The following is a 56,897-nucleotide window of genomic DNA, read 5'->3' as shown; positions in this document are numbered from 1 at the left end:
GGCTGGTCGAGGTCTCGGAATTGCGCGACCTCGAGGGCGCCTGACACCCGTTCTCTCTACGAACTCAACAAGGGCCGTGAGCTGGATGAGGGCTACCGCGCCCACATGGATGAAATCCGCAACTTTGGTCGCATCGCGATGGGCGTCGCCCTGAGCGCCCCCGACAAGCTTGCGGACTTCTACACGGCGCTCGGCACCCGCGTGCACAAGCATGGCGAGCCGAAAGACGACGACGTGCTCGCCGATGCACTCCAAGCCGTGGGACTGGACGTGGCGCTCCTTGAGCGTACGGTCGGGGAAGAATTCGACCACGAGCTGGCGGCCTCGACCCGTCAGGCGCTGGAGCTGGTAGGCGACGACGTCGGCGTCCCGATCATCTCCGTCGCGGGTACGGCGTTCTTCGGGCCCGCCGCGTCCTAGCAGACCCGCTTACTCCAAACCGGGCCCGCCGCGTTCTCATCGACTGGCCGGGGGACTACTTGGAGTCTTTGCGCGATTCGCGTAGGTGAAGATGCCCGTCCTCGCCGGGGACGACCTCGACTTCGTCGTGACCGTGGCCGAAGGGTGCCATGATGCCGACGATGATCGCACCCCATACGATTCCGACGAGCATGGAATAAACCGTGTCAACGAGCCACGGAAGGAAACCACCGGTGCCGGCGGATGCGGAGAGATGATGGCCGAGCTCGTAGGGTGCAGCCCACAGGGTGTCGGCAAGGCCGGCGAGTACGATGTGCCCGCCCACCCAGAGCATGGCGAAGGTTCCCACCACGGTGATGACCGACATGATCTTGGGCATGGCCGCGAACAACCCGCGCCCGATCTTCTGCACGGCGGGGGACTTCTTGCGGGCTAGCGCCACACCGGCGTCGTCCATCTTGACCAAGATCGCCACGATTCCGTAGACCAACGCCGTGATGAGGAAGGCGACGAAGACGAGGATGACGGTGCGCACCCACAGCTGGCGGTCGGTCACCTCGCCGAGAGCGATGACCATGATCTCGGCCGAGAGGATGAAATCGGTGCGCGTTGCTTGGGAGACGATCTGGTCCTCGGCCTGCGCACCCCGAGCCGCCGCGGGCGCGTCCTTCTTCGTTTTCTTACCCCGCTTGAGCTTGTCCCCGATCTTATGCGCACCCTCGTAGCACAGGTAGGTGCCGCCGAGCATGAGGAGCGGCGTCAGCGCCCAGGGCGCGAACTGGGAGAGCAACAAGGCGATGGGCACGATGATGACGAGCTTGTTGCGGATCGAGCCCCAGAAGATCCGGCGAATGATGGGCAGCTCGCGCGCCGGGTTTAGGCCATCGATGTATTGCGGAGTCACCGCCGTGTCATCGATGACAACCCCGACCGCCTTCGTACTAGCCTTGGCCGTTCCGGCCGCGATGTCATCAATTGATGCGGCTGCGATGCGGGCTAGCGCCGCGATGTCATCGAGTAGGGCAAGAAAGCCAGTAGCCACGATATCCTCCCGAAAGTGATGCGGCTGCGGCCGCAGTATGAACGGTACTGCGGCCGCAGCGTGGGACTACTTACCAGATGCGCACGCGCTCTTCCGGCGCGAGATAGAGCTCATCGCCGGGGACGACGCCGAACTCTTCAGCAAACGCATCAATATTCTTCACAACGCCGTTGCAACGGAACTCGGAAGGGGAATGGGGGTCAACGGCGAGATACTGAATCGCGATCTCGTCTCGGAGCAGGTTCTTCCAGATGCGTCCCCAATTGAGGAACACGCGCTGACGTCCGGTATAGCCTTCGATGACGGGGGCATCCATAGAAGAGCCGTATCCCTCACGCTTCATCGCGATGTCGTAGGCCTTGAGCGCGATCGATAGGCCACCGAGATCGCCGATGTTCTCACCCAGCGTAAAAGCGCCGTTGACGCAGAAGCCGGAATCTTCACCAAGCTGGGCAGGAGTGTAAGCATCATACTGGCTGATCAGAGCTTTGGTGCGCTCTTCAAATTCCGTGCGGTCCTCGTCCGTCCACCAGTTGTTCAAGCGCCCCTCGCCGTCATACTTCGATCCTTGATCATCAAAGGCATGACCGATCTCGTGGCCAATGACAGCGCCGATGCCGCCGTAATTGTAGGCAGGGTCAGCGTCGGCGTCGAAGAAAGGAGGCTGAAGGATGGCAGCAGGGAACACAATCTCGTTCGCAACCGGGTTGTAGTAGGCGTTGACCGTTTGCGGGGTCATGAGCCACTCGTCACGGTCCACCGGTTTACCAAGTTTGGCGACTTTGCGATCGGACTCGAATTTTGCGGAGGCTCGAACGTTGTCCATGAGCGAGTCAGTAATCGTCAGTGCTGAGTAATCGCGCCATTTATCCGGATAACCAATCTTGGTGACGGTAGTGGAAAGCTTAGCTAGCGCCTTTTCCCGCGTTATGTCAGTCATCCAATCAAGACTGGAGATCGAGTCATGGTAGGCGGCGAGTAGGTCATCAACGAGCTGCTCCATGAGCGCCTTGTGATGGGGTGGAAAGTGGCGTTCCACGTAGAGCTTGCCTACGGTTTCGCCCAGGACGTCATCTACCAAAGACACGGCACGCTTCCAGCGGTCGCGCATCTCTGTAGCGCCGGATAGGACCTTGCCGTAGAAGTTAAAATCGGCCTGAACGATGTCTTCGCTGAGGAAAGGAGCGCGGGCTCGGATGACGTTCCATTTGAGGTAGGTCTTCAGCTGACCCAGATCGGCGTTCGCCCATTCACGGGCAAAGCCGGTCAGAGCCTCGGGGTTGCGCACGAGGATCTCAGGAGCATTTTCTTTCGAAATGCCCAGTACCGCAAACGCCGCGGTCCAACTAAATCCAGGCGCGCTACCGATAAAGTCGTCCCAAGCCATGACGTTATTGGTCTTATCCGCATCGCGAGAGTCAACCACATCCATGTGGTGGGAAGCCAACTTGGTTTCAAAATCGACGATAGCGCTCGTAGCTTCTTGTGCGACGGCGTCGTTCTCACCCGTAGCAAGGCAGAAGAGGGTCGGAATAAAGGAAACGTATTGGTCGCGGAAAACTGCGTACTGTTCATCGCGGTAGTATGCCTCGTCTGGCAAACCAAGACCATCCTGGTAAAGCCAAGTAATGTTGGCGCTCGGGTTGTTTTGATCTGCGTCGATTTCCACGCCGAAAGGAGCGGGTACTCCCGTCTGCAGTAGGCGCCCGACGGCGACTTCCAGATCTTCCTTCGTCTGTGCACTATCGATCACATTGAAATCTTGTGCAAGTGGGGCACTTCCCAGGCCGTTGATTCGGTCCTCATCCATGAAAGCTGAATACAGGGCGGCGACTTTCTTTGCGTCTTCATCGACGCAGTCCCCACACGCAACGCGATTGGCGCTCACCTTGACGATATCGTGCACGTTGGCTTCTGCTGCGAGGTGAAGATCCATGAATCCGCCGGTCTGTGACTGATCGGCGGGAATTTCGGCGGTGGCAAGCCACTTACCGTTGACGTGTCGGAAGAGGTCGTCCTGCGGGCGAACCGTGCGATCCAGGCCTTCAATGATGTTTTGAGTTGTTGTATCAGTCATTGTGCCAGTTTACGACTGGGACGGAGGCGAGGAAAAGTTGCGCGTTTGCACTTAGCGCTAACAACCGGGTTGTTCTTATACTGGAAATATGCGTATACATATTGCTGCAGACCATGCGGGTTTTGAACTGAGGGAGCGCCTCATTGCTCACCTGACCGAGGCCGGACACGACGTCGTCGACCACGGCTACAAAGAATACGATAAGCTCGATGCTTATCCACCAGTGTGCTTTGCCGCTGCGGAGGCAACCGTCGCGGAACCGGGCTCGCTGGGTATCGTCATCGGCGGCTCCGGTAACGGTGAACAAATGGCGGCCAACAAGGTTCGGGGGATTCGCGCCGCATTGGTGTGGAATGAATCCACTGCAGAGCTTGCCCGGCAACATAACAACGCCAACGTCATCTCTATCGGTGCTCGCCAACATACCATCGAGGAAGCCACTAGATTCGTTGATATTTTCGTAGCAACCGGCTACGACGAGAGCTCGCGCCACCAGTCACGAATTGAAATGATGGCCGCATACGAAGACGGCCAACGTACCTTTTAGCGGGTTGACTGTCAGCAACGGAAGCGCGACGACGATTTAAATGTAGATCGCCGGGTCATGCAATGGCTCGGCGGTCACCTTTTTCGCTCGGTTGACCGCCGGGATTCCTACGGCCACGCACTTGGCCGGAACGTCTTTGACGACGACGGCGTTCGCCCCAATCGCCACATCGTCACCAATCTGTATGGGGCCGAGCACCTTGGCCCCAGATCCGATGGTGACCCGATTGCCTACCGTCGGATGACGTTTGCCAGCATTGAGTGATGTACCGCCGAGCGTGGTGCCATGATAGATCACCACGTCTTCGCCGACCTCGGCTGTTTCTCCAATCACGACCCCCATTCCGTGATCAATGAAAAGTCGGCGTCCAAGTTTGGCGCCGGGGTGGATCTCCACTCCGGTCAGGGCGCGCATAGTTTGGGTGAGTAGCCGGGCGGGCAACCTTAGGCGTTTGTTCTTAACCCACATGGCATGTGCAACACGGTAGGCCCACACAGCATGAACACCCGGGTAGGTGAGGAAAACCTCAACTTGCGACCTCGCTGCGGGATCATTGTTCACGGCTGCTTGGAGATCTTCGCGCATTTTCTTCAAGAGACCGATGTCTGTCATGAAAAGTCCTTAGCTGCGTGTGCTCGCGGCCAGGGGCTCTCGCACCTGGCCGCGAGCAAAAAATCAGTCGATCAAGCCCTCGAAGAGTGGCGTTGACAGGTAACGCTCGCCAAAGTCAGGGACGATGACCACGACGTTCTTTCCGGTGTTCTCCGCACGCCGCGCAACCTGGGCTGCTGCGAGGAGCGCCGCACCGGATGAAATACCCACCAGGAGACCTTCTTCGTGGGCGGCACGGCGTGCCATGGCAAGGGCATCGGCAGTGGCGACGGGCAAGACTTCGTCGTAAAGCTCAGTGTCGAGTACCTCGGGGACGAAATTTGCCCCGATTCCCTGGATGCCGTGGGGCCCGGCCTTTCCTTCAGAAAGCAGGGGTGATTCAGCTGGCTCAACAGCAACGATCTTCAGATGTGGGTTCTTTTCGCGCAGGTAGGATCCGGTACCGGTTAGTGTCCCGCCCGTGCCGATACCAGCCACGAGGATGTCAACCTGACCGTCGGTGTCTTCCCAAATCTCCGGGCCTGTGGTGGCGCGGTGCTTGGCCGGGTTGGCAGAGTTGGCGAACTGGGAGGCGAGGATTGAGCCGGGGCGTTCCGCCGCGATTTCCTTGGCCCGATCCACGGCGCCTTGCATGCCCCTAGCGGGTTCGGTCAGTTCCAGCTCAGCCCCAAAGCCGCGCAACAGGGCCCGGCGTTCTTTCGACATTGAGGCAGGCATTGTCAGCACCACCTTGTATCCGCGGGCGGCGCCCACCCAGGCAAGGGCAATACCTGTGTTTCCTGAGGTAGCCTCGACGATCGTTCCGCCCGGCTGCAGCTGGCCGGAAGCTTCTGCCGCGTCAACAATGGCGACGCCGATGCGGTCTTTCACCGAGTTAGCAGGATTGTAAAACTCAAGCTTGGCAAGGACCTGGGCTTGTGCGTCGCCCGTGAGACGATTGATGCGAACGAGGGGAGTGCGGCCGACGAGTTCAGTTGCATTGTTGTAAATCATTGATCAATTCCTTGGCATCAGGGCGCTTTAAAGCCCATGTTTACTTTTTACACATGCTCATTAGTTGGGAGAGCGGCCCAAGGTGGCACACATGCCCGAAGGGGCACCAAAACTAAGGTCTGCCACCTCATCGACACGTACGGCAACACGTCGGTGCGGTCATCATCATCTCGACCGTCCTTTCCGAGGTTGCCATGCACGTATCGTGTTTATTTGAAAGATCAACAGTGTTAGTTTACGGCTTCGTCTGTCCACGTCAAAGTGTTTGTCACCACGCCGGGAAAGATCCGGCCGATTTTTCCACGACGACGACGCCGACGTCCTCCGCCTTTACCGCGCCAGCACTGAGCTGGGCGATCTCTGCCGCAAAAGATGATACGTCCGCCACAGCGACGTCAATGTGCGTGCGGGTGGCGCCGTAGTCCACGCTCACGACGTGGTAGCCACGGCCGCGAAGGTCGGCCTCAAGCTTGCCGGCCGTGGCGTGCAGCGTGCTCACGCGCATGCGGGCAAGCTTGAGCTGGCTCGCCAGGGGAGTGCCGGAGAGTGCGGCGCGGACGGCGTCGGAATACGCACGCACTAGCCCTCCTGTGCCCAGCAGGGTGCCCCCAAAGTAGCGCACGACCACCACGGCAATATCGGTCAGTCCGTGGCCGGTGAGGACATCGAGCATGGGGCGCCCGGCGGTACCGGACGGTTCGCCGTCGTCGGAAGAATTGAGGACGGGCTGGGCGTCAGCCTGTGAAACCACGTAGGCTGAGCAGTGATGGCGTGCGTCGGGAAATTCGGCGCGTGCATCGGCGAGAACCTGCCGAGCCTCCTCGACCTCCCCAACGCGCCGGGCGATCGTGATGAAGCGTGAACGCTTGATCTCAATCTCGGAGCGCAGGTCGGTGTGGAGGGCGAGGCGGAGTTCGGTCATGTTGCTATTATTGCAGGGCGCGTGTTTCGTAGCACAGTTGGCCTTTCCAGTGTGGCTTTCGCGGCTCTCGCTAGGTAAACTCGAACATTGTCTGCTCGGAGGCGTGCCTCCGAATTAAAGGGGTGGCCACGCGGCCACATGAGAATCGAAAGGAGCGGAAGGACATGGCAGTTCCGAAGAGGAAGATGTCCCGTAGCAATACCCGCTCTCGCCGCTCCCAGTGGAAGGCGGAGCTCACGGAGCTCCAGCCAGTTCGCATTGGTGGCGTTGAGAAGCGCATCCCGCGTCGTCTGGCAAAGGCGGCTAGCAAGGGTCTTGTTGGCTAGGACGTAGCTTTGCAAGGTGGGGCTCTCCGTAGGGAGGGCCCCATTTTGTATCATGAATGAGTTCGCGGTTTGCGCGTCCGCTCGCTGGCGGGCAGTACGGGGAGGTTCTCATGAGCGTGATGCAGGCACTCGTGAAGAGGGCCGTGCGTGGCACGATGCGGCGGGACCCCCTCGTGGCCGAAGCGGTCTTCGATGAGGCCACAGCCTGGCAGTATGCCACGTTTGTGGACGGAAGGCCCCTCGGGCACGTGCCGCCTATGGCCTTCCACAATATGTGCTTTCCGGCGACTCTTCGCATCCTTTCCGAGCCTGCCGTCCCCACGCGCGTGCTGGGGCTGGTTCACCAGTCGCTGGCGTGGGAGCTCTTGTGCCCGTTGGAGGTTGGGCAGGCGGCCCAGGTTCGATCGCTGATCACAGCGGTGGGCAGCAACGGGGGATCCCTCATCATCGACGTCACTTCCGTGGTGGCCACTCGTGGCGTTCTCCATTACGCCGAGCGCGCACGGTATGTCTCGAAGCGGCCCCTCCGCGACCTCGCCGTCACGATCCCTCACCCCGACCTTCCGCCCGGCTGGCTGCCTCCCCAGGTGCCGGATCTTCGCGCCGAGCACGGCCTTAATCGCGTCGGCGCTCTCGATGTGGGCCAACGACGTGCGACTGGTTCCCTCACGCTCGATTCCGCGGCTGGGCGGCGCTGGGCTCGCATCAGCGGCGATGCCAATCCCATTCACTTGACGCGACTGACGGCCGCACCCTTTGGCTACTCGGCCCCGATCGCTCACGGGTCCGCACTCGAGGCGTGGGCGCACGCGTGCGTGGGAGTGAATGGAAGCTCGGCGGCGTCGGGTGCCTCGCGTTTCCGGGCTCCGACGAAGCTGCCGAACGCGGTGGAGCTCGTCGGCCTCGGGCCCTCGACGTTCGCGTTGCTCGAGCAACGAAGCGGCCGGGATCTCGTCCATCTGGCGATCGACGGCGGTGAGGCAACGGTTGGCGGTGAGGTAGCCGCTGTCAGTGGGGCAAAGGTCAGCGGTGAGGTAAAGGCTGCCGGGGCGGCCGGCGGTACCCGCATACTCCTGCCGCGCATCGACGGACGAGTGAGTTCGGCTGCGCTTGGACGGGAGGCTTTCCTGGCCGCCGCGCAGGGGCATTCCGCGACTCTTGACGCGATTAACTCCGTGACTAATTGGCGCAAGGGCTACCGGGAAGCGGTCAGGGAGGTCAGCATCATCGACGATCCTGCCCGCGGCTGGGCGGCGGCCCGGCAAGGCCTGGCCTACCTCGAACGCGCCGTGACGAACGCCGACGGCACGCCACTGGGCGACCTCGAGCCGGTCGTTCCCTCCGAGGGAACTCGCGTCAAGGGTCAGGGGCCACTGCTTCGCGGTGTGGAACTGTCAGTCGGTGGCGAAACGTATTCCGGTGAGCGCCTGAGCCGGCTCCTTGACGAGTGGTCCGCCGACGGCACCATCAGCCCCGCGGCGGCATCACGGATCCGCGACGTCGATGCCCATCCCGACTGGCTCGATCTTCGCGACCTGACCTTCGCGCTGCTCGGTGCTGGAGCAGAAATGGCCCCCACCCGCTTTCTTCTGAGCCACGGCGCCAACGTCGCGGCCGTCATCCGGCCCGGTTCGCGCCGCTACGCCCGCCTGCTCGACGACGCCTCCCGCTTAGCCGGCGAGCTCCACCTCTGCCCGCCCGAGGCTTGCGACCTCGTGCAAGATCCCAGTCGCGTGGCTGGCTGGGTCCTCGAGAGCCGCCCCGACGTCGTCGTCGAGACACTGTACGCACCGGGAAAGGACTTCCTCACGCTCGAGCTTGGTGCCGACGTCGTCATGAGACTCGCGGCCGAGCACACCGGCGCCCTCCTCGCGTGGTACGGCTCGCCGACCGACGCCTATCCCGTGGGCGTAGACAGGCAGCGAACGGGCGCAATCGCATACCGCCCGAAGAAGCGATACACGAGGCGGGCCACACCCGCGATCCGGGACGGCGTATTCAACGGAATCATCGATCTCCAAGGGCCCAACTACATCCTCGCCAAACGCATCGGGCGTTGGCGCGCCACGGACCTCGCTGCGCGCGGGCACCGCGTCTCGTACGCTGTTGCGCCGATGGCAGAAACGGAGTCAGTGCTCACCTCTGGGACGCTGAAGGCGGCCTACCGGGGCATGAGACGCATGGGAATCCGCCCGCTACCAGCCGATACGGCCGCAGCGCTCATGGCAACCCTCTTGGTCTGGCAGGTGAGGAACGGCGGCGCCGCATCGGCCGACTTCCTCACCGAAGCCGCCGTCCCCAGCGGCCTGTGGAGCCAAGACGGCGAGCCGCAGGCGCTCGCCAAAAAGGCGGTCGTGCTCGGCATCGATGCCTTTCTCCGGTAGCGCGCACCTGGCGGGTGGTTAAGCGGCGAGGGCAGGGGCGCGTGCCGTCGTGGCTTCGCAGCGGCTGACCGGGAGGCGCGTACTGAGCGGAGAGGCGAGGCGACGGCGTCGTGAACTAAGATCGCGGTGAGAAACAAACGAAGGAGAATAATGTCGAGGAAAATCATGACCACCATGGCGGCCATCGCGATGCTACTCGCGGGCTGTGCCGGTCAGGGCTCGGACACCACTTCGACGGGGAGCACCGCCGAGGCCTCGACGGCGAGCGTAAGCCCGACCGCTGACGCGACGGCCACCCCGAGTGAAACCGCCACCGCCGCCCCCGACGACAACCTCCCGGTCAAGGTCGACACCAAGGGCGACCTCAAGACCTACACGCTCAACAACGGCTGGCTCAGCCTCGACCTGCCCACCGCCTATACCCAGGTTCAAGACCCGACCGAGCAGCTTCCCATCACGATGGTCAACGAAGATGACAAGACGTACGTGGGCGTTACCACGGTTGGCCCTGCCAAGTTACTGCCGACGCCGGACGAATACGTCAGCCTGCTGACGAAGAACCTTGGCCTAGCTGAGGGCGCCGTGGTGCACGAGGGCAAAGTCGACGTGGCTGGGAAGAGCGCGGAGCTTTTCACCGTGAAGGCCCAGGACAAGAAGGCCCACGTCTATTCGCTGACCTTGCATGACATCGCCTACGAGCTCACTCTCATGGGCGCCGACGGCGACGATGCCAAGCTGAAGCAAATCCTCGCCTCCGTGGTCATCCCGCAATAGCCGGGGGCCACAGCGGCCGCTGGTACGGTGGCGATTCCTGCGGGAATGTGCGCCGCGCTACCTGGCGCGCACATGCGAAACAAATTGGGGGCCTACACTTGTCGGCCCCCAATTGTGGCGTTCACGCTACCGCTTCAGCGGAGGCGTAGCCATCGTGTTCTTATCGCCGGCGGCGGATGATGGCGATGGCACCACCCGCGAGGAGCAGGACCACTGCGGCGACCGAGAGCCCGACAACCGTGGCTCCGGTGTGTGCCAAGGGCTTCTGTGCCTTTGTGGGCGCGGCCTTTTCGGCAACGACCGTGGAGGCGTTGCCGGTGCTGGACTGAGCGTCCTTGCCGGTGTTGTACTGAAGCTCCTTCAGCGCCTGCTCAATAATCGCCTTCAGAGCATCATCGAACTTCTGAGTCTTCTTATCCACACTCGGATTGTCAGTCGGCTTCTCGCCCGGACCGGGCTTGGTCGGGTGTGCAGGCTCAAGCGGAATAGCCGGAATCGTGCACTTGAGCTCCGCACAGGTCGGAGCAGTCCACAACCATTCGGTGTGGGCGTCCTTGGCCAGCTGGTAGCCCTTGTCGGCCCTAGCCTTGACTACCACGGTCTTACCGTAGGGATATTCGAACTTCGCCGGGTTGCCCGCGACTCGCTAGGAAATCTTCTCCCACTCCGCAATTGGACCGGGTACTTCGACAAACAACGGGTGCGTCACGACGCCGCTCGCGCCCACCTGCGCCCACGCATCAGTGGTAAGCACCTCGGGTGAGCGCCGCTCTAACTTTGACCGCAACCATGCCAGCTCGTATGCCAGTTGCCCGTCTCCGACCTCGATGAGCGGAACCGTAGGTACGTCAGAGTCGAGCGAAATTCCGCCGACGGCGTCGTGCCCTCCGGGACAGTAAATCTTCGAGCCGTCAAAGTTGTAACCCCGGGCCCGCGCCTCCTCAAGCACGCCCGACAGATAAAAACCAATGGAAGCAAGCGGCGAGGGCTGGCTCTTGAACCGGTCGAGCTGAGGATGATTACGGTAGCCCTTCGTCAAGCCCTGGAGCACCTTCTGAGCCAGCAACGTCTCACGCCACAGCGCGACGAGACCGGCGGCATCAAGATAGACAGGGTTAAGAGACCACATTCGCATGGGGTAATCCTACTGTTGACAACGCCGGCGGCCAACGAGGACAACGCCTGATTAGAACCGCACGGCCGTTCCCGTGGCGACGACCATGAGCATGTTGCCCTGGCCAAGAACCTCGTAGTCAAAACGGAAGCCGACCACGCCCTGCGCCCCCAACTGCTCCGCGCGGAGCGTCATCTCCTCCATCGCAGAATCGCGGGCTGCGATCAATTCGTTCTCATAGCCGCCGGAGCGACCACCGAAGAAATTGCGGAACTCGGCGCCGATGTCACGCAGAACATTAATGCCTACGATGTTTTCGCCGTTGACGATGCCAAGATACTGGCTCACGGGGTGGCCTTCAACGCGGTCCGTGGTGGTGACGAGCATGATTTCTCCTAGGTGGTGGTTACTGAAATTATAGGTTTCGGGGTGGCCATAGGGAGGGCGTCTGCCAAATCCTGTGAGAATATGGCCCGATCGTGAACGCAAGTGCCGATTTTCGAAAAATTCTCACAACATTTGGCGGCGCACACGGGTAGTTTACAGTCAGGCCCCACGCCCCGACCCTCGACACCATGAATGACGGCTACGAGGTTTACCCCGACGACGACGGTCGTGATCGATCCCGGCGTCTTCGGCTTTCCTGAGAGCGTAGGTAGCGCCGACGCCGCGCTGGTCACCCACGATCATTTCGACTATGTTGACCTCCCAGCTCCGACCGCCGCCATGGCCGAGCGGCCCGAGTTGCGCGTGTACTCGGCAACTGCGCTCGGCCTTGGCGCGTTCAGCGACCGGCAGACGCGAGTCGATGGGGGGAGACGAGTTTACGGTCGGCGATCTGGAGGTGGTCGTCGTCGGGCATGAGCAGGCGAGGGCAAGTGTTGACGACGGCGTCATCGTCAACGTGGGATACTTTGTGGCGGGACAGGTGCTGCACCCGGGCGACGCGCGCCCGGAGGCCGACGGGGTAGACACCCTGGTCGTTGCCCTGGCAGTGCCGTGGCAGAACACGCCACAGCTCGAGCAGTATCTGCGCAAGGTCAAGCCGCGCAAGGTGCTCGCGTTGCACGATGATATGCTGAATTCCATCGGCGTTGAGTTCGGCACCAAGCAGGTTGAACGGATTGCGAAGAGCTACGGTGGCCAGGCGATCGCGTTGGCTCCGGGGGAGTCGGTGGTGATTGGCGGGCCGGAAGAATCCACGACGACGCCGTAGGGCCGGCACTCTGCTTGGCGGTAATGGCTGCACCACTGGCTACACCAGCCGACGGTTTGGCTTCGAATGCTGGCGCTTGAAACCTGCACTTTTGCTATGTAGCAGGCCGTTAACATAAAGAGAGCGAGTGACGGGAATCGAACCCGCGTCATCTGCTTGGAAGGCAGAGGCTTTACCATTAAGCTACACTCGCGCATCAGCCATGCTGACCCGATGAGTTTAGCAAGCTTCCCGAGAATCATGAAAACTAGACGTGTGAGATGACACTCATCACGTCCGGGGCGATTCGTCTAACAGTACGACCTCCCTTAAGATGGCTGAAGGTCGTACGGCCGCCGGTCAGAAACATGGCCGGACGGGGTATAGCGCAGTTTGGTAGCGCGTCCGCTTTGGGAGCGGAAGGTCGTGGGTTCAAATCCCGCTACCCCGACCATCATCAAAGCCCGGTATCCCGCCGAAACGCGGGAGCCGGGCCGTGCAGTCTGTTGCCCTTGTTCCCGCTGTAGTAAGCTGATTCCCGCTGTATTACATTGCTGCAATTTACTACAGCGCGGAACAGGTTAGTGCGGTTTCGGCAACGCCGGCCGCGCTCAGCGCGAAACGCCCACCGCGGCGCCTCCTCGCGCAACGCCACGGCGGTCCATGAGAGGAACGAAGATGGAATACCGACGCATGGGGAATTCGGGACTCGTGGTCTCGGCTCTCGGATACGGTGCAAACAACCTCGGCCGCCAAGGTACGTCGAGCGAGGACGAAAAGGGCGCGACCGCCGTCGTCAATGCGGCTCTCGACGCTGGCATCACGTACTTCGACTCGGCGAACGTCTACGGCAAGCGCCCCGGCCTCTCAGAGGAACTGCTCGGCAAGGCGCTGGGTAGCAGGCGGGACGAGGTTGTCATTGCGACCAAATTCGGTATGCCACTCAAGGGTGAATCGGCGAGCGTGGCTCGCGGCTCGCGCCGGTACATGTTGGCGCGTCTTGAGGATTCGCTCGCGCGACTCGGCACGGACTACATCGACCTGTACTATTACCACTCGCCCGATGCCCACACACCCCTCGAGGAGACGGTGGACGCCCTCGAAACCGCGGTTGACCAAGGCAAGATCCGCTACTACGCGGTGTCGAATATGGCAGGCTGGCAGACGGCCGCCACGGCGGAGCTGGCGAGTCGGGGCAAGCTTGTGGCCACGCAGAACCACTACAATCTGATCGATAGGCGAGCGGAGCAGGAAATCGTCCCTGCCTCGCGCCACTACGGCCTTGGGCTTGTGCCGTATTTCCCGCTCGCGGCGGGGCTCCTGACCGGCAAATATACTGATGGTGTTCCCGAAGGTGGCCGGCTCAAGGACGGCGACCCCAAGCTCAAGGCCGCCGACATGGTCCAACTGCGCGCCTATCGCGACTTTTGTCAGCAGCGCGGCTTCAAGCAGGCCGACGTCGCCATTGCGTGGCTCGCCCATCAGGAACCGGTGGCGTCGATTATTGCCGGGGCGACGAAGCCGGAGCAGATTCAGTCGAACGCGAAAGCGCTCGAGCTGGAACTGAATCAGGACGACCGCGCCGCGCTTGACGAGATATTTCCGCCGGCGCAGAAGGTGGCACTGTTTTAGCGCCCCTCAGCGCCTTTCGCGCCCTCCCCAGGCGTCCACAAGCCGACCGGGCTGGACGCCGAACTGGGCCCAACGGCGTCGTGCGTGAGCCTTGTGTCTCCTTTCATGACGCTGAATGTAAGGAATGGCGCGGAATTGTTCTATTATGAACGGTGTTGTGTGCCGTGGGCACGCGTGTAGCTAGAAATGGACGCCAACGTCCCCCAACCCGAGTGGAGAATAGTGAAGCAGATCGTAGAGAACCTGAGCGAGACCCGCGCCAAGTTGAGCGTCGAGGTTCCCGCCAAGGAATTTGAAGCCGATTACGACAAGGCTGCCAAGGAGCTGGCCAAGCAGGTCAACATCCCGGGCTTCCGCGCGGGCAAGGCGCCGCGTCGCGTGGTCGAGTCCAAGATTGGTCGCGGCTACATCATTGAGCAGGCCATTAACGACAACCTCGACAAGTATTACCAGGCGGCAGTCGCCGAGGCGGGCATCGTGCCGATGTCGCGTCCCGAGGTCTCGATCGACGAGGTCCCCGAGATGAAGGGCAAGGACGACGTGACCGCGCTGAAGTTCACCGTGGAGGTGGACGTCCGCCCGGAGATCTGGATGCCGAACCCGGCCGATTTCACCGTTGAGGTGCCTGCTGTCGAGGTCAACGACGACGACGTCGAGGCGGAGCTGACCGCCCTGCGTGAGCGCTTCGCGACCCTGACCACCGTCGAGCGCGAAGCCGCCGAAGGTGACTACGTCAGCATGGACATGGTGGCCAAGATTGGTGACGAGGAAGTCGACGACGTCGCGGGCGTTTCGTACCGTATTGGCGATGGCAACATGCTTGAGGGCCAGGATGAGGCGCTCAAGGGCGCCAAGGCTGACTCCACGGTCGAGTTCAAGGCCAAGCTGGCCGGAGGCGAGCACGAAGGTGAAGAGGCTGACGTGACCATCACGGTTCACTCTGTCAAGGAGTCTGTCCTTCCCGACGCCGACGACGACTTCGCGCAGATCGCTTCCGAGTTCGACACGATTGACGAGCTGAAGACCTCCCTGCGTGAGAACGCTGAGAAGTCCAAGGCGAACTCGCAGCTGTCGGGCGCATACCAGAAGCTTGTTGACCAGCTCATCGAGGCCTCGGACTTTCCGTTGCCGCAGGGCGTCATCGACGAAGAGATCGCCTCGCATCTGCAGAACGAGGGCAAGGACGCCGACGACCCGCACGCCGAAGAGATCCGCGGCGACGTCGAAGAGGCTCTGCGCACCCAGCTGCTCCTTGACACCTATGCTGAGGCGTTCAAGGTCCAGGTGTCGCAGGAAGAGCTTCTCGACTTCCTCGTGACCCAGGCCCAGATGTACGGCATGGACCCGAACCAGTTCGTCCAGGCTGCCGCGCAGGCCGGTCAGATCAACGCCTTCGCTGGTGAGCTTGCCCGCAACAAGGCTGTCATGGCGGCTCTGCGCCTCGCCCAGGTGAAGGACGAGAACGGCAAGGCAGTGGACGTCAACGCGATCCTTGGCGAGAAGCCCGAGAACGAGGAGACCCCAGAGTTCGGTGCCAAGCCCGCGAAGAAGGCTGCCGCGAAGCCGGCTAAGAAGGCTGAGCCGAAGGCCGAGGCTGTTGAAGCCGAGGTTGTTGAGGCTGAGGCGACCGCGGCTCCGGCTGGCGCGGCGGGTGACTTCGATCCTGCCGACCACAAGGTCGACGAGGTTCTCGACTACGTTGCCAAGGCCGACGACGCCGAGAAGGCGCGCGTCCTCGAGGCGGAGAAGGCAGGTAAGGGCCGCAAGACCCTCATCGCCAAGCTCGAGGCATAAAGCCTATAGCGTTATGCAGGGCGCGGGGGAGTTCGGTTGAACGCCTCCGCGCTTTGCTTTGCGGGCCGGCAGGCTTGGGTATGTCTGAGAGCCCGCATGGGGCTGCCTGGTTCGTCTGGGGCCGGGGTTCGCCTGAGTTCACCTAGGGATCGCCGCCGGTGTTTGAAGGGGCCGTGGCGTGGGCCCGGGTTTGCTCCCGCTGTATTAAGGTGGCCCGCGCTGTAGTAATTTACGCCACTTTAATAGGGTGCGGAGCAGCTTAGTACAGCGCGGGCAACGGGCACCTGCCGGACAGCGCGGGCAACGGGCACCTGCCGCCGTTACCCCGCCGCCGGCGTCAGTGTCAACCCGCCGCTAACCGTCCCACAGGCGCCGGCGTCGCCCAAGCTCGGCGATACTGTGCCAACAGCGAAAAGGTGTCGAGTTGGGAAGGATCCTGGCTGGCTCTTCGTTAATATCGGTTGAGTGAAACGGGGAGTAGACCCACTGCACATTCACACGGAAGTCGAGCGTCGGACTCGATTCGAGGTGCCGAAGGGAGGTGAGAGGCCTCCGAAGCGCCGCGAGGCGCCGTGAATGTCGAGGTGAAACCCATCAAATTCCCGCGAAGGGTGAAGGAGGGGCATGAAGATGCCACACGCAGTAGTTGGAGGCCAAGCACTTGGCCTCGGCGACTCGATTTTTAACCGTCTCCTGAAGGAGCGCATCATCTGGCTCGGCGACCAGGTCACGGATGAGTTGGCGAACATGATTTCCGCTCAGCTTCTCCTACTTGCCGCTGAGGACCCGGAGAAGGACATTTATCTTTACATCAACTCGCCGGGCGGTTCGGTCACGGCGGGTATGGCGATCTTCGACACGATGCAGTACATCAAGCCCGACGTGGCAACTGTGGGCATGGGCCTGGCGGCGTCGATGGGCCAGTTCCTGCTGACGGCGGGCGCGAAGGGTAAGCGGTACATCACTCCGCACACTCGCGTTCTCATGCACCAGCCGCTTGGTGGTGTGCAGGGCACGGCAACGGAGATCCGAATTAATGCTGACCTCATCTTGAAGATGAAGGAAGAGCTTTCGGCGCTCAATGCCAAGCACACGGGCAAGTCTGTGGAGCAGATCCTCGAGGATTCGGATCGCGACAAGTGGTTCACCGCTCAGGAGGCCCTCGAGTATGGCTTCGTCGATCACATCATTGAAAGCTCCTCGTCCGTCGTTGGCGGCGGTGGTGTGGATCGTGGCGCTTCGTCTGCGACCCTGGAAGAGAACTAAGGTAGGCACAACATGACAGGACTTTCCCTTCCCATGTCCATGGCCGGAGTAAACGGCCTCACGCTGCCGGGTGGTGCGGCGCCCCAGATGCCGTCTAATCGTTACATCCTGCCGAGTTTCGAAGAGCGTACGCCTTATGGCTACAAGCGCCAGGATCCGTATGCGAAGCTGTTTGAGGATCGTATTATCTTCCTCGGCGTTCAGGTTGATGACGCTTCTGCTGACGACGTGATGGCCCAGCTTCTCGTGTTGGAGTCGATGGACCCCGAGTCGCCGATCACGATGTACATCAATTCGCCCGGCGGTTCGTTCACGGCGTTGACCGCCATCTATGACACGATGCAGTACGTCAAGCCGGAGATTCAGACGGTTTGCTTGGGCCAGGCCGCGTCGGCTGCTGCGGTGCTGCTCGCGGGCGGTTCGCCCGGGCGCCGTCTTGCGTTGCCCAATGCGCGCGTGCTGATCCACCAGCCGGCGATGCAGGGGGCGCAGGGCCAGGCCTCGGATATTGCGATCATCGCTGAGGAGATGGATCGCATGAACCAATGGCTGATCGATACCCTGGCTGCTCACACGGGTCAAGCCCCGGAGACTGTGGAGAAGGACATTTCTCGCGATAAGATCCTCACCGCCGAGCAGGCCAAGGAGTACGGCATCGTCGACCAGGTGCTCGTTTCGCGCAAGGTTTCGCGTCAGGCGATTGAGGGTTAACGACGCCGTCGCTGGGCGAGCATAGATACCTCGCCCGGGGTGGCGAAAGCCTCGCCAAGAATAGGTGCGGGTAGCGATAGGGCGACGCGACGGCGTCGCCCTTCATCGTAGGCGCTGTGCCACAGAAGAATGACGCTTGGCGTGCCATACTGGCTCTTAGCGTCGATATGGTGTGGAATGAGATGGCGTTGATGAAAGAGGTTAGGCAATGACTCGTACCGCCGATGCGGCTGACACCCTGAAGTGTTCGTTCTGCCAAAAGAGCCAGCGTCAGGTTCGTAAGCTGATTACGGGCTCGGGCGTCTACATCTGTAATGAGTGCATCGAGCTGTGCAACGAGATCATTGAGGAAGAATTTGGGGCTGCGGATGCTGCTGCCGAATCGGAGGCGGAGCTCCCTAAGCCGCGCGAGATTTATGACTTCCTCAACGAGTACGTGATTGGTCAGGACGGCGCCAAGCGCACCCTTTCCGTGGCGGTTTATAACCACTACAAGCGTATTCGGGCGCAGGGGATTGTGTCTGACGCGAAGAAGGATGCCGATCATGTGGAGATCGGCAAGTCGAATATTTTGCTGATTGGCCCCACGGGCACGGGCAAGACGTACTTGGCTCAGACGCTGGCGAAAATTCTCGATGTTCCGTTTGCTATTGCGGACGCCACGGCTTTGACGGAGGCGGGCTACGTCGGCGAGGATGTGGAGAACATTCTCCTGAAGCTCATTCAGGCAGCGGACGGCGACGTTGCTCGTGCCGAGCGGGGCATCATCTATATTGACGAGATTGACAAAATTTCCCGCAAGAGCGAGAATCCCTCGATCACTCGCGACGTTTCTGGTGAGGGCGTCCAGCAGGCGTTGCTGAAGATTATCGAGGGCACGGTTGCGGCTGTTCCCCCGCAGGGTGGGCGCAAGCATCCACAGCAGGAGTTCATCGACATCGACACCTCGAACGTGTTGTTCATTGTCGCTGGCGCGTTTGCGGGCATGGAGGAAATCGTTTCCTCGCGCACGGGACGGCGAGGTATCGGCTTCGGTTCGTCTCTGCACGAAGCAGAGGACGCGGGCGCGCTGCTCAAGCAGACCACTCCGGAGGACCTCCACAAGTTTGGACTGATTCCCGAACTGGTGGGACGTTTGCCTGTGATCGCTACAGTCAATGACCTCACTGTTGACGATCTTGTTGAGATTCTTCAGACTCCACGCAACGCACTGGCCAAGCAGTACCAGAAGATGTTTGAGCTCGACGGCGTCACGCTCGAGTTCACCCATGGCGCGCTTGAGGCGATTGCCCGGGAGGCGATTGCCCGCGGCACGGGCGCCCGCGGTTTGCGTTCGATCATGGAGAATCTGCTTCGTGAGTTGATGTTTGATATTCCATCGCGCGACGACGTCGAGAAGGTGCTCATCGATGAGGACGCCGTCAATGGTAGCTCGGAGCCTCGGCTCGTTCTCACCAGTCGGAAAAATAAGAGCGCGTAGGCCATTGCCCTTCTCGAGGTCATAAGATGGCAGGGCTAGATGCCCGAGGAAGAGGAAGACGCGATGGCTGATATTCCCGCGGAGCTCGAGGGCTTCCGTAAGACGATCGACAACCTGGACGCTGCGCTCGTCCACATTCTTGCTGAGCGTTTTCGCTGCACGCAACAAGTTGGCATTCTTAAGGCCGAGCGCGATCTTCCGCCGGCCGACCCCGCGCGCGAAGAACGCCAGGTGGAGCGTCTGCGCCGCCTTGCCGTCGAAGCCGACCTTGACCCGGTGTTTGCTGAGAAGTTCTTAAAGTTTATTGTGGCTGAGGTGATCCACCATCACGAGCGCATCGCCGCGGAAAAGAACGGCGAGTAGGGGCGGTCGCAACCGGCCCGGCCCGCCCGCGCTGTAGTAAGCTGCTCCGCGCTGCATTAATCTGGCGTATTTTAATACAGCGCCGATCAGCTTAGTGCGGTTTCGGCGAAGGGCCCGGGTGCGATGGCCGGTTTCGGCGAAAGGCGGGGGCGCGGAACCCGGCCCGCGCCCCCGCCTTTCGGCCTCTTCGCACCACTACTTGGTGTAGATTTCCTCGATCGCCGAGGCGAAGTCGCGGATGATGGCCGTGCGCTTGACCTTCAACGACGGGGTCATGTAGCCATTTTCCACGGTGAAGTCGCCGGGAAGGATCTTGAACTTGCGGATGGACTCGGCACGCGAGACGTGCTCGTTCGTGCGCTTGACGGCGCGGTCGATGGCTGCGATCACCTGCGGATCATTGACGGCCTCGTTGACCGACATGGGCGGCAGGCCGCGGTTGGAGAGCCACTGGGGGAGGGCCTCGGCGTCGAGGGTTAAGAGGGCCGAGATGAACGGCTTCTGATCCCCGACCACGACCACCTGCGAAATCAGCGGGTGGGAACGGAGGCGATCTTCGAGCTCAGCGGGCGCGACGTTCTTGCCACCTGCCGTGACGATGAGTTCCTTCTTGCGGCCCGTCACCCACACGAACTCGTTTTCGTCCACGCGCCCGATGTCACCGGTGCGGAACCAGCCATCTTCGGTGAATGCTTCGGCGGTTGCCTCAGGGTTGTTGTGGTAGCCCTTGAAGACGTGGTCACCCTTGACGAGAAGTTCGCCGTCCTCGGCGGCCTTGACGTAGCAGCCGGGGTAGGCGGGGCCGACCGAGCCCAGGCGGAACTTGTTGACCCGGTTGACGGTGGTCGGTGCCGCCGTTTCGGACAGGCCGTATCCTTCGAGGATCTGGATTCCGGCGCCGGTAAAGAAGGCTGCGAGGCGGTTGCCCAGCGGTGCGCCGCCCGAGATGGCGTACTCGACCTTGCCGCCCATGATGTCGCGCATCTTGGAGAAGACCAGCTTGTCGAACATGCGCTGCTGCGCCGCGAGCTTGGGCGAGGGGCCCTCCTCGGTTTCGAGGGCGCGACCGTAGGCGATGGCGACCTTGGCCGCCGTGCGGAACATCTTGAGTTTGAGGCCCTTGCCGGCCTTGGCGTCGGCGGCGTTGTAGATCTTTTCGAACACGCGCGGCACGGCGAGCACGTAGGTGGGCTTGAAGGACTGCATGTCGGCAACGAGGTTTCGCGTGTCGGGACAGTAACCGATACCAGTTCCGGCATAGAGAGCCATGACGTTGATGAAGCGTGCAAAAACGTGTGCCATCGGAAGGAAGAGGATAGTGCGTGCTCCCTTGCGGGAGACGACGTCCATGAGGCCCTCGTCGGCGGGGCCGTTGATGGCGACGTGGAGCAGGTTGCGGTGCGTGAGCACAACGCCCTTGGGGCGTCCGGTGGTGCCGGAAGTGTAAATAATGGTCCACACGTCGTCAGCCACCTGGGCGTCGATGCGGCGGTCGATCTCGTCGTCGTCGTGAAGGGAACCGGCGGAAGAGATGCGGCCTTGGGCGTCGTCGGCCATGACGAAGATCTGTTCGAGAACGTCGACGCGCTCGAGCAGAGGCTGAAGCATGGTTTCCATCGCCTGGTTCTCGACGACGGCGAACTTACAGCCCGCGTCCTTGATGATCCACTCGGCTTGTTCGACCACAGAGGTTTCGTAGATTGGGACGGCGTATCCGCCGGCGAACTGAACGGCGAAGTCGAACAGGGACCACTCGTAGGAGGTGTGCGACATGATGGCCACGCGTTCGCCTGGTTGGAGGCCGTAGGCGATGAAGCCGCGGGCGAGTGCGCGAATTTCGTCGTAGAACTGGGCCCAGCCCACGGGGATCCACTGGTTGCCCATCGCGGACTTGCGGAAGATGGCCGTCTTCTTCGGCATTTCCAGCGCACGACGACGGATCAGTGCCGGCACCGTCATCTGGTCGGTCACTTCCATCTTGCCGGGCACGAACGAGACGCCCTCTTCTTCGATGTATTCGCTCACCGATGCTCCTTAATTAAATCGTAGCAATAAAGCTACGGTATCGTAAGTGGGGTGCGAAATGGCGGATTTCATGGCATTGTAGTCATGAAATCCGCCACTAAGCTAAGCAATCAGCCCGGCCGAACGACGCCGAACCCAGCCCGACGCCGAGCCTACTCTTCGGTGACGAACGCGAAGGCCGTTACCTCGGGGCCGTCAACCTCGGCCTCGACGAAGGCCAATTCGCCTTCGACGTGTGCAGCCGATTCGAGCTCGCCACGCACCAACTCCGCGGCGGCGGCGCCACCGGCGGGGAGGGTCAGGGTTACGTCGGCGTAAGCGGTTCGCTGGGAGACCTTCTGCTCAGACTTGACCTTACGCAGTGCGGCAAGTGCCTTGCCAGCGGCACCCACGAGGTCGGCGTCCCCATCGGCGGCGGCGCCGAAGACGTCGGCGGCCGGCCACTGTGCGCGGTGCACGGAGCCCGTACGGTACCAGGACCACACCTCTTCGGTGGCGTAGGGCAGCACCGGCGCGAGCAGGCGAAGGAAGGTGTCCACGGCCAGGTTCAGGGCGACGCGCGCCGAGCGAACCTTGGCCGAATCGCCGGCGGCCGCGTATTCGCCGTCGCGATCGTAGGCGCGATCTTTGACAAGCTCAAGGTAGTCGTCGCAGAACGTCCAGAAGCATGTTTCCGTCAGCTCGAGGGCGCGGGTGTGATCGTAGTTTTCCAGTGCCTTGGTCGAGCGGGCGACGACGTCGGCAAGCATCGCCAACATCGCCTTGTCGAGCGGCTCGGTGACGGCACTCGGATCGAGGTCTACCTGGGCCTCGCCGCCTGCCATGCCGAGCGCGAACTTCGAGGCGTTGAGGACCTTCATTGCCAGGCGGCGTCCGATCTTCATCTGCTGCTCGTCGAAAGCCGCGTCGGTGCCGAGGCGGGCGGAGGCTGCCCAATAGCGGACGGCGTCGGAACCGTGCTTCTCCAGCAGGCCCATCGGGGTGACGACGTTGCCCTTCGACTTGGACATCTTCTTGCGGTCCGGATCGAGGATCCAACCCGAAATTGCCGCGTGCTTCCACGGTAGTCCGCCGAACTCCAGATGGGCGCGAACTACGGTGGAGAAGAGCCAGGTTCGGATGATGTCCTGACCCTGGGGGCGAAGATCCATCGGGTAGACCTGGGCAAAGAGCTTGTCATCGGTGAGCCAGCCGCCGGCCACCTGGGGCGACATTGACGAGGTAGCCCACGTATCCATGATGTCGACTTCACCCACGAAGCCGCCGGGCTCACCGCGCTGGGACTCCTCGTATCCCGGGGGCGTGTCGGAGGAAGGATCCACCGGAAGCATGTCCTCGGTGGGCACCAACACGGCGTCGTAATCGACGTCGCCGCTTTCGGATACCTTGTACCACAGCGGGAGCGGAACGCCGAAGAAGCGCTGACGCGAGATCAGCCAATCGGTGTTGAGGCCCTCGACCCAATTGTTGTAGCGCACGCGCATGAAGTCCGGGTGGAATTCGAGCTCCTCGCCGCGGGTCAGCAGGTTCTCACGCAGGTCCTTGCCGTTGGCCTCGGTGTGGGCGCGGCCGCCGTTGCGGATGTACCACTGGCGGGAGGGGACGATCTCGAGCGGCTTGTCGCCCTTCTCGAAGAAGTTCGTCATGCGGGTGGTGGGCTTGATCTCGCCGATGATCTCACCGGTTTCCTCAAGCTTGGCCACGAGCGCCTTGCGGGCGGAGAACGTGGTGGCACCGGACATCTCGGCGAAGGTCTCGCGGCCGAGGTCGGTGGTGATCCAATCCGGCGTCTCGCGCAGGAGGCGGCCGTCCTTGCCGAGCACGGTGCGCATGGGCAGGCCGAGCTCGCGCCACCACTGGACGTCTGTCAGATCGCCGAACGTACAGCACATGACGATGCCCGAGCCCTTGTCGATCTCCGCCATCGGATGCGGAAGGATAGGTACCTCGACGCCGAAGACCGGGGTGATCGCGGTCTTGCCGAAGAGGTGCTGGTAGCGTTCGTCGTCGGGGTGGGCGATGACCGCCACACACGCCGGAAGCAACTCGGGGCGGGTGGTCTCGATGGTGACGTCGCCATCGGGAGTGTGGAACTGGAGCGAGTGGTAGGCGCCCGGGTATTCGCGGGCCTCGAGCTCGGCTTGGGCGACGGCAGTCTGGAATGTCACGTCCCACAGGCCCGGGGCCTGAGCCTGGTAGGCCTCGCCGCGTTCGACGTTGCGGATGAACGCCGCCTGGGCGACCTTCTGGGCCTTGGCACCGATCGTCTGGTAATTCTGCTTCCAATCGACCGACAGGCCGAGGTGGCGCCACAGCGCCTCAAACTGCTTCTCGTCGTCCTCGGTCAGCTTCCAGCACAGCTCGATAAAGTTGCGGCGCGAGATTGGCTTTTGGTCGGCGTACTTGATCGACTTGCCGTCGCCGCCATCGTGCGGGGGAACGAAGCCCTCCTCATACGGCAGGGAAGGGTCGCAACGAACGCCGAAGTAGTTTTGCACGCGGCGTTCGGTAGGCAGGCCGTTGTCATCCCATCCCATCGGGTAGAACACGTTCATGCCCTGCATGCGCTTGTAACGCGCCACGACGTCCGTGTGCGTGTAGGAGAATACGTGACCGACGTGGAGCGAGCCAGAGACCGTGGGCGGGGGAGTGTCGATCGAGTAGACCGCCTCGCGGGTGGTGTCAGTGTCGAAAGAGTAGGTGCCCTTCTCTTCCCATTCCTTGCCCCAGCGATCCTCGAGGCCGTCCAGGCTCGCCTTCGCGGGAACCTGTGTGGATGTACGCAGTGTTTCGTCAGTCATGGCCATATTCTCCCACGTTCGCTTGGCGCCGGTCACGTCCGTCAGTGTGAGGTTTGGCGTTATAGTACCTCCATGACTTCAGTACAGGCCGTGACTGTTCCCGGCATTCCAGCCCTCACGTCTGGCGACGACGTCGCGGCGGTTATTTCCCCGCATCTGAACGCGCTCTCGTGGCCCGATGGCTACGTCGGTATGCGTGGCGACGACGTCGTGGTCCTCGCCGGCAAGATTCTGGCCAAGGCTCAGGGTCGTTGGCACAAGGCGGGTGAGGAACCCGATGGTTTTCGCACGCGTGTCAGTATCCCCGAGGCGCTTGGCTTGAAGGCTCCCGACGACGTCGATCAGGCCGCTGGCGAGATCCGGCGTGGCCTGGCGGCACGTTTTGGTGGGCGCCCGGGAGTGATCATTTCCGGATCAGGGCGCACTGGGCAACCGGGTCGGGGTGTGGCGGACGTGGCCCTGGGGTCGGCTGGGCTGGACGTGAAGACGCCCACCGGCGAATCCGTCATTGACGCGATTGCGGCGCTCGCGGGCGTGGTGATGATGAGCTCGCACGAATGCCCGGTGGTCGTGGTGCGCGGCATCCCGGACGTGATGACCTGGGAGGACTAGGCTTTGCCAATCTCGGCGTCGCGGGCGATGGCCGCGTTGACGGCGTCGATGACGGCGGGTGTGAAGCCTGCCGACTCCATGGCGATGAGCCCGGCGATGGTGGTTCCGCCGGGGGAGGTGACTTGGTCGCGTAGCTCGCTGGGGGTGAACTCCCCGTGTTTGGCGAGGACGAGTTGTGCCGATCCGAGGACGGCTTGCGCGGCGATGCGGCGCGCTGAATCGAGCGTTATTCCGGCGGCGAGGGCGGCGCGGGCGAGGGCGTCGATGTAGGTGTACGTCCAGGCCGGCGAGCATCCAGCGATGGCGGAGAATGCGGGGAAGTCCTTCTCGGTGATGACCACGGTTTGCCCGATGGAGTCGAAGATGCGGCGGACGGCGGCCAGCTGGGAGTCCGTGACGGCGGCGTTGGGGCATAGCGCCGACATGCCGGCACCGATCTGGGAGTTGACGTTGGGCATAACGCGGACGATCGGGGATCCTGCAGGTGCGTGCTCAGCAAGGGTGTGAAGGCTAACACCAGCAGCGACCGAGACGATCACTTGCCCGCCCGTTTCTTCGCCGAGCTCGCGCAGAACCTTACCGATCACGTGGGGTTTGACACCCACGATCAGCATCTCGCCTTCTCCGAGCGACTCATACACCGCACGGTTCGTCCCTATGAACCGTGAGCCGGTGTGCTTAGCTTGGGAAGCGCCCGCCTGGGCGTTGGCGCGGGTGAAGACGACGTCGTCTGGCGCAACCAGCCCTGCGGAGAGCACTCCTGCCAGTATCGCCCCGCCCATATTGCCGGTGCCGATGAATCCGAGCATATTTCGTCCTCCCATGAGCTCGCTCTAGGTAAGCCTCTCGGTCGTCTTTCTCCCTGCGCGAAACTGAGCCTAGCAGGTACGTCGCGATGATTGCTCGCACCGAATGTAGGTCTATTGTATCTCGCATGGATCTTCTCAACGGGTGGGTCGTGCTCGCCACCATTGCCGTGACCATGATCGTTATAGTGGCTGGATTTTTCGTGGTCATGCGCCCCGGTAGCGGCAAGAGGCGTACGCTGCGGCGAATTGTCACAATACTTGTGGCGCAGGTGTGTGTGCTGGTCGCCGCCGCATCTTTGATCAACTACCAGTTTGGCTATTTCAGAAACCACACTGAATTGTGGCGCTTTCTCACCCACGAAGGGGACACCGGCAAGATCGCCACCGTGCCTTCTGTTCCGCTTAACGAGCTAGCAGAGCAAATCAATAACGGCGATAGTTCGCGCTACCGGGTCACATGGCAAGAATCTGATGATGAAGGTATGCGCCAGGCGACCATCACTGGTCCCGAATCTGCTATTAACTCGCAAATCCGCACCTGGGTTCCCCGAGGCTTTCCCGAACGAGGAGTCAAGTACAACGTTATGGTGCTTCTTCCCGGGACTCCGGGCAGTGCCGCTGCCATCGGCCCGGCTATTGGGGGGCCGCGCGCCCTTCAGGAGGCGATTGATGCCGGGAAAATCGCGCCAACAATTCTCATCACTTCGGATATGAATTTTGGTGGACAGATCGCCACCTGTGCTGACATCGATGGCGGTTTAAAAGCTGAAACTTGGTTTGCCCGTGATCTGCCTAAGATCATTCAGTCGAACTTTGACGTTTCAAATAGGCCTGAGGACTGGACTGTCGTCGGTCCATCGATGGGCGGATACTGCGCGGGGAGGTTGGGGATACTGCACCCTGATGTTTTCGGGAATGCGGTATGGTTACACGGCATTGATATGCCCATGGAGGGCTCCTTGTCGAAGGTTCCAGGCGTGCGCAAAGCACAGGCACTTTCGACACTTGCAAAAGGTGCGGATAAGACTGCCAATCTGCTGTTCGTCTCTTCCATTATTGATAAGGGGACGATAGAAGACGCTCGTACAGTGGCTTCCGCAGTGAATGATCCGAGCCGAGTCTACCTTGACGAGAGAAGCGAAGGCGGGCACGGGTGGGTCGTGTGGATTAAGGAATTTCCTGACGTATTGACGTGGCTGTCGAAGGTTCGTTGAGAGAGGATCAGATATGTTGTGGGAAGCTGGAACTCCCTTTGGGCTTACGAGCCTCAAGCTCATTGTTTTGTTAGCCACGGTGGGTCTGACATCGATATTCATCTTGTTGCGGCGCACTGGTTGCCAAGAGCAGGTCTCGGCACGCCGCTGGGTAAACCCACTCCTGTACGGTCTTGGTATCACCATGCCGGTTTTCGCTCTCCTCTTTTTCTACAACCGAAGCCTCGGGTTCTATCCGTCGTTTGCCGAGTTGGCGGAACAGATTGCGGTTTTACCTACATAAGGTGACATTGGGATTTGCTCTAATGAAGCGACAAGTGGGGCATGCGCTGATGGGCAACAGTGATGGGGGAGCCGCCTGAGGTCCGCAATTCATGTGCGGCGGGAGGAATCTCACGTCGGGCCGGTTTGGCTCGGCATAGCATCGTGCCCGGAGCACACGTTAGAATCATACTTGGCTTTGATCCGGCTATCACCGGGGAGCTTTCGGAAGAACGGCTGGCGTTTGTCGCGTCGGGCTTATTAGAACCGAACGGATGGACTCGTCATCGTCCCCAATAAGCGGCCCCGCGTCAGCGTGGCAAGCGAGGTGGTACCGCGGCGTCACGTCGCCCTCGCCTTAAAACTTCAGCAAACACTGGAGGAGTACGAGGGCCGTCTTCGTGCTCCAACACGAGGAGAGAAATGACCAGCCGAAAGTACCCGCTGCATCGCGAAGAGGACGTCGTCGCGTCCCCGAATTTCCCCACGCTTGAAGAGGACGTTCTATCCTACTGGGAGAAGGACGATACCTTCCAAGCGTCTATTGATCAGCGCACTAGCGACGAGTTCGTCTTCTACGATGGCCCGCCGTTCGCCAATGGCCTTCCGCACTATGGCCACCTACTTACCGGTTACGTCAAGGACGTCATTGCCCGCTACCAGACCCAGCAGGGCAAGAAGGTGGAGCGCGAGTTCGGTTGGGACACCCACGGTCTGCCGGCGGAGCTTGAGGCGGAGAAGATCCTCGGGATTCAGGACAAGTCCGAGATCGAGGTCATGGGCATCGAGAAGTTTAACGACGCTTGCCGTACGTCCGTGCTGACCTACACCAAAGAGTGGAAGGAATACGTCACGCGTCAGGCCCGCTGGGTCGATTTCGACAACGGCTACAAGACTCTGGACCCCACATTCATGGAGTCGGTCATCTGGTCGTTTAAGACGCTGTGGGACAAGGGCCTTGTGTACGAGGGCTACCGCGTGCTTCCGTACTGCTGGAATGACGAGACCCCGCTGTCGAACCACGAGTTGAAGATGGACGACGACGTCTACCAGGATCGCCAGGATCAGACGGTCACGGTGGGCTTGCGCCTCGAGTCGGGCGAGCTGGCCCTCATTTGGACGACGACGCCGTGGACGCTTCCTTCCAACTTCGCCATTGCTGTGGGTCCGGAGATTGACTACGTGACCGTATGCCCGGCCGAGGGTCCGCTTGCTGGAGAAAAGGTCATCGTGGCAAAGGCCCGTGTGGCCGCCTATGCCAAGGAGCTTGGCGAGGCCCCCGAGATCCTGGCTGAGTGCAAGGGCAGCGACCTGCAGGGCAAGAAGTACTACCCGATCTTTGATTACTACACGCGCGAGAGTGAGAAGCCGGGCCCGAACGCGTGGCAGATTCGCGTGGCGGACTACGTCTCGACCGAGGACGGCACTGGTCTTGTCCACATCGCTCCATACGGCGAGGAGGACATGTTCGTGCTTGCCGGGGCAGACATCAAGGTCGTGGAGACCGTGGACGCCAGCGGTAAGTTCTTCCCCACGGTTACCGATTATGCGGGCATGAACATTTTTGACGCCAACCGCCCGATCCTTAACGATTTGCGTGACGGCACCGGCTCTCAGGAGCGCATCGATCCGGCCCGCCGCGCGGTACTCGTGCGTGAACAGTCCTATGTCCATTCTTACCCGCACTGCTGGCGTTGCCGGAAGCCGCTCATTTACAAGCCGGTGACGTCCTGGTTCGTGGCCGTCACCCAGTTCCGCGACCGCATGGTTGAGCTCAACCAGCAGATCACCTGGCAGCCGGAGCACATCAAGGATGGCATCTTCGGCAACTGGCTCGCGGGCGCTCGCGATTGGTCGATTTCGCGTAACCGCTACTGGGGCACGCCGATTCCGGTGTGGAAGTCGGACGATCCCACCTACCCGCGCATCGATGTCTACGGTTCGTTCGCTGAGCTTGAGCGCGACTTTGGTCGCCTGCCGGTGGGCCCGGATGGCGAGCCGAACCTGCACCGCCCCTACATTGACGAGCTGACCCGGCCCAACCCGGACGATCCGACGGGCAAGTCGACGATGCGCCGCATTGACGACATCCTCGACGTCTGGTTCGATTCCGGTTCGATGCCCTACGCCCAGAAGCATTACCCGTTTGAGAATCAGGACTGGTTCGAGTCCCACTTCCCAGGCGATTTCATCGTGGAGTACATCGGACAGACTCGTGGCTGGTTCTACGTGATGCACGCGCTGTCGACCGCCCTGTTCGACCGTCCGGCGTTCACCTCGTGCATCTCGCACGGAATTGTGCTGGGCAATGATGGCCGCAAGGCGTCGAAGTCTTTGCGTAACTACCCCGATCCGATGGAGATGTACCACAAGTATGGTTCGGATGCGGTGCGATGGATGCTGATGAGTTCACCGGTCTTGCGCGGCGGCAACCTCGTGGTCAACGAGGAAGGCATCCGTGAGGCGATGCGTCACGTGATTTTGCCGCTGTGGAACACGTGGTACTTCTTCGCACTGTACGCGGGCACCTGCAACAACGGTGAGGGTTATGTTGCGTCTGCGATTGATGTTCACGACGCCGAAGCGCTGGCCAGCCTCGACGTCATGGATCGATACCTTCTTTCGCGTACGAAGCTGCTGGCTGACGCGGTCAAGGCGCACCTCGATGGGCTGGACATTCCGGCGGCGACGCAGGAAGTGCGCGAATTCATTGACTTGCTGACGAACTGGTATGTGCGTACCTCGCGTGAGCGCTTCTGGAACGAGGACGAGCGCGCTTTTGACACGCTGTACACCTCCCTTGAGGCCCTCATGCGGGTGGCTGCTCCGTTGCTCCCTCTGGTTGGTGAGGAGATTTGGCGCGGCCTGACGGGCGGCCGGTCTGTTCACATGACCGACTGGCCGATGTGGCCCGCCGGCGTCGTGGACGACGATTTGGTGCAGGTGATGGATGAGGTGCGCGATGTCGTCTCACATGCTCACTCGTTGCGCAAGGCCAACTCGTTGCGCGTGCGTCAACCGCTGCGCTCCTTGACTGTTGTGACGGGCCTTGATCTGGCTCCGTTCGCCTCGTTGATCGCTTCCGAGGTCAACGTCAAGGAGGTCAAGATCCAGACGGCGGAGGAGTCCGGCCTGGAGGTTCGCAAGGAACTTTCGGTTCTCCCGCGTGAGCTTGACCCGTCGGTGCGCCGTTTCACCTCGGCGCTCTTTAAGGCCGCCCGCGAGGGGGCGTGGGCGCTTGAGGGCGATAAGGCCCGCATGCTCATCGATCCGCAGATCGTGCTGGAGCCGGGCCAGTTTGAGGCCACCACGGCTGTCGAAGCAGCAGAGGGCTCGGTCGCTGAGGTTCTTGATTCTGGCGCGTTCGTCGTGCTGGACACCGTTTTGGATGAGGCTCTAGAGGCTGAGGGCTACGCTCGCGACGTCGTGCGTGCCGTTCAGGATCAGCGCAAGGCCGACGGCCTGCACGTGGCCGACCGCATCCGCCTGACCTTACGTGTCCCGGACGAGTGGGTCGCGGCCGTGGAGGCCAACCTTGCGATGATTTCTGCCGAGACGCTTGCTCTTGAGGCGAGCGTCATCGGCGGCGGTGATGGTATCGCCGTGAGCGTGGAGAAGATTGCGTGAACGAAGAAGAACTCGAAGCGGATCTCGACCTGGTCCTGCGCTCGAAGCTTGTAGTTGGCCCCGATCCCTCGGTGCTCGATGACGTGCTGAACGCTCCCGAGCCCAAGGATGACACCCAGGTACTGGCCGAGGAGAGCGAGCTCGATCGCCAGGTGGCGCAGATCTATGCGCAGATCGTGGCAAGGGCCCCTGAACACAAGGTCCAGCCATCGACTCAACGTGTGGCCGACTGTCTTGACATGATGGGTAATCCGCAGAAGTCTTTCCGCGCCGTGCACATCACGGGTACGAACGGCAAGACGTCGACCGCGCGCATGATCGAGGCGCTCCTGCGGGAGCGTGGCCTGCGCACGGGCCGTTTTACCTCCCCGCACCTGAACTCGGTGCGCGAGCGTATCTCGATCGACGGTCAGGCGATTTCGCCCGCGGCCTTCATCCAGGCTTGGGAGGACGTGGCTCCTTTTGTGGCGTGGGTGGATGAGAAGTCCGCCGCCGAGGGCGGCCCGCGGATGTCCTTCTTTGAGGTCTTCACCGTCATGGCGTTTGCTGCGTTTGCGGATGCGCCGGTGGACGTCGCCGTCGTCGAGGTGGGTATGGGCGGCCAGTGGGACGCCACCAACGTGATCGACGCCGAGGTGGCCGTGCTGATGACGGTTGCGCGCGATCACGAAAAGTGGCTCGGCCACGAGTTGACGGATATCGCCACGGAGAAGCTTGGCATTCTCAAGCCCGGCGCGACGCTCGTGAGCGCGCCCCAAACGCCCGAGGTTCTCGACCTCGTTCGCGAATCGGTGGTGAAGAATCGCGCGACGTACGTCCAGTATGGCGAGAGTCTGGAGGTTCTTGACCGCGAGGGCGCCGTGGGCGGGCAGATGTTGAGCGTCCGCACGCCGGCAGCCGTTTATGAAGACGTGCCACTTGCCATGTACGGCTCCTACCAGGCGCAGAATGCGGCCATAGCTATCGCGGCGGTCGAGGCGATGTTCGGCGGGGGAGCGTGGAGCGGAGACGTCGTTGAGCATGCGTTGATGGCCACCAACTCGCCGGGGCGTCTGGAGATCGTGAAGAATTCTCCGTTGGTGATCATTGACGCCGCGCATAATCCCGCTGGCGCCGAGGCGACGGTCGAGGCCCTCGAGGAGGTCTTCCCCGGCACGCGCGTGCTGGTGTTTGCCGCGATGGCGGACAAGGACGTGGAGGGCATCCTCTCCGTTGCTGAGCCGCACTTCCACTCGGTCGTGATCACGGGCCTCGATTCGGAGCGTGCCGTGCCGATTGACGAGTTGGCAGACCTTGCTCGCGAGGTCTTCGGTGAGGACCGCGTTGCCGTGGAGCCTTTCCTCGACGCGGCGATTGTGTACGCCTCGGACGTCGCCGAGAGCGTCGACGTCGAAGAAGTGACGACGCCGCACGTGGTGGTCATGGGCTCAATCGTTCTGGCGGCCAATGCACGTGCTGTCATGGGCCGGCCGAAGGTCGATCAAGCATAAGTTGTGCGCGGGTGGGGCGGCTCCGTCAAACGGGGCCGCCCCACCGTCATATTCACGTGAATATTCGCGCTCAGTACGTGTCTCACGGCAGGATGTTAGTCCGACACTTTTATACCGGATGAAAATATGCATTTCGTGCTCTCTACGTGGTGCCTTGGTGATGTTTGGCGTTGGGAGGCCTGTCTCACATCTTGCAAGAAAAAATTTCCGAATTTTCGTGGCGACGCTCGAGGAATTGGTCATTTCGCACGCTTGACCTGTGCTAATGAAGGTGTGAAAAAGTTTCGTGCGGCATGGGTTTTCGGTCGCTTGTTTTCAATTTTCCATATTCCTCAGGGATTCCACTTTAGTGCTTGAGAATTCTTGTGAGTCGTCCTTTGGATGAGGGTACTCACGCACACGAGCCACAGCTCACCGATCGACATGGACCGCAATGTCCGGCGCCCGTCCCAAAGGGGCGGACAGGTTGTTGATAGGTGAATGTGTTTCAACATAGGAGAAAAATGAAGACTATCACTCGCTTGACCGCAGTGGCGTTCGCTGGCGCCCTTGCGCTTGGTGCAGCTTCCGTCGCTTCCGCTGACGATGCGCCGATCCGAAGGCACCAATTGGTCCGATCTTATCAACAAGAAGTCTGATGAGGCGATCGTTTCCGATTCCACTCTTGAGGATTGGGCGAAGCTGCTCAACCCCCGGCAAGATTGACATCGAGGGCTCCAAGCCCGAGGCTGCTCAGCCCGCGGCCAAGCCGGCCGCTCAGACTGACGCCAAGAAGTCCCTGGCTAACACCGGTGCTTCCGTCACCATCCTCCTCGCGCAGGTGCAGGCCGCACCGCCGCTGGCACTGGCCTCGTTGCCCGCCGCAAGAACGACTAAGTTCTAAAGGTCTTGCGCCCAACCAGTGGCCGGGAATGCGAGCACGTAAGTGCATGAGCCAGCGTCACGGCTAAGCGTTGGTCTCAGGGGCTATCATGAACTCATGACTGAACAGACTCTCATCCTTGTTAAGCCCGACGGCGTGGAGCGCGGCCTCACCGGCGAGATCCTGCGTCGCATCGAATCCAAGGGCTACCGCATCGCTCAGATACGCATGCTTAGCGCTACAGACGAGCTCCTCGCCCAGCATTACCACGAGCATACTGAGAAGCCCTTCTACGCAGGCATGGTCGCCTACATGAAATCCGGGCCCATCGTAGCCGCCGTCATCGAAGGTAACCGCGTCATCGAAGGCGTACGCTCACTTTCGGGCGCAACCGAGCCCACCGTGGCCGCGCCCGGAACCATTCGAGGCGACCTGGGCCGGGACTGGGGAGACGGCGAGATTCGCAACCTCATCCACTCCTCGGACGGCACCGAATCCGCGGCCCACGAGATTTCGGTCTGGTTTAGCTAACGTCAGTTTTGGGTCATCGCCGAGTATCACCAATGACGATTTTCCTAATGCTGCCAAGCTAGTTGTCGATCACCAAGCGACCGCGAAGCGCTTAAAAGGTGTGACTCGTCTCGCGCCATGACAGGTGCCGCGTTCTGAGTGGGTAGTTAGTGCAGGCCCCGCGCCGATATGCGCACGGGGCCTGTCAGACGATAATCGCAGAAAATCTGCCGATTGGCGCTAAACTGGGCGCGTGCACTTAAAAACCCTGACCCTGCGTGGCTTTAAGTCGTTTGCGACAGCCACTGCCTTGAGCTTTGAGCCGGGCATCAACTGCGTCGTGGGCCCGAATGGATCGGGGAAGTCGAACGTTGTTGACGCCCTCTCGTGGGTCATGGGGGAGCAGGGGGCCAAGAACCTTCGCGGTGGCAACATGGCGGACGTCATCTTCGCGGGTACCGCCAAGCGCCCCGCGCTCGGGCGCGCCGAGGTCACGCTGACGATTGATAATGCGGACGGTGCGCTTCCCATCGAGTTCTCCGAAGTGACTATCTCTCGTACGCTGTTCCGAACCGGAGGGTCAGAATACGCCATCAATGGCACCGCCTGCCGTCTGCTTGACATCCAAGAACTCCTCTCCGACACGGGCATGGGCAAGGAGATGCACGTGATCATCGGCCAAGGAAAGCTTGACGAGGTGCTCACCGCCACCCCCGAGGATCGCCGCGGATTCATCGAAGAGGCCGCGGGGGTGCTCAAACACCGCCGCCGGAAAGAAAAGGCGCTACGTAAGCTCGAATCTATGCAGGGTAATCTGACCCGCATCGAGGATCTCGCAGGTGAGCTCCGCCGGCAGCTGGGTCCACTTGCCCGACAGGCGGCCACCGCGCGCAGGGCGCAGGTGATCCAGGCCGAGGTGTTCGATGCTCGGGCACGCATCCTCGCCGACGACATCGCGCAAGCCCAGGCCCGCGTCCAGGCCCAGGCGGTGGACGACAAGAAGATGGCTGAGCAACGCGCCGAGCTCAAAGAGAGACTCGCCAAGGCTGCTGCCAACGTCGCCTCGCTACAGGAAGAGGCCGACGCCGCCAACCCACAGATCGCCGCGCTGACGGAGAACTGGCAGCGCCTCGGCTCACTCGTCGAACGATTCCGCGGCGTGGCGAGCCTTGCCGCTGAGCGCCAGCGTTCGCTTATGCAAGCCGGCCCCTCGGTTCATCGCGGCGAATCGCCCGAGCACATTCGCGAGCGCGCCGAACTTGCCCGTCAAGAAGAGGACAACCTTCGCAAGGAGGTTCACGACGCCGAGGACGCGCTTCACGACGTGATCTCCCGCCGCGAGCGGGCCGAGGCACGCGAACGTGAGATCGACCAGGAGCTGACGGTCATTAACCGCTCCCTGGCTGATCGTCGCGAGACCGCGGCCCGACTCTCAGGGAAAATCGCCACGGCCAATAGCCGTATCGAGTCTCTGACCGCCGAACGGGGGCGAGTTGCGTCGGCGGTGGCCGAGGCCACCAAGCGTGCGGAGGTCGCGCAGAGGCAGGTCATCGAGTTGGAAGAGCAGGCCGTGGCACACAGCGGCATCGATGACACACTCTCCATCGCCCACGAGGAAGCCGCCCGCGTCCAGCAAGCTACCCGGGACACCGTCGAGGAAACCCGCCAAGCCCTCGTGGTGGCCCAGGCCTCGGTGGTCGAGTGGCGAACGAAGGCTGACACCCTCGAGCTGTCGCTCGCCCCGGAGGATGCCACCGCCTGGCTTGTCAACGAGCATCGATCGGGTGTGGTGGGCCTGGTGCGTGACGCGGTGAAGATTTCTGCCGGCTGGGAGGCCGCCGCTGAGGCCGCGCTCTCCGGGGTCGCCACCGGCGCAATCGTGAAGGACGTGGACGCCGCCGTCGACGCTCTGCGAGCCGCGCGCGAAGCCGACGCCGGACACCTCGAGCTCCTCATCGAAAAGGGCGCCCACGACTCGGCCAATGACGCCGCCCGCGCGGCACTTCGCGCCACGAAGCTTGCCGCCGACCAGGCGCGCCTCGCGGCTGACGTCATCGAGGGGATCAGCCATTCCGCGAAGGCATTGCGCGCACTCGTCGCAGGTGCCGTCCTCGCCGTCGACCTCGCCGCCGCCAAGCAGCTTCTCGACGCCGGAGCACCCGTCGTCGCCACCATGGCTGGCGACGTCATCACCGCCACCCACGCCTGGGGAGGCGAAGCCCAAGCAGCGGCCATCCTCGCGCGGCAGGCCACCTACGATGACGCCCGTGCTCAGACCCTGGCGGCCATCCAAGCGGTGGAGGAGGCCGAGGCGCAATTTGCCCAAGCGCGCCGCAAGGCCGAGGAAGCGGACGAGGACTTCGCCCAGATCGCCGCCCAACTGGGCGCGCGCGATTCCAAGCTGGCCGCCGTCACGGCACAACTCGGCGTGCTACGCCAATCAGTTTCTGCGGCCCGCCAAGAAGTCGAGCGCAACGAGGAACGCACCCGCCGCATCGATGAGGACCTCGAACGGCGTACCGACGAGCTCAACTCCCTCATGGAACAGCAACAGCAACTTGATGACGCCCCGCAGGACTACGCCGAGCGTTCTGCTGCACTGACCGGCGAACGTGACGCGGCCCATCAGGCCACCGTCGCCGCACGGTCAGCTGAAACGGAGGCGCGCCTCAAGCTACGCACGCGCGAGGAGCGCCTGCGCGCCAGCGCAGGCAGGTCCGACGCGCTCGAGGCGCAGGCCAAGGCGGTCGAGGCACGCATCGCCCAGGAAGAGCGGGCGGCCGCGCGTCGCGCACAGGCAGCACTCGTGGCTCAAGCTGTGGCTACGGACGCCACCGCTGCGCTCGTGGCCGCACAAGAAATCCTCGCCACGGTCACCTCCGAGCGCGAGGCCGCCGAAGCCCAGCGCTCCACGCGCGAAACCGAGCTGTCGGCGTCGCGAAGGCATCTCGAAAGGCTACGCGGCGAAGAGCGCGAACTTGACGACCTCGGCCACCGCCACGAACTCGCCCTCGCACAACTTCGACTCAAGTACGACCAGCTCGCGGCGAAGGCCATCGACGACTTGGGAATGTCGGCTGATACGCTCGTCAACGAATTCGGTCCGCACCTCATGGTCACCCTGCCCGTCGCCGAGGGGGAACAGCCAAAGCCTGATCGTCCCTTCATTCGCGAGGAACAGGAAAAGCGCCTCGCTAAAGCAGAACGCGACCTCGCGCGGCTGGGTAAAATTAACCCCCTCGCCCTCGAGGAACACGCCGCTCTCGAGGAGCGCCAGCGTTACCTCACCGAACAGCTCGAAGACCTCCGGCGTTCGCGCGCCGACCTCCTGGGAATCGTGCGCGACATCGACGAACGCGTCAAAGAAGTCATGTCCAGCGCGCTGGCGGACGTCGCCCGTGAGTTTGAAACCACCTTCCAGCGCCTCTTCCCCGGAGGTAAGGGAAGGATCGTCCTCACGGATCCCGATAGCGTGCTGACCACGGGCGTTGAGATCGAGGCACGCCCGCCGGGCAAGCGCATCAAGCGCCTTTCCCTCCTGTCGGGCGGGGAGCGCTCACTGACGGCGATCGCCTACCTTGTGGCGATCTTCAAGGCCCGCCCGTCCCCGTTCTACGTCATGGACGAGGTGGAAGCCGCGCTTGACGACACAAACCTCTCCCGGCTCATCAGCCTCTTCAAGGAGCTGCAAGACAATTCCCAGCTGCTGATTATCACCCACCAAAAGCGGACGATGGAGATCGCCGACGCGCTCTACGGGGTTGCCATGCGAGAAGACGGAGTGACAACCGTCATCTCCCAGCGTCTCGACGTCGACGCCTGAGCGAAAAACGCCTGAGTGACGGCGAAAGCCGAGGTGACGGCGTCGTGAGAAGAGGTGCGCGCAACGCGAGAAACGGTGTGACGAAAACGGGGAAGTCGATGCGTGATTTTTGGGCGCAACTGGGCTAGAACTAAAGGGTGATGAGCCTCGTTTTTAGTACAGCAGTTCTCGGAACCGTCGCCGGCGGAGCTTACTACTTCGTGCGCGGCAAATCCACAGCCGAAGGGCGCGAATGGGTGGGCAACTCGCTCAAAGCGTGGCGCTCCAAGGAATTGAGCGGGGGCCAGTTCAAGGTGCACGTGCAAGAAACTGACTTGGACGACATGTTCGCCACCTTTGAACACGACGGATTTGATCCCTACTACTCCCCAGAAGGCATCGAAGAAAAGCTCTCCAAAGTCGTGGGCTCGTCCGCGCCCAAGAAGGTCCTCGATGCCACGGAGCTCGCTGTGCTCAAGACGCTCGAGGTAGCCGGGGGAGTCAAGCAAGATTTCGCCGAGCGGGCATCCCATGCGTCCTCCGATCGGCCCATGAAGGTGCGCAAGGCCCTCGGCATTCTCTCCGCGGGCGCCGGCACCGCGGCCCAGGTGGCAAGGCAGGGCGTGCGTGGATCGTTCAGGCTTGCGACCTCGATCGGACGTGGGGTAGGCCGCCTGCCGCGCATCTGGCGCTCCTCGAAGTAGCACGGCGCGGGCAACCGGCACTTACCGGAATTTCTCCGAAGGTGGTCGTAAAAATTTAGGGCCTAGGTCGCGCGCTGGTGTGTGACTGGGTTCATAAAATGCATGGAAGAATTTCGTGATGGAGCGACACTTCCACCCCTTGCGGGGCGTCTCAGCAGGCTCACTACCACGGGTCCTGCAGGACCTCCATCCGAAGGGAACCTTGCACAGGCAGGATTTTTGCTGGCCCTCCTGATGACAGCCGGCGTGGCTTATTTAATCTTTAAGCGCTATAGCCCCCCAAACCGTTCTTCTCTTCGCTGGCCTGATTATGCTCGGCCTAACGATCGTCTTCCCAAATACCGGCGTCGTCCGCCCAGAAAAGTGGCCCGACACGGGCAAGGCACTGCTCGACGTGTTCGACCACGTCCGATTCCTCTTCTCCACCACCGGCGCTGAGCTGGGCCTGATCATCATGGCCGCCGGCCTGGCCATGCTCCTCATGGTCACCGTCTACCCGCTGCTAATCGGCATGGGCATATCGCGGCTCTCTGCCGCCGCCGTCATCGCCACGGTCAAGATGCCCGTCGCCACCGCGATGCTCATCTCGGCCATGGTCGGCGTGATCGCCGAGATGTTCCGTCACCGCTCGTTCCGGCAGGCCGGGGAAGTGTTCAAGGTCTTCTTTGAGGGCATGGGACGCCAGTTCACCAACATTGTTACCCTCATCATCGCAGCCCAGATGCTTGCCGCTGGCCTGACCCAGCTGGGCTTCATTGAAACCATCATCAACGCTTCCAAAGGCGCAAACTTCGGCGCGATCCCGATCACCATCGTCCTGACCCTCATCATCCTGCTGGCCGCAGTAGTGACCGGATCGGGAAAAGCTCCCTGGTTCGCCGTCTCCTCGCTGGCACCCGAGGTAGCACAGTCGGTGGGCGTCCGGCCCGTCTTTATGGCCCAGCCCATGGAACTCGCCTCCGGCATCGGCCGTTCGATGTCGCCCGTCGCCGGCGTCGTCATCGCCGTGGCAGGCCTAGCCGGTGTCAACGATGGACATCGTCAAGCGTACGGCGCCCGTCATGGTCGCCGCCTATATCACGATGATCGTCTCCTCGATGGTATGGGACTACATCGCCTCCACGATTCTCCTCTTACCGAAGAAAGGACATCATGACTACCGCTATCACCGCCGATATCGCCCGTAGAATCAACGAAGCCGACGACGACGATTACGAGCCCGCCGCCGAAGGCTTCCGATCACAGCACGACCACACCATGCACGCCTGCGGACACGACGCCCACATCACCATCGGCCTGGGCACGGCGAAGCTGCTGGCCGAGATGAAGGGCGCTTGGTCGGGCACGCTGAAGATCATCTTCCAGCCCGCTGAGGAAGGCGTGCGCGGAGGAAAGTCCATCGTCGCCAAGGGCCACTGCGACGACGTCGACTTCATGCTCGCCCAGCACGTTGACGAAAAGTCCCAAGACGGCGACATCTGCGCTGGCGCGGGCGGCGCGCTCGCGACGACGAAGATGGACGTGAACTTCTTTGGCCGCTCCGCCCATGCCTCGGGCGCACCCGAAGAGGGACGGAACGTCGTGCCCGCCGTGGCGACGGCGATCCTTAACCTCTGTGCCATCTCGCGCCACTCGTACGGACCGAGCCGCATCAACGTCGGCAAGGTCATCATCGACGGTGGCCGAAACATCATTGCCGACAAGGTTCACCTCGAGATCGAGGTCCGTGGAGAGACGACCGAGATCAACGACTACATGGAGAAGCGTGCGCGTACCGTGATCGCCGCCGCAGCCGACATGTACCAGCTCGAGCACGAGATGATCCGGATGGGCGAGTCGATCTCGCTCGATTCGGACCGCGATCTCATGGCACGCATCGACGCCGTGGCCACCGACCTCGGGCTCATCCCGCGCGATTCGAACTGGATGATGGCATCCGGGTCCGAGGACTACGCGTTCATGATGGATCGCGTGCAGAGCAACGGCGGCAAGGCCACCTTTATCCGGATGCTCACCTCTTCGCCCGCGGGGCACACAATCGCAAGTTCTGCGTCCAGGAAAAGGTACTCCCGGCCGGGGTGCGCCTCTTCACGGGCGCCGCGATTGATCTCATGCCGCGCGGCTAAGACGGAATTGGTTCGCGTGATCACTGGCTGGCGCACCCCGCCGTGGGTGAAAATTGCCCGAAAACTTTGGCAAAATCCTCGATGTACGGGACACTAGAGACGTGACTACACAACAGATCATCATTCTTATTGCCGTCATCGCTGTTCTCATCGGCGCAGGCGTTGCCGTGGGGTTGCGCCGCCGATCTTCCTCGGCCGAGATCTCGTGGGACAAGCGCGAGCAGATTGAGGCCGGCGAGCCTGAGGCTGGCGAAGCCGAAACGCCCGCGGGTGGGGTAGCCCAGCCCGGTGCTGCCCAGCCCAGCGTCCCGGAGATTCCGGACACCGAATTGCCGGGCCTCGAATCTGCGCCGGCGGATCCCGATTCTACGCTCGACACCTCGGTTGAGGTCCCCGAGGCGGTCGGCTCGCGCATGGAGCGCCTGCGCGGGCGCCTCGCGAACTCGGGCGTCCTTGGCCGTACGCTGTTGTCGATCCTCTCCCGCGGAGATCTCTCTGAGGCCGACTGGGAGGAGCTGGAAGACACGCTCCTCATGGCTGACGTCGGCCTCGACGCCACCACCGAGCTCATGGATACCCTGCGCACCCAGACCAAGGTCAGGGGGACCACGGATCCGGAAGAGGTCCGCGCGATCCTGCGCGAGGAGCTCATCAGGCTTGTCGGCCCGGACGCGGATCGCTCGCTCAACCTCGAGCCCTCGATTGACGAAGAGGGCACCCGCCACCCCGCCTCACTCCTCATGGTGGGCGTCAACGGCACGGGCAAGACGACGACGACGGGCAAGCTCGCACGCCTCCTGGTTGCCGAAGGCAAGAGCGTCGTCCTCGGCGCAGCCGACACGTTCCGCGCCGCGGCCGCCGACCAGCTCTCGACGTGGGGCGAGCGAGTCGGCGTCGACGTCGTCCGATCGGACCGCGAGGGAGCAGACCCCGCCTCGGTAGCCTTCGAAGCTGTGAAGATCGCTCGTGAGGCGGGCACCGACGTCGTCATCGTCGACACGGCCGGACGCCTCCAGAACAAGGCGGGCCTCATGGATGAGCTGGGCAAGATCAAGCGCGTCATGGAAAAGGGTGCTCCTTTGGCCGAGGTGCTCCTCGTTCTTGACGCCACCACCGGTCAGAACGGCATGAGTCAGGCGAAGGTGTTCGCCGAGGTCGCGGGAATCACAGGCATCGTGTTGACCAAACTCGACGGCACGGCCAAGGGCGGAATCGTCATCTCGGTCCAGCGCGAGTTGGGTGTGCCGGTCAAGTTCGTCGGCCTGGGCGAGGGTGCGGACGACTTCTCACCCTTCTCCCCGCAGGACTTCGTCGACTCCCTCCTGTCCTAAAACTCCACCTACCCCACGGCGCTCTGAGACGACGGGCCGCCGTGGGGTAGACTTTTGCCAGTTCAATTCCTTACCTGAGGTCGTACATGTTTAACTCGCTTTCTGATCGGATCACCGGTTCGCTTCGAAACCTGCGCAAGGCAGGCCGTCTTTCTGAAAAGGACGTCGAGGCGGTTATCAGCGATATTCGCCGCGCGCTACTCGATGCCGACGTGGCCTTGCCGGTGGTGCGTCAGTTCACCGCCGCGATACGCGAGAAGGCAGTGGGTGCGGTGGCGAGCCAGGCGCTCAACCCGGCCCAGCAGGTTGTCAAGATCGTCAACGACGAGCTCATCGAGGTCCTCGGCGGGCAGGCCCGCGAACTGAACTGGGCGCCGAAGGCCCCAACCGTCATCATGCTCGCCGGCCTCCAGGGCGCGGGCAAGACGACCCTCGCCGGCAAGCTCGGCCGGTGGCTACGTGAAAACGGCCACCGTCCGCTCCTCGTGGCCTCCGATCTCCAGCGCCCAAACGCCGTCAACCAGCTCCAGGTGGTGGGCGAGCAGGCGGGCGTGCACGTCTTCGCACCCGAGCCGGGTAACGGGGTCGGCGACCCCGTGGAGGTGGCCCGTAACTCGATCCAGTTCGCCAAGGACAACACGTTCGACGTCGTCGTCGTTGACACGGCCGGGCGCCTCGGCATCGACGAAGAGATGATGGCCCAGGCCCGCGACATCCGCGACGCCGTCAACCCCCACGAAATCCTCTTCGTGCTCGACGCGATGGTCGGCCAGGACGCGGTCAACACCTCGGTGGCCTTCCGTGACGGGGTGGGTTTCACCGGCGTCGTACTCTCCAAGCTCGACGGCGATGCCCGCGGCGGTGCCGCGCTTTCCGTCCGTGGCGTGACTGGCCAGCCCGTCCTGTTCGCTTCGACCGGCGAAAAGCTTGACGCTTTCGAGCGCTTCCACCCGGACCGCATGGCCTCCCGCATCCTCGACATGGGCGACCTCCTGACCCTCATTGAGCAGGCCGAAAAGACGTGGAACGAGGAGCAGGCTCAAGACCTGGCCTCGAAGATGGCCGAGGGCGAGTTCACCCTCGACGACTTCCTCGACCAGCTCAACCAGCTGCGCAAGATGGGTTCGATGAAGAAGATCATGGGAATGTTGCCCGGCATGGGGCAGTACCGCGACGCCCTCGAGAACTTCGACGAGCGCGAGATCGACCGGCAGGAAGCCATCGTCAAGTCGATGACGAAGGCCGAGCGCGCCGACACCCGCATCCTCAACGGCTCGCGCCGGATGCGTATCGCCAACGGTTCTGGAACCACTGTCACCGAGGTCAACCAGCTGGTGGAGCGCTTCGAGCAGGCCAAGAAGGTGATGACGCAGATGTCTCGCGGTGGCATGCCCAACATTCCGGGTATGCCTGCCATGCCTGGCATGGGCGGGGGCTACACCAAGAAGCAGCCGAAGAAAAAGAAGGCGTCGGGCTCGAAGAAGGGGCGTTCCGGCAACCCGGCCAAGCGCCGCCAGCAAGAGCTGGCCGCCCAGCGCGAGGCGCCCAAGGGCAACGCGTTCGGGGCGCAGCCGGGCAAGGGCGATGTCAACATGGATGACCTCGCGAGGTTCCTCAAGTAGGGCCCATGTCCATTCACCTGGTTGGCACCCTGCGGGGGACGGACGCGCGCGAGGCTTGGATCGTCGATGGGCGGCTCGTCCTTGCCCGCCCGCAAGCCCACGCGGGCGGTGCCGCCGGCTTGGAGCCGCGCGCGGTGACCGAGACGATATCGGGCTTTGCCTATCCGGGCCTGCTCGATGTTCACACCCACCCCGGCATGCGCCGAACGCCTGAGCCACTGGCAACCGGTGAGATTCGCCGCCGCCTCGATGTCCTAGCACGCCACGGGGTGACGGTGGTGCGCGACGCTGGCGGCCAGCACGACCCGAAGGTCGCCTGGGAGCCGGGCCTGGCACGCGTCATGCACAGTGGCCAGCACATTGGACGTTTCAAGCGCTACGAGCGTCACCTCGCCGTTGACGTCGAACCCGGGCAGTTGCCCGCCGAGGCCGTGCGCCAATACGAGCGCGCAGACGGCTGGATCAAGATCGTCGGCGATTGGATCGATCGCGAGGTGGGGGACACCACGCCGTTGTGGCCGCGCCAGGCGCTTATCGACGCCGTCGCCGCGGTTCACGACGCCGGAGGCAAGGTCACCGTCCACACCTTCGCCACCGAGACGGTCGATGACCTGCTCACGGCCGGGGTTGACGGGATCGAACACGGAACGGGCATGACGCGCGATCACCTCCTCGAGGCGTCCGCGCGCGGAATCCTCGTGACTCCGACGGTCCATCAGATTCGGCGCTTCCCAGAATTCGCGGCGAAAGGCGTCAAATTCCCCGCCTACGTGGAACGCATGTTGGGAATGGATCGCGTGCGCACAGAGCACTTGGCGCTCATGGTTGAGACGGGCACGCATTTTCTCATGGGCTCCGACACGGCGGAGAACGTCGCCGAGGTCAACCTTGTGGACGAGCTCATCGACGCGGTCGAGGACGGCATGCCGGCCGACGTCGTCATGGCCGCCGCCAGCTACGGCGGGCGGGCCAAGATCGGTTTTGACGTGTGGGCCGACGGCGAGCCCGCAGACCTCGTCGTCTATCGCCAGGATCCCGAAAAGAACATCGAAACTCTGCGCGATCCGGTTGCCATCTTCGCCGGCGGTGTGCGGGTGCTCTAGAACCCCGGGTCCTCGAGGGCCCTCGGTGCTCTCAGCGGAGTCTGCGGGGTCTAGAACCACTCCTCGTCGCCGAGCGGGATGAAGCCCTCGGGAATGTCATCGTAAGAGGCTTGGTCCTCAATTGGCTCAACGTGGATGACGATGAACGTGTCATCGAGCTTGGATTGAATCGACGACTCGACCTTCATCGCGAGGTCGTGGCCCTGCTTAACGGTCCATGAGCCGGGCACGAGCGCGTCGACGTTAATGTGGCGGATTCGGCCAGCCTGGCGAGTCTGCAGGCCGTGGAATGCGATCACACCGGGCTGCGCATACTCGTGGAGCACGTCGATAATGGCGTCGTTTTCGGCGTCGGGAAGCGTGACGTCCATGAGGCCGGCGAGGGAGGAACGAAGCAGGCTCAACCCCGTCCATAAGATGTTGAGCGCGACGACGATAGCGATGATCGGATCCAGGATCTGCCAGCCCGTGAGCATCACTAGCAACAGTCCGAAGATGACGCCGGCCGACGTCACCAGGTCGGTGAGCAGGTGCTTGCCGTCAGCCTCGAGCGTGATCGAGCGCTTCTTGCGACCCACGCCAATCAGATACATGCCCGCCGCGCCGTTGATGAGCGCCGCCAGGGCCGAAATTGCCAGGCCGATGCCCAGCTGTTCCACGGGCCGGGGGCTGGCCAGGCGTGTGACCGCGGCGAAGATGATGAGCGCGGCGGCACCAAAGATCATGGCTCCCTCGACGGCCGCCGAGAAATACTCCGCCTTCGAGCGGCCAAACGTGTAGCGGGACGACGCCGGCTTGGCGGCGAGCATGAGCGAGATCAGCGCGATAACCGCCGCAACGAGATTGGCCACCGACTCCATCGCATCCGACAGAAGGGAGACCGATCCGGTGACCAGGTAGGCGCCGGCCTTCAAGCCAATCGTCAGCACGGCCACCGCGATGGAGAGCCACGCGAACTTGGTCAGGTTCTGCGTTTGCGAGATGTTTTGCGTCATGGGGACAATTCTTGCGCCCTAGAAGAGCAATGTGAATCTGCGCCGCAGGGGCATTTCGCACACTTCATGCCGGTGAAACGGCGCCATTTGGCGGGGCGAGAATGCGGTTTGAGGGGCGCGGGAAAGTAGGTTTAGGGCAGACAAAAAATCGACGGCTCTGGCGTGACCACTACCACCGAAGGGAAACTGCCTGTGGACTGCCATTTGTTGGCGGAATCTGGCATCATTGAACGTTGTACTCAGACGAAGTCGAGCCCCTCTCAACTCGGCCAAGTCTCAGTCCGGGTAACAGCCAGACGCATGATTTCCCACGTTTCCGGCTGAAACCCACCAAATATGAACTAGGAGTGACCGCTAAGTGGCAGTCAAGATTCGTTTGAAGCGCATGGGCAAGATCCGTGAGGCCCACTACCGCGTCGTCGTCGTCGATTCTAAGAAGAGGCGCGATGGTCGCGTCATCGAGGAGATCGGCTACTACAACCCGAACACCGAGCCTTCGGTGATCGACATCAACTCCGAGCGTGCTCGGTACTGGATCTCGGTTGGCGCCCAGCCGACTGAGCCGGTTCTTGCTCAGCTCAAGATCACGGGTGACTGGCAGGCAGCCAAGGGTCTCGAGGGTGGCTCCACCCTGAAGACGGCCGCGGTTGTTGACGTCGCAGCTCAGCGTGAGGAGGCCACCAAGGCTGTTCAGGCTGAGGCTGAGAAGCGCCGTGCCGACAAGGCCAAGGCCCGCGAAGAGGCCGAGGCAGCCGCCAAGGCTGAGGCCGAGGCCGAAGCTGACGAGGCTCCTGCCGAGGCTGAGGAAGCCTAATGCTTGCTGACGCCTTGGAACACCTCGTTCGCGGAATCGTGGACAATCCGGATGACGTGGAGGTTACCTCGCGCAACAATCGTCGCGGTGAGCTCCTCGAAGTCCGAGTCAATCCCGAGGACCTCGGGCGCGTGATCGGCCGCAACGGCCGAACGGCCAAGGCACTGCGCTCGGTTATCAGCGCACTTGCTACGCAGGGCTCGGTACGCGTTGACGTGATCGAAACTGATCGATAGTCAAACATGTAGGGGACCCGCCATTTTGGCGGGTCCTTTGCTTTGCGTGATAATGGCTAGAACGAAAGGGGAACTATGCAGTTAACTGTGGCGATTGTCGGGGCAGCACACGGCCTGAAGGGCGAAGTGAAGCTCGACGTGCGTACCGACGATCCGGAACGCCGCCTGGCGGTCGGCTCCTCCTTGGAGACGGACCCGGCGGAGATGGGCCCGGTCACCATCGCCTCGCGGCGTGAATACAAAGGCAATGCCTACGTGCGATTCGCGGAATATGACGACCGGACGGGAGCGGAGTCCCTTCGCGGCGTCAAACTCATCATCGAGTCCGACGAGGACGAGCTGGAAGACGACGCCTGGTTCCCCCACGAGCTCAAGGGCCTCGAAGCGCTGGACCCCGACGGCTACGAGCTCGGCGTCGTCGTCGGCGTTGAGCCCATGCCGGCCCAGGACCTGTTGATCGTCCGCGAGCCCGACGGCGTCATCACGCGCGTGCCCTTCGTCAAGGAGATCGTCACCGAGGTCGACCTGGAGGACAACTGTGTGGTCATCGACGCGCCTCCCGGCCTCTTCTCGCCCGACGAACTCGTTATCTCCGAAGAGACGCATCAGGCGGAGTCGGGAGAGTAATGCGCTTCGACATCGTCTCCGTCTTCCCCGAGTTCTTCTCGGTGCTCGACCTGTCCCTTGTGGGCAAGGCGCGTGAGCGCGGCATTATTGACGTCGCCACGCATGACCTGCGCGATTGGACCAGCGACGTCCATCGCACCGTCGACGACACCCCATTCGGTGGTGGGGCTGGCATGGTCATGAAGCCGGACGTCTGGGCCGCAGCGATCGACGACGTCGTCGCGCCCGGTCGCAGCGTGCTCGCGATACCGACGCCCTCGGGAACGCCACTGACGCAACAGACCTGCTGGGACCTAGCCGAGGCAGACCAGCTCATTATCGCGTGCGGACGCTACGAAGGCATCGACTCGCGCGTGGCGGATCACTACCGCCAATCCGGCATGGAAGTCATCGAATACTCGCTCGGCGACTACGTGCTCAATGGGGGAGAAGTGGCGGCGATCGTGCTCGTCGAAGGCGTGGCGCGGCTCCTGCCCGGCATGATCGGAAACCCCGAATCCCTGCGGGAAGAGTCCCACGGCGAGGCTGGACTGCTTGAATACCCCGTCTACACCCGGCCAACCAACTTCCGCGGCATCGACGTCCCCGACGTCCTCACCTCTGGGGATCACGGCAAGGTGGCACGTTGGAGGCGTGACCACGCACTCGAACGCACCAGCATCCGCCGGCCCGACATGATCGCCAAGCTCGACCCATCCGCCCTCGACAAGAAGGACCGCGCCAAGCTGACCGAGCTGGGGTGGGCGGTCAACGATCGGGTCCGGCCGATCCTCGTCCAATCCCCAACGCCCGATGACGCCGGGGAACTCTCCGCCTTTGCAAGCCACCTCTTCCCGGACGCCTGCCCATCCGGAATGGATGAGGCGGACATTGCGGCCTTCGTGGACGGACACCTGAGCGAAGCCGATTTTGCGCGCTATATCGCCGATCCCCGCTACCTCATCCTGCTCGCTCGCGTGGACGGCCAGATCGCCGCCTACTCGATGGCGTTCATTCCACGCACCGCCGACGACTTCGCCGAGACGAACGCGGCTGGAGCGCCAACGGATCTGGTGCTCGACGGCGTCGTGCGCGAAGGTGAACTGGTGTACCTGTCGAAGTTCTATGTGGACGTGCCCTGGCGCGGCAAGGGAATCTTCGACTACCTCATGCGCAAGACGCTGGAGGCGATCGTCACGCATGCCGACGGCAGTCAACCATACGTGTGGCTCGGAACCGCCGCTGCCAATAAACGTGCCATCCGCGCCTACAAGCGGGCGGGCTTCGTGCGCGTCGGGACACGAGACTTCATCGTGGGTGAGCAGGTCAACAAGGATATCACTTTAGCGATCCGCCCAAATGTGCCAAACTAGTATGGCTTGCACGGGGTCTAAAGCCTGCCGCAGGGGGCTGGACCTATCTGCAAGAACTTTCCAACGAACGGGCATTTGCCCGGAAAGCACTCTGACCTGCGTGCAGGGTGGATGAGAAGATAATGAACATTATCGACAAGATTAACGCGGCATCGCTCACGGAGCGCCCCGACTTCCGCGCCGGTGACACGGTCAAGGTCAACGTCAAGGTCGTTGAAGGCCAGCGCCACCGTATCCAGGTCTTCCAGGGCGTCGTGATCGCACGCAAGGGCGGCACCGGCCTCGGTGCAACCTTCACCGTCCGCAAGACCTCCTTCGGTGTCGGTGTGGAGCGTACGTTCCCGCTGCATTCTCCGAATGTCGATTCGATCGAGGTAGTGACCCGTGGCCGCGTCCGCCGCGCCAAGCTCTACTACCTGCGTGATCGTCACGGCAAGGCTGCGAAGATTCGCGAACGTCGAGCAGACGCGTAAATTGTGAAGAGGCGCCCTCCGGGGCGCTTCTTTCTTGCCGGTCTGGTGGCGGGCTGGCTGGGCCGGGCCGGCTGGCCGTACCGCCGAAACCGTATTAATCTGACTCGCGCTGTACTAATCTGGCGTAATTTAGTACAGCGGCGGTCAGGTTACTACAGCGCGGGTGGCCGGTGGGGCACGGAAACGCCGCCGGTGGGCCCGCGGGCCGCGGGAGACGGCGTCGCGCTGTTGGCGAACTCACCCAGATACACGCCTTTCTGATTGGCGGACGGCGAGCGCGCGTGCCGTAGGGTAGGGGTAGTAAGAAGGGGGTGCGATGAGCGATCTCGAACGGCCAGATCATGACGACACGCAGATGCCGCCGTCGTACCCTCCGCAAGAGCGCGCGGTACCGAGTAAGTCGGAACCGGAGAAACGCCCTGAGAAGTTGACGGCCCCGACCCCTCGCCAGCGCGTGGGTTCTTTCTTCCTAGAATTCGCAACGATTATTGCGGTTGCGCTGCTGATCTCGGTCATTATCAAGACGTTCTTTGCGCAGGCTTTTGCGATTCCGTCGGAGTCAATGGAGAACACGCTAATCCCCGGCGATCGTATTTTTGTCAATAAGCTCGCCGACTCGGAAGGTGAGCTCAATCGCGGGGACGTGGTGGTTTTCGTTGATCCGGGTAATTGGCTCGAAGGCGTTGCTAAGGATAGCTATCCGGCGTGGCAGCAGGTGCTTGTCGACGTCGGTGAGGCCGTTGGTCTGATCCCGCAGAACGTAGGCGACCACTTGGTCAAGCGCATCATCGGGTTGCCGGGCGACCACGTGAAGTGCTGCAACGGTGATGGGCTGATCACCGTTAATGGTGAGCCGATTAAGGAAACGTATCTCAAGCCGGGCGTGAGCCCGTCGGATACCCCCTTCGATGTGATCGTTCCTGATGGGCACCTGTGGCTCATGGGCGACAACCGTAACCGATCCAAGGATGCTCGCTATCACCAGCAGGCAACCGGATTTGGCTTTGTGCCGATTACGAATGTCGAGGGTCGGGCCTGGGTGACGATTTTCCCGTTGGATCGGTTCGGGACGATCCCCTCGGCCGGTGACGTTTTCGCCAACGTTCCGTCGGCCAAATGATAGTCCCTGATCGCGACGTCGAACGGCGGCTTCTGCACGAGCTTGCGGAGCGTACGGACGGGCCGTTTTATCTTGCCGGTGTGGATGAAGTGGGCCGCGGAGCTCTCGCTGGGCCGGCCTCCGTTGGGATTGCCCTTGTTTCGCTCACCACGCCGGATGGGTTTCCGTCCGGGCTACGAGATTCAAAATTGATGACGGCGCCGGCGCGGCGGCGCGCGGTGGAGGGCGTTACGCAGTGGGCGGATGCCGTGGCGGTGGGTCACGCGGGCGCCGACGTCGTGAACCAGTGGGGGATTATTGGGGCGCTCAGGTGGGCGGCCGGCGAAGCCCTGGGACAGCTTGCGGATTATCCGATCGCGGGCGTTCTCCTCGATGGCGTCCATGATTGGTGGACGAGCGACGGGCTGCCGCTCGGTCCTCAACTGCCGGCGTATCCGGTGCGTATGGAAGTCAAGGCGGATGCGCGCTGTGCTGTGGTCGCGGCTGCGAGTGTGGTGGCAAAGGTGGCACGCGACGAGTTGATGGTTTCCCTCGCCGCCGACTATCCGGGCTACGATTGGGAAAAGAACAAGGGATATTCTTCCCCGAAGCACATTGACGGGCTGCGCAGCCTAGGTGCGAGCGTGCATCATCGCACGAGTTGGAAACTTCCGGGTCTAGGACAGGGATTGGTATGAGCGAATTAGAAGAGTACGAAGCGAATGCTGAGCTCGCGCTGTACCGCGAGTATCGTGACGTGGCGAGCCTTTTCCGTTTTGTGGTTGAGACAGAGCGCCGCTTCTACCTGGCCAATGACGTGGACGTAAAGGTGCGTGCGTCGGCGGCCGGAGACGTATTCTTTGAAGTGACGTTGACCGACGCGTGGGTGTGGGACATTTTCCGTTCGTCGCGCTTTATCCGCGGCGCTCGCATTGTCACGTTTAAGGATGTCAATGTCGAAGAGCTGAACAAGCCCGATATCACGCGCGAGCTCGACTTCGAGTAGGTCGCACGGGAGTTCTACGAGTCGGCAAAAGACATCGAATAGTCGGCCTCATCTGAGGCCAAGTTTTTCCACAGTTTGCGACTCGGCTGACCCATCCACATTTTGGCTTTTTCGGAAACGCGCGAAGGGCGGAACCTGCTGAAATCGTCTCTATGACGAGAACACAGATGAACACCCGTGAGCTTGGCACGTGGGGCGAAAACCTCGCTGCCGCTCACCTTAAAGAACACGGCTGGGGCATCCTGGCCCGAAATTGGCGCACACGCGGCGGCGAACTGGACATCGTCGCATTCGATCCGCAACGGCAGGCGATTGTGGCGGTGGAAGTGAAAACGCGCCGCAGTCACCATGCTGGTACGCCCGCTGAATCGGTGACTACAGAGAAGGTCCGCCGGATCAAGGGGCTGTTGCTGACCTGGCTACTCGAGCATGGGACTTTCGCCGCTCAGATCACGGTGGATGTGCTTGCCGTGGATGTGACGATAAGCGGCGAGCCCTCGATCTCGCACGTGAAGGACGTGTCATGAACACGGCCGTCGCCGTTGCGGGCACGGTCGGGCGTGCCAAGACGCTCTCCATTGTGGGTCTCGAGGCTATCCCCATCCTCGTCGAGGCCGTGCAACTCAACGGTTTGCCCAGCTTCCAGATAGTGGGACTTCCGGATGCCGCGGTCAACGAGGCGCGTGAAAGGCTGCGAGCCGGCTTTCACGCCCTGGGCGTGAGCTGGCCCAACCGCCGGCTGACGGTCAATCTTTCCCCGGCGGACGTGCTCAAATCGGGCACGGGTTTCGACTTGGCAATTGCCGTGGCGATCCTTGGCTCGATCGGCTTCGATGCGGGGCGCAACGCCGTAGTGATGGGCGAGCTTGGACTCGACGGGTCCATCCGGCCGGTGCGTGGGGTGTTACCGGCGCTGCTTAGTGCGGTCAAGGAGGGAGTCGAGACGGCGATCGTTCCTGTGGGCAATCGGGAAGAGGCCCTCCTCGTGGACGGCATTGAGGTCGTTGCGGTGCATCACCTTGCGCAGGTGGCGCGGCTGTGCGGCGTGCCGGGGCAGTTCGTGCCGCCGATGATGTCGCAGGTGAGTGACCCGTTGCCCCTGCCTGAGCCGGTGGCTGACCTGAGCGACGTCTATGGCCAGGAAGAGGCAATTCTTGCACTCGAGGTCGCGGCGGCCGGAGGGCATCATATGCTCATGGTTGGCTCGCCGGGAATCGGGAAGTCGATGCTGGCTCGGCGCATGCCGGGAATCATGCCGGACCTGACTCATGCGGAAGCCCTGGAAGTCGCTGCGATTTCTTCGCTCATGGGGGAGCGCTTTACCGATCTACCTCATTGCCCGCCGTTCAGCGCTCCGCACCACACGGCTAGTGCGGCGGCGATGGTGGGAGGGGGCTCGGGCATTCCTCGGCCGGGTGCGGTGACTTTCGCCCACCGCGGCGTCCTGTTCTGCGATGAGTACCCAGAATTTGCGCCTCGGGTAATACAGGCGTTGCGCCAGCCGATGGAAGATGGCTACATCGAATTAGCCAGATCCAAGGCCAACGTGCGCTTTCCGGCGCGCTTTCAGCTGGTGGCGGCCGCCAATCCATGCCGTTGCGGGCACGTACTCGATGCGCCGTCTCGGTGCACGTGTACCTCACGCGATCGGCGCACGTACAACGCGTCGCTCGGCGGGCCGGTGCGAGATCGGATCGATATCCAGATCCTGCTTAGACGGCCGTCGAAGGCTGATCTCCGCCGCGGCGGAACCATCACGAGTGCTCAGGTGAAGGAACGAGTTTCGGAGGCGAGGCTACGCCAAGCTCATCGGCTGAAGAAACTGCCACTCGAGCGTAACGCCCAAGTGCCGGGGGCCTGGCTACGGCGTCACACGCCGCTGTCGCCCGTCACGGCCACGCGTTTCGAAGAGGGGATAACCATGGGCGAGTTGTCCTTGCGGGGATATGACAGGATTTTGCGCCTGGCGTGGTCGATCGCTGACGTAAACGGCCGAGGCGTGCCCAGTGACGACGACGTCGCGCTGGCTTACACAATGAGAGGACGGGTGTCAGCATGAGCGAGCTTGATGAACTGCAGGCGCGGATCGAATGGTCACGAATGACGGAGGGCGCCGATCCGGTGGCGCACGCCTTGATCTCCCACCTCGGGGCTGCGGGCGCGTTGGACTTCATCCGCGAGCCTGGCGAGGTTGATGAGCGGATTGGTCAGCACGTGGCGCGGTGGCGACATCGCCTGGACCGCCAAGAGCCGTTTAAGATGGGTGCCCTCGATCGGGCCGGAGTAAGTGTGGTTGCGCCGGGCGACGAGCTCTGGCCCTCGCAGCTCAACGATCTTGGGGATAAGGCGCCGCTCTTGCTCTGGGTGAAGGGCGATCCCAAAGTGCTCGCTGGGCGCGCGGTCGCCATCGTTGGCTCGCGTGCCGCGACTGCCAACGGTGTGCGGATCGCGCGGGACTTTGCCTACGAGATTTCCCGCGAGGCCACCGTCATTTCCGGCGGAGCTTTCGGCATCGACGCGGCCGCACACGAAGGGGCCATGTTGGCTCTCCGGCCCTCAGTGATCGTCAGCGCTGGCGGGGCAGATCGCGTGTATCCGCGCGCCCACGACGCGCTGTTTGCCAAGACGCTCGAGTTGGGTGGTGCAGTAGTATCAGAATCGCCGCTCGGGGCGGCGCCGCAGCGCTTTCGGTTTCTCGCCCGAAACCGGATCATTGCAGGCCTCGCCCGCGCAACGCTCGTCGTCGAAGCGCCGATTCGTTCAGGGGCACTTTCGACAGCGAGGCACGCACAGAACATCGGCCGTCCCGTGGGTGCTGTGCCTGGTCCCATCGACGTGCCGCAGTATCAGGGCTGCATTGACCTTCTGCGGAATGACGGCACGCCAGTTGCCAACGTCGCCCATCTACGCGAGCTGATGGGCACCATGGAAGTGCAAGACCCGCTCGCGCCTGACTTTTTCGCCGGGAGCGTCGACGACGGGTACGACCCGCGTCATCAGCGTGTCTTCGATGCGACGCCGGTTACGCGAGCCGCGAGCGTAGCGTCGATTGCCGCGACGGCGGGGCTGACGTTGCCAGAGACGTTGACAGTTCTCGGGCACTTGTTGTTGGCCGGGCGCGTCGCGGAGCGCGACGGTCGGTGGAAGCGCACTAAGGTGAGCTCATGAGCGTGGAGAAGATTGTCGCAGAGTATGATCACGAGCTTGCGGTGCGGCGGGGGCTGTCGGAGCACACCGTGCGGGCTTACGTGAAAGAAGCACGCTCGCTATTGGACTTCCTCGCCACGTATTCCTCCGATGTTGAACAGTCCCTCGAATTTCTCGAACTGGCTGACTTACGTTCGTGGCTGGCTTGGAGGCAGCGCGCGGGGCACACGCGCGCGACGATGGCGCGCCATTCTGCCGCCATTCGTAGTTTCACGCGCTGGCTACATAAGAATGGATACCTCACCAACGATCCCGGGCTACGCCTGAAGTCCCCGCGGGCGGATAACGCCCTGCCCAAGGTGCTCAGCAAGGACCAGGCCAAGCGGCTTCTCGACACGGCAGCCGTCCGCGCCGCGGAGGCAGGCGGGCTCGCGGTTCGTGACTGGGCCATGCTGGAGATGCTCTACGCCTCAGGAATCCGTGTCAGCGAGCTGGTTGGCCTCGATATCACGAGTATCCAGGCGGATTCGACGTTGCGAGTGGTTGGAAAGGGCAACAAGGAACGGATTGTGCCCTTTGGGCGCCCCGCGCGCGAAGCCTTGAGTCAGTGGCTGAGCGTACGCCCACAGTTCCTCAAAGGCGATCGCCAGGCGGTATTCGTTGGGCGGGCAGGCAAGCGAATTGACCCGCGCATGGTGCGAACGGTCCTCGACCGCCTAACGATGCTCGCAGACCTTCCCCACATCGGGCCGCACGGGCTACGCCACTCCGCGGCAACACACCTCTTGGAGGGTGGATCCGACCTGCGAAGCGTGCAAGAAGTGCTCGGGCACTCGTCGCTGGGCACGACGCAACGCTATACGCACGTGAGTGCCGAGCGCCTCCGGTCCGCCTTCGGGCAGGCACACCCACGGGCATAGAGTTGCCCCGCGGACACGGGACGCGCCCGCTGAAGGCTTATTCGTAGAGACGAATCGGCCCACGGACAAGAAGCGAAAGAGGATCAACATAGTCATCCGACCCGCGCTTGGCACCCCAATGGAGGCAAGCCGACGGCGCGCAGTGATGACCGCTGACGTATCCAACAAGATCCCCGCGCGAGACGACGTCGCCCCGCGCGACCACGGGCCGAAGGGGTTCGTACGTCGTCCGGATGCCATCGGCATGTTCGATCGAGACCAACTCACGATCGTTGAGCTGGCCCGCATAGAGGACCCGGCCATCGGCTGCGGCGAACACGGGCTGATCGCTGGCCAGAGCTAGGTCAACGCCGCGGTGGCCGGGCAGCCAATTTTTCGGCCCGGGACTGAAGGGACGCAACACCGTCACCTGCTGACCCGACGGCCACTCATATTGCACGCCCGTCTTCGGGCTACCTAGAGCCGTTTTTGAGGGCCGTGAGGGTAGCGCCGAGGAACTCGTGTCTGAGGCCGAGGAATTTGTAGCTGGCACCGAGGAATCTGTAGCTTGCGCTGGTGTGCCCGAAACCGCCTCCAAGGCGCCTGCGGATGATTCCACGGCGCGCGTGGGGAAGGGGGACGGCACAGCGTCGGTCAAGGTGGGCGAGCCGAGGGCAAACGCGCCAGAGATCAAACCAAGAGCAAGAAGTATCTTTTTCATGCACCCAGACTGACAGATCGACGCTCATGGAAACGCCCGAAAAATGATGATTGTGGACGAAAGTAGCACAACGGCGTCGTGTGGAAAAAGTGCACGGTGCCAACCGGCGGCGCAAGCCAGCCGGACGGGCCTAGTTCTCGGGGCTCTTCTCGGACAGACGGCGGCTGGAAAGCTTGCGCAGGTTCGGGATGCGCTCGCGATCAAGGATGCGCTTGGAGCCGGCCAGAATATTCATCTGGCGAACCGGGAGGATCCAATGGTAACGGCGGGCGGCCAAACCGAAGACGAGGCAGATGAGGATTGCGGTGCCCATGCCAAGCTGATACATGTCGTGGCGTTGAAAGATCACCATCACTCCTGCGGCAATGATCGAGAAGGTGGCGTAAAGCGGATTCGAGCCGAAGATTGCGGGGGTCTGGCGCACGAGGACGTCGCGCATGACACCGCCCGCCGTCGCCGTAATCACGCCGAGGAAGATGGAGGGAATCGGGTCAAGACCGGCCGAAATACCCTTCGCGGCGCCGGTGGCAGACCAGCAACCGAGCGTGAGAACGTCGGCCAGAGTTAGTCCGCGTCGCGCCCAGGGTCCGTCGAGAGGAACGAGATAGGCGAAGGCCGAGGCGCCGATCGCGCCCGCCAAGTACCACGGGTCGGTCAGGGCAACAGGGAAGCCGATCCCCAAGAGCGAATCGCGAATCATTCCACCGCCGAGGGCTGTCAAGATACCCAAGGTGAGGTAGCCAATCAGATCGTAGCCCAAGGCCCTAGCCAGCGACGCGCCAATCACTCCGTTGGCGATCACGCCGGCCACATCCACCATACGGAAGAGAACTTCGGGATCCATACCACTCCTCACTGCTCGGGATAATTGTGCACCGCGTACCGGCCACCTGTCAGCCTCGTATCCGCCCACGATGATGTAGGCAACACCACCGAAACCTGTGAGATTTCGCCTTGGAAGCGCCGCGGGAGCCAGA

The 56,897-nt window shown here is 62.3% G+C and carries 53 protein-coding genes, 2 tRNA genes and 1 pseudogene (1 of these 56 only partly in view); 41 read left to right on the top strand and 15 right to left on the bottom strand.

Going from position 1 to position 56,897, the window contains the following annotated elements; translation table 11 throughout:
• Nucleotides 1-44, top strand: partial view of a mycothiol-dependent nitroreductase Rv2466c family protein gene (locus HLG82_RS10630; protein WP_425507822.1) — the final stretch only. Its footprint begins 64 nt before the window's first position; 44 of the gene's 108 nt are visible here — the last part of the coding sequence; the start codon falls outside the window, past its left edge; the stop codon is at nt 42-44.
• A gap of 19 nt (nt 45-63) precedes the next feature.
• Nucleotides 64-420: pseudogene (locus tag HLG82_RS06545) on the top strand (mycothiol-dependent nitroreductase Rv2466c family protein); the annotation flags it as partial.
• Nucleotides 421-475: 55 nt separating this feature from the next.
• Here the strand turns inward: HLG82_RS06545 and HLG82_RS06540 are convergent.
• Complete coding sequence (locus HLG82_RS06540; protein WP_193326073.1) at nt 476-1,462, bottom strand: DUF808 domain-containing protein; 987 nt, start codon at nt 1,460-1,462, stop codon at nt 476-478.
• A 70-nt stretch (nt 1,463-1,532) separates the two neighbouring features.
• A complete protein-coding gene (locus HLG82_RS06535) occupies nt 1,533-3,539 on the bottom strand; it encodes a M13 family metallopeptidase (protein ID WP_193326072.1) in 2,007 nt (668 codons plus the stop codon).
• A gap of 88 nt (nt 3,540-3,627) precedes the next feature.
• On the opposite strand from HLG82_RS06535, the gene HLG82_RS06530 reads away from it, so the two are divergent.
• Nucleotides 3,628-4,086, top strand: a complete 459-nt coding sequence (locus HLG82_RS06530; RefSeq protein WP_193326071.1) for a ribose-5-phosphate isomerase — start codon at nt 3,628-3,630, stop codon at nt 4,084-4,086.
• 36 nt (nt 4,087-4,122) lie between these two features.
• Here HLG82_RS06530 and epsC read toward each other — a convergent pair whose 3' ends face one another.
• The 3 genes from epsC to HLG82_RS06515 form a co-directional block, all read right to left on the bottom strand.
• A complete protein-coding gene (gene epsC, locus HLG82_RS06525; protein ID WP_193326070.1) occupies nt 4,123-4,698 on the bottom strand; it encodes a serine O-acetyltransferase EpsC in 576 nt (191 codons plus the stop codon).
• A gap of 63 nt (nt 4,699-4,761) precedes the next feature.
• Nucleotides 4,762-5,691 carry a cysteine synthase A gene (gene cysK, locus HLG82_RS06520; protein ID WP_193326069.1) on the bottom strand — a complete coding sequence of 310 codons (930 nt, stop codon included), beginning with the start codon at nt 5,689-5,691 and terminating at the stop codon, nt 4,762-4,764.
• Between the two features lie 268 nt (nt 5,692-5,959).
• Nucleotides 5,960-6,613: an IMPACT family protein gene (locus HLG82_RS06515; protein WP_193326068.1), complete on the bottom strand. Its 654-nt coding sequence runs from the start codon at nt 6,611-6,613 to the stop codon at nt 5,960-5,962.
• Nucleotides 6,614-6,777: 164 nt separating this feature from the next.
• On the opposite strand from HLG82_RS06515, the gene rpmF reads away from it, so the two are divergent.
• The 3 genes from rpmF (at nt 6,778) to HLG82_RS06500 (ending at nt 10,097) form a co-directional block, all read left to right on the top strand.
• On the top strand, nt 6,778-6,939 hold the full coding sequence (rpmF, locus tag HLG82_RS06510; protein ID WP_193326067.1) for a 50S ribosomal protein L32: 162 nt from the start codon (nt 6,778-6,780) through the stop codon (nt 6,937-6,939).
• 56 nt (nt 6,940-6,995) lie between these two features.
• Nucleotides 6,996-9,323 (top strand): hotdog family protein, encoded by a 2,328-nt coding sequence (locus HLG82_RS06505; protein ID WP_193326066.1) that lies wholly within the window; start codon nt 6,996-6,998, stop codon nt 9,321-9,323.
• Between the two features lie 150 nt (nt 9,324-9,473).
• Nucleotides 9,474-10,097 carry a hypothetical protein gene (locus HLG82_RS06500; RefSeq protein ID WP_193326065.1) on the top strand — a complete coding sequence of 208 codons (624 nt, stop codon included), beginning with the start codon at nt 9,474-9,476 and terminating at the stop codon, nt 10,095-10,097.
• 160 nt (nt 10,098-10,257) lie between these two features.
• Here HLG82_RS06500 and HLG82_RS06495 read toward each other — a convergent pair whose 3' ends face one another.
• From HLG82_RS06495 to HLG82_RS06485, 3 genes are read right to left on the bottom strand one after another with little or no spacing between them, the layout of a single operon-like run.
• A complete protein-coding gene (locus HLG82_RS06495) occupies nt 10,258-10,695 on the bottom strand; it encodes an LAVTG motif-containing sortase-dependent surface protein (protein WP_193326064.1) in 438 nt (145 codons plus the stop codon).
• 48 nt (nt 10,696-10,743) lie between these two features.
• Nucleotides 10,744-11,232, bottom strand: a complete 489-nt coding sequence (locus HLG82_RS06490; protein WP_193326063.1) for a pyrimidine dimer DNA glycosylase/endonuclease V — start codon at nt 11,230-11,232, stop codon at nt 10,744-10,746.
• Nucleotides 11,233-11,283: 51 nt separating this feature from the next.
• Complete coding sequence (locus HLG82_RS06485; protein WP_193326062.1) at nt 11,284-11,598, bottom strand: YbjQ family protein; 315 nt, start codon at nt 11,596-11,598, stop codon at nt 11,284-11,286.
• 192 nt (nt 11,599-11,790) lie between these two features.
• Between HLG82_RS06485 and HLG82_RS06480 the strand changes: the two genes are divergently transcribed.
• Nucleotides 11,791-12,075 carry a hypothetical protein gene (locus tag HLG82_RS06480; RefSeq protein ID WP_193326061.1) on the top strand — a complete coding sequence of 95 codons (285 nt, stop codon included), beginning with the start codon at nt 11,791-11,793 and terminating at the stop codon, nt 12,073-12,075.
• Complete coding sequence (locus HLG82_RS06475; RefSeq protein ID WP_193326060.1) at nt 12,020-12,427, top strand: hypothetical protein; 408 nt, start codon at nt 12,020-12,022, stop codon at nt 12,425-12,427. The genes HLG82_RS06480 and HLG82_RS06475 overlap by 56 nt, the downstream gene beginning before the upstream one ends.
• Nucleotides 12,428-12,549: 122 nt before the next feature.
• Here HLG82_RS06475 and HLG82_RS06470 read toward each other — a convergent pair.
• Nucleotides 12,550-12,620, bottom strand: a tRNA-Gly gene (locus tag HLG82_RS06470).
• A 163-nt stretch (nt 12,621-12,783) separates the two neighbouring features.
• Here HLG82_RS06470 and HLG82_RS06465 point away from each other — a divergent pair.
• The 7 genes from HLG82_RS06465 to HLG82_RS06435 all read left to right on the top strand — a co-directional run bounded on the left by HLG82_RS06465 (nt 12,784) and on the right by HLG82_RS06435 (nt 19,652).
• A tRNA-Pro gene (locus tag HLG82_RS06465) sits at nt 12,784-12,860 on the top strand.
• Nucleotides 12,861-13,084: 224 nt separating this feature from the next.
• Nucleotides 13,085-14,038 (top strand): aldo/keto reductase, encoded by a 954-nt coding sequence (locus tag HLG82_RS06460; RefSeq protein WP_193326059.1) that lies wholly within the window; start codon nt 13,085-13,087, stop codon nt 14,036-14,038.
• Nucleotides 14,039-14,260: 222 nt separating this feature from the next.
• Nucleotides 14,261-15,832 carry a trigger factor gene (gene tig / locus HLG82_RS06455; protein ID WP_193326058.1) on the top strand — a complete coding sequence of 524 codons (1,572 nt, stop codon included), beginning with the start codon at nt 14,261-14,263 and terminating at the stop codon, nt 15,830-15,832.
• 624 nt (nt 15,833-16,456) lie between these two features.
• Nucleotides 16,457-17,098: an ATP-dependent Clp protease proteolytic subunit gene (locus tag HLG82_RS06450; RefSeq protein WP_281388956.1), complete on the top strand. Its 642-nt coding sequence runs from the start codon at nt 16,457-16,459 to the stop codon at nt 17,096-17,098.
• A gap of 33 nt (nt 17,099-17,131) precedes the next feature.
• Nucleotides 17,132-17,809, top strand: a complete 678-nt coding sequence (locus tag HLG82_RS06445) for an ATP-dependent Clp protease proteolytic subunit (RefSeq protein ID WP_281388960.1) — start codon at nt 17,132-17,134, stop codon at nt 17,807-17,809.
• Between the two features lie 208 nt (nt 17,810-18,017).
• A complete protein-coding gene (gene clpX, locus HLG82_RS06440; RefSeq protein ID WP_193326057.1) occupies nt 18,018-19,289 on the top strand; it encodes an ATP-dependent Clp protease ATP-binding subunit ClpX in 1,272 nt (423 codons plus the stop codon).
• 63 nt (nt 19,290-19,352) lie between these two features.
• The gene (locus HLG82_RS06435) at nt 19,353-19,652 is read left to right on the top strand and encodes a chorismate mutase (protein ID WP_193326056.1); all 300 of its coding nucleotides are present in this window, start codon (nt 19,353-19,355) and stop codon (nt 19,650-19,652) included.
• Between the two features lie 195 nt (nt 19,653-19,847).
• Here the strand turns inward: HLG82_RS06435 and HLG82_RS06430 are convergent, their stop codons facing one another.
• A complete protein-coding gene (locus tag HLG82_RS06430) occupies nt 19,848-21,677 on the bottom strand; it encodes an AMP-dependent synthetase/ligase (RefSeq protein WP_255313836.1) in 1,830 nt (609 codons plus the stop codon).
• A gap of 152 nt (nt 21,678-21,829) precedes the next feature.
• Nucleotides 21,830-24,478, bottom strand: a complete 2,649-nt coding sequence (gene valS, locus HLG82_RS06425; protein ID WP_193326055.1) for a valine--tRNA ligase — start codon at nt 24,476-24,478, stop codon at nt 21,830-21,832.
• 72 nt (nt 24,479-24,550) lie between these two features.
• Between valS and HLG82_RS06420 the strand changes: the two genes are divergently transcribed.
• Nucleotides 24,551-25,090 carry a coenzyme F420-0:L-glutamate ligase gene (locus tag HLG82_RS06420; RefSeq protein WP_193326054.1) on the top strand — a complete coding sequence of 180 codons (540 nt, stop codon included), beginning with the start codon at nt 24,551-24,553 and terminating at the stop codon, nt 25,088-25,090.
• On the opposite strand, the gene proC is transcribed toward HLG82_RS06420, so the two are convergent.
• Entirely contained in the window at nt 25,087-25,899 is an 813-nt protein-coding gene (proC, locus tag HLG82_RS06415) for a pyrroline-5-carboxylate reductase (protein ID WP_193326053.1), read from the bottom strand. The two genes, HLG82_RS06420 and proC, sit on opposite strands and share 4 nt — an antisense overlap.
• 125 nt (nt 25,900-26,024) lie before the next feature.
• On the opposite strand from proC, the gene HLG82_RS06410 reads away from it, so the two are divergent.
• From HLG82_RS06410 to HLG82_RS06350, 13 genes are all read left to right on the top strand, one after another.
• Nucleotides 26,025-27,113, top strand: coding sequence for an alpha/beta hydrolase (locus HLG82_RS06410; protein WP_193326052.1), 1,089 nt, complete (start codon nt 26,025-26,027; stop codon nt 27,111-27,113).
• 13 nt (nt 27,114-27,126) lie between these two features.
• A complete protein-coding gene (locus HLG82_RS06405; RefSeq protein WP_193326051.1) occupies nt 27,127-27,396 on the top strand; it encodes a hypothetical protein in 270 nt (89 codons plus the stop codon).
• Nucleotides 27,397-27,797: 401 nt separating this feature from the next.
• A complete protein-coding gene (ileS, locus tag HLG82_RS06400; RefSeq protein WP_193326050.1) occupies nt 27,798-31,001 on the top strand; it encodes an isoleucine--tRNA ligase in 3,204 nt (1,067 codons plus the stop codon).
• On the top strand, nt 30,998-32,491 hold the full coding sequence (locus HLG82_RS06395) for a bifunctional folylpolyglutamate synthase/dihydrofolate synthase (RefSeq protein WP_193326049.1): 1,494 nt from the start codon (nt 30,998-31,000) through the stop codon (nt 32,489-32,491). The genes ileS and HLG82_RS06395 overlap by 4 nt, the downstream gene beginning before the upstream one ends.
• Before the next feature lie 637 nt (nt 32,492-33,128).
• A complete protein-coding gene (locus HLG82_RS06390; protein ID WP_193326048.1) occupies nt 33,129-33,374 on the top strand; it encodes a hypothetical protein in 246 nt (81 codons plus the stop codon).
• A gap of 96 nt (nt 33,375-33,470) precedes the next feature.
• Complete coding sequence (ndk, locus tag HLG82_RS06385; protein ID WP_193326047.1) at nt 33,471-33,884, top strand: nucleoside-diphosphate kinase; 414 nt, start codon at nt 33,471-33,473, stop codon at nt 33,882-33,884.
• 232 nt (nt 33,885-34,116) lie between these two features.
• Nucleotides 34,117-37,686, top strand: coding sequence for a chromosome segregation protein SMC (gene smc, locus HLG82_RS06380; RefSeq protein ID WP_193326046.1), 3,570 nt, complete (start codon nt 34,117-34,119; stop codon nt 37,684-37,686).
• Between the two features lie 137 nt (nt 37,687-37,823).
• Nucleotides 37,824-38,369, top strand: a complete 546-nt coding sequence (locus HLG82_RS06375; RefSeq protein WP_193326045.1) for a hypothetical protein — start codon at nt 37,824-37,826, stop codon at nt 38,367-38,369.
• Nucleotides 38,370-38,679: 310 nt separating this feature from the next.
• Complete coding sequence (dcuC, locus tag HLG82_RS06370; protein ID WP_193326044.1) at nt 38,680-39,525, top strand: C4-dicarboxylate transporter DcuC; 846 nt, start codon at nt 38,680-38,682, stop codon at nt 39,523-39,525.
• Complete coding sequence (locus tag HLG82_RS06365; protein WP_193326043.1) at nt 39,522-40,592, top strand: amidohydrolase; 1,071 nt, start codon at nt 39,522-39,524, stop codon at nt 40,590-40,592. The genes dcuC and HLG82_RS06365 overlap by 4 nt, the downstream gene beginning before the upstream one ends.
• A gap of 4 nt (nt 40,593-40,596) precedes the next feature.
• Nucleotides 40,597-41,826, top strand: a complete 1,230-nt coding sequence (gene ftsY, locus HLG82_RS06360) for a signal recognition particle-docking protein FtsY (protein WP_193326042.1) — start codon at nt 40,597-40,599, stop codon at nt 41,824-41,826.
• Between the two features lie 86 nt (nt 41,827-41,912).
• Nucleotides 41,913-43,448 carry a signal recognition particle protein gene (gene ffh / locus HLG82_RS06355; RefSeq protein WP_193326041.1) on the top strand — a complete coding sequence of 512 codons (1,536 nt, stop codon included), beginning with the start codon at nt 41,913-41,915 and terminating at the stop codon, nt 43,446-43,448.
• Nucleotides 43,449-43,453: 5 nt separating this feature from the next.
• Entirely contained in the window at nt 43,454-44,551 is a 1,098-nt protein-coding gene (locus HLG82_RS06350; protein ID WP_193326040.1) for an amidohydrolase family protein, read from the top strand.
• Between the two features lie 50 nt (nt 44,552-44,601).
• Here HLG82_RS06350 and HLG82_RS06345 read toward each other — a convergent pair whose 3' ends face one another.
• Nucleotides 44,602-45,546 (bottom strand): cation diffusion facilitator family transporter, encoded by a 945-nt coding sequence (locus HLG82_RS06345; protein ID WP_193326039.1) that lies wholly within the window; start codon nt 45,544-45,546, stop codon nt 44,602-44,604.
• Between the two features lie 358 nt (nt 45,547-45,904).
• Between HLG82_RS06345 and rpsP the strand changes: the two genes are divergently transcribed.
• The 12 genes from rpsP (at nt 45,905) to HLG82_RS06285 (ending at nt 55,220) form a co-directional block, all read left to right on the top strand.
• On the top strand, nt 45,905-46,360 hold the full coding sequence (gene rpsP / locus HLG82_RS06340) for a 30S ribosomal protein S16 (RefSeq protein WP_167801235.1): 456 nt from the start codon (nt 45,905-45,907) through the stop codon (nt 46,358-46,360).
• Complete coding sequence (locus tag HLG82_RS06335) at nt 46,360-46,596, top strand: RNA-binding protein (RefSeq protein WP_167801236.1); 237 nt, start codon at nt 46,360-46,362, stop codon at nt 46,594-46,596. The genes rpsP and HLG82_RS06335 overlap by 1 nt, the downstream gene beginning before the upstream one ends.
• A 75-nt stretch (nt 46,597-46,671) precedes the next feature.
• Nucleotides 46,672-47,223, top strand: coding sequence for a ribosome maturation factor RimM (gene rimM / locus HLG82_RS06330; protein ID WP_193326038.1), 552 nt, complete (start codon nt 46,672-46,674; stop codon nt 47,221-47,223).
• Nucleotides 47,223-48,575 (top strand): tRNA (guanosine(37)-N1)-methyltransferase TrmD, encoded by a 1,353-nt coding sequence (gene trmD / locus HLG82_RS06325; protein ID WP_193326037.1) that lies wholly within the window; start codon nt 47,223-47,225, stop codon nt 48,573-48,575. The genes rimM and trmD overlap by 1 nt, the downstream gene beginning before the upstream one ends.
• A 122-nt stretch (nt 48,576-48,697) precedes the next feature.
• The gene (gene rplS / locus HLG82_RS06320; protein ID WP_193326036.1) at nt 48,698-49,048 is read left to right on the top strand and encodes a 50S ribosomal protein L19; all 351 of its coding nucleotides are present in this window, start codon (nt 48,698-48,700) and stop codon (nt 49,046-49,048) included.
• 316 nt (nt 49,049-49,364) lie between these two features.
• Nucleotides 49,365-50,168 carry a signal peptidase I gene (gene lepB, locus HLG82_RS06315; RefSeq protein ID WP_193326035.1) on the top strand — a complete coding sequence of 268 codons (804 nt, stop codon included), beginning with the start codon at nt 49,365-49,367 and terminating at the stop codon, nt 50,166-50,168.
• On the top strand, nt 50,165-50,845 hold the full coding sequence (gene rnhB / locus HLG82_RS06310) for a ribonuclease HII (RefSeq protein ID WP_193326034.1): 681 nt from the start codon (nt 50,165-50,167) through the stop codon (nt 50,843-50,845). The genes lepB and rnhB overlap by 4 nt, the downstream gene beginning before the upstream one ends.
• The gene (locus tag HLG82_RS06305) at nt 50,842-51,153 is read left to right on the top strand and encodes a DUF2469 domain-containing protein (protein WP_193326033.1); all 312 of its coding nucleotides are present in this window, start codon (nt 50,842-50,844) and stop codon (nt 51,151-51,153) included. Before rnhB ends, HLG82_RS06305 begins: the two co-directional genes overlap by 4 nt.
• A 152-nt stretch (nt 51,154-51,305) precedes the next feature.
• The gene (locus tag HLG82_RS06300) at nt 51,306-51,680 is read left to right on the top strand and encodes a YraN family protein (protein ID WP_193326032.1); all 375 of its coding nucleotides are present in this window, start codon (nt 51,306-51,308) and stop codon (nt 51,678-51,680) included.
• Nucleotides 51,677-53,212, top strand: coding sequence for a YifB family Mg chelatase-like AAA ATPase (locus tag HLG82_RS06295; protein ID WP_193326031.1), 1,536 nt, complete (start codon nt 51,677-51,679; stop codon nt 53,210-53,212). Before HLG82_RS06300 ends, HLG82_RS06295 begins: the two co-directional genes overlap by 4 nt.
• A complete protein-coding gene (dprA, locus tag HLG82_RS06290) occupies nt 53,209-54,321 on the top strand; it encodes a DNA-processing protein DprA (protein WP_193326030.1) in 1,113 nt (370 codons plus the stop codon). The genes HLG82_RS06295 and dprA overlap by 4 nt, the downstream gene beginning before the upstream one ends.
• On the top strand, nt 54,318-55,220 hold the full coding sequence (locus tag HLG82_RS06285) for a tyrosine recombinase XerC (protein ID WP_193326029.1): 903 nt from the start codon (nt 54,318-54,320) through the stop codon (nt 55,218-55,220). The genes dprA and HLG82_RS06285 overlap by 4 nt, the downstream gene beginning before the upstream one ends.
• Nucleotides 55,221-55,257: 37 nt before the next feature.
• On the opposite strand, the gene HLG82_RS06280 is transcribed toward HLG82_RS06285, so the two are convergent.
• The gene (locus tag HLG82_RS06280; RefSeq protein ID WP_193326028.1) at nt 55,258-55,920 is read right to left on the bottom strand and encodes a M23 family metallopeptidase; all 663 of its coding nucleotides are present in this window, start codon (nt 55,918-55,920) and stop codon (nt 55,258-55,260) included.
• Between the two features lie 130 nt (nt 55,921-56,050).
• On the bottom strand, nt 56,051-56,764 hold the full coding sequence (locus HLG82_RS06275; RefSeq protein WP_193326027.1) for a trimeric intracellular cation channel family protein: 714 nt from the start codon (nt 56,762-56,764) through the stop codon (nt 56,051-56,053).
• Nucleotides 56,765-56,897 lie beyond the last annotated feature (133 nt).

Source organism: Trueperella pecoris (assembly GCF_014926385.1).
GTDB lineage: Bacteria > Actinomycetota > Actinomycetes > Actinomycetales > Actinomycetaceae > Trueperella > Trueperella pecoris.
The sequence above is the reverse complement of the archived record's forward strand: the minus strand, read 5'-3'. Positions and strand labels throughout refer to the sequence as shown.

Bases quoted from the DNA above. Each gene is read 5' to 3' on its own strand.
- HLG82_RS06535 (WP_193326072.1), bottom strand. From the start codon at position 3,539: ATGACTGATACAACAACTCAAAACATCATTGAAGGCCTGGATCGCACG.
- HLG82_RS06530 (WP_193326071.1), top strand. From the start codon at position 3,628: ATGCGTATACATATTGCTGCAGACCATGCGGGTTTTGAACTGAGGGAG.
- epsC (WP_193326070.1), bottom strand. From the start codon at position 4,698: ATGACAGACATCGGTCTCTTGAAGAAAATGCGCGAAGATCTCCAAGCA.
- cysK (WP_193326069.1), bottom strand. From the start codon at position 5,691: ATGATTTACAACAATGCAACTGAACTCGTCGGCCGCACTCCCCTCGTT.
- HLG82_RS06515 (WP_193326068.1), bottom strand. From the start codon at position 6,613: ATGACCGAACTCCGCCTCGCCCTCCACACCGACCTGCGCTCCGAGATT.
- rpmF (WP_193326067.1), top strand. From the start codon at position 6,778: ATGGCAGTTCCGAAGAGGAAGATGTCCCGTAGCAATACCCGCTCTCGC.
- HLG82_RS06505 (WP_193326066.1), top strand. From the start codon at position 6,996: ATGAGTTCGCGGTTTGCGCGTCCGCTCGCTGGCGGGCAGTACGGGGAG.
- HLG82_RS06500 (WP_193326065.1), top strand. From the start codon at position 9,474: ATGTCGAGGAAAATCATGACCACCATGGCGGCCATCGCGATGCTACTC.
- HLG82_RS06490 (WP_193326063.1), bottom strand. From the start codon at position 11,232: ATGCGAATGTGGTCTCTTAACCCTGTCTATCTTGATGCCGCCGGTCTC.
- HLG82_RS06485 (WP_193326062.1), bottom strand. From the start codon at position 11,598: ATGCTCGTCACCACCACGGACCGCGTTGAAGGCCACCCCGTGAGCCAG.
- HLG82_RS06480 (WP_193326061.1), top strand. From the start codon at position 11,791: ATGACGGCTACGAGGTTTACCCCGACGACGACGGTCGTGATCGATCCC.
- HLG82_RS06475 (WP_193326060.1), top strand. From the start codon at position 12,020: ATGGGGGGAGACGAGTTTACGGTCGGCGATCTGGAGGTGGTCGTCGTC.
- HLG82_RS06460 (WP_193326059.1), top strand. From the start codon at position 13,085: ATGGAATACCGACGCATGGGGAATTCGGGACTCGTGGTCTCGGCTCTC.
- HLG82_RS06450 (WP_281388956.1), top strand. From the start codon at position 16,457: ATGAAGATGCCACACGCAGTAGTTGGAGGCCAAGCACTTGGCCTCGGC.
- HLG82_RS06445 (WP_281388960.1), top strand. From the start codon at position 17,132: ATGTCCATGGCCGGAGTAAACGGCCTCACGCTGCCGGGTGGTGCGGCG.
- clpX (WP_193326057.1), top strand. From the start codon at position 18,018: ATGACTCGTACCGCCGATGCGGCTGACACCCTGAAGTGTTCGTTCTGC.
- HLG82_RS06435 (WP_193326056.1), top strand. From the start codon at position 19,353: ATGGCTGATATTCCCGCGGAGCTCGAGGGCTTCCGTAAGACGATCGAC.
- valS (WP_193326055.1), bottom strand. From the start codon at position 24,478: ATGACTGACGAAACACTGCGTACATCCACACAGGTTCCCGCGAAGGCG.
- HLG82_RS06420 (WP_193326054.1), top strand. From the start codon at position 24,551: ATGACTTCAGTACAGGCCGTGACTGTTCCCGGCATTCCAGCCCTCACG.
- proC (WP_193326053.1), bottom strand. From the start codon at position 25,899: ATGCTCGGATTCATCGGCACCGGCAATATGGGCGGGGCGATACTGGCA.
- HLG82_RS06410 (WP_193326052.1), top strand. From the start codon at position 26,025: ATGGATCTTCTCAACGGGTGGGTCGTGCTCGCCACCATTGCCGTGACC.
- HLG82_RS06405 (WP_193326051.1), top strand. From the start codon at position 27,127: ATGTTGTGGGAAGCTGGAACTCCCTTTGGGCTTACGAGCCTCAAGCTC.
- ileS (WP_193326050.1), top strand. From the start codon at position 27,798: ATGACCAGCCGAAAGTACCCGCTGCATCGCGAAGAGGACGTCGTCGCG.
- HLG82_RS06390 (WP_193326048.1), top strand. From the start codon at position 33,129: ATGAGGCGATCGTTTCCGATTCCACTCTTGAGGATTGGGCGAAGCTGC.
- ndk (WP_193326047.1), top strand. From the start codon at position 33,471: ATGACTGAACAGACTCTCATCCTTGTTAAGCCCGACGGCGTGGAGCGC.
- dcuC (WP_193326044.1), top strand. From the start codon at position 38,680: ATGCTCGGCCTAACGATCGTCTTCCCAAATACCGGCGTCGTCCGCCCA.
- HLG82_RS06365 (WP_193326043.1), top strand. From the start codon at position 39,522: ATGACTACCGCTATCACCGCCGATATCGCCCGTAGAATCAACGAAGCC.
- ffh (WP_193326041.1), top strand. From the start codon at position 41,913: ATGTTTAACTCGCTTTCTGATCGGATCACCGGTTCGCTTCGAAACCTG.
- HLG82_RS06350 (WP_193326040.1), top strand. From the start codon at position 43,454: ATGTCCATTCACCTGGTTGGCACCCTGCGGGGGACGGACGCGCGCGAG.
- HLG82_RS06345 (WP_193326039.1), bottom strand. From the start codon at position 45,546: ATGACGCAAAACATCTCGCAAACGCAGAACCTGACCAAGTTCGCGTGG.
- HLG82_RS06335 (WP_167801236.1), top strand. From the start codon at position 46,360: ATGCTTGCTGACGCCTTGGAACACCTCGTTCGCGGAATCGTGGACAAT.
- rimM (WP_193326038.1), top strand. From the start codon at position 46,672: ATGCAGTTAACTGTGGCGATTGTCGGGGCAGCACACGGCCTGAAGGGC.
- trmD (WP_193326037.1), top strand. From the start codon at position 47,223: ATGCGCTTCGACATCGTCTCCGTCTTCCCCGAGTTCTTCTCGGTGCTC.
- rplS (WP_193326036.1), top strand. From the start codon at position 48,698: ATGAACATTATCGACAAGATTAACGCGGCATCGCTCACGGAGCGCCCC.
- lepB (WP_193326035.1), top strand. From the start codon at position 49,365: ATGAGCGATCTCGAACGGCCAGATCATGACGACACGCAGATGCCGCCG.
- rnhB (WP_193326034.1), top strand. From the start codon at position 50,165: ATGATAGTCCCTGATCGCGACGTCGAACGGCGGCTTCTGCACGAGCTT.
- HLG82_RS06305 (WP_193326033.1), top strand. From the start codon at position 50,842: ATGAGCGAATTAGAAGAGTACGAAGCGAATGCTGAGCTCGCGCTGTAC.
- HLG82_RS06300 (WP_193326032.1), top strand. From the start codon at position 51,306: ATGACGAGAACACAGATGAACACCCGTGAGCTTGGCACGTGGGGCGAA.
- HLG82_RS06295 (WP_193326031.1), top strand. From the start codon at position 51,677: ATGAACACGGCCGTCGCCGTTGCGGGCACGGTCGGGCGTGCCAAGACG.
- dprA (WP_193326030.1), top strand. From the start codon at position 53,209: ATGAGCGAGCTTGATGAACTGCAGGCGCGGATCGAATGGTCACGAATG.
- HLG82_RS06285 (WP_193326029.1), top strand. From the start codon at position 54,318: ATGAGCGTGGAGAAGATTGTCGCAGAGTATGATCACGAGCTTGCGGTG.
- HLG82_RS06280 (WP_193326028.1), bottom strand. From the start codon at position 55,920: ATGAAAAAGATACTTCTTGCTCTTGGTTTGATCTCTGGCGCGTTTGCC.
- HLG82_RS06275 (WP_193326027.1), bottom strand. From the start codon at position 56,764: ATGGATCCCGAAGTTCTCTTCCGTATGGTGGATGTGGCCGGCGTGATC.